Here is a 44,120-nt window from a genome sequence, read left to right as displayed (position 1 = left end):
TCTTCCGAGCTATGTGGTTCCGGTTCTGGCTCTGGTTCCGGTTCTGGCTCTGGTTCCGGTTCTGGCTCTGGTTCGGGCTCTGGAGAACAATCGGGTGATGTTGATTTAAGCGGGGTTATTGGTGCAATTAATGACGGTTTTGGTGGTTTAGGTTCTGATTTATCAGGTCTTACCGATGCCATTAATGACGGTCTTGGTGGTTTAGGTTCTGACTTATCAGGGCTTACTGATGCTGTTAATGACGGTTTTGATAGTTTAAATTCTTCTGGTGATTTTTTAGAACCTGTGACGGGTGACGGTTTTATTACTAATAGTCTTTTTCGTGATGCTCAAACTAAATTAGAAAGTGATGTTCAGCAACTAAGGGAACAATATAAAGCTTTGACTTCTGAATCCATATTTAAAACGGGTTCAATGTCTTTTAAAAATGGTAATTATGATTCTACGTCATTTAATCTTACTCGTTGGGGTGTTGATGTGAATTTCAATTTGTTTAATACGTTAGGTTCTCAAAATGTCGCTTTAATTAGAAATGTTATTTTATTCATTGCTACATTGTTTGGTGCTTTCATTATTGTTTCCTCTGGTCGCTCTAGGGTTTAATTATGGATTTTATATACGAAGCTTTTCAATATTTAGCTAATTCTTTAAATGATGTTGTTGATTTTTTTAGCACTATTCCTTTATTAATTAGGGATTGTTTCAATTATGCTTTTTACTGGTTTATTAGTCTTTATATTTCAATGCAAATAATGGGCGTTGAATTAGCAAGTGATATTGCTTCTCTTTTATTGGCAGATTATGAAGTCTACACCGTTTTAAATAATGCTTTTAATGGGCTTCCTAGTGATTTACGTTCCGCTTGTTATCAATTCGGTATTGTTGATTCAGTTCGGATTATTGTTGATGCTTACGCGACTGCGTTTGTCCTTAGAATAATGGGGTGGTGATATGGCTGTTTCTTTCCGTCATGGCTCTAACGGGGCTTATAAAACTGCTTATGTAACATGGTTTGAGATTCTTCCCGCTTTGCGCGAGGGGCGCATTGTGGTGACTAATATCGAGGGTTTAAAGCCAAAGGAATCTATTGAAGAATTACTGGGTGAAAAGTTTCCTGATTCAGCCCGATTGATTCGCATTTTTACGCGCTCTAGTGAAGGGGTGATGTTGTGGCAAAATTGGTTTAACTGGATGCCTCTCGGTGCTTTCGTGGTTATTGATGAATGTCAGGATTTGTATTGCCCTGAAGCGGGATTCAAGCGCGAGAAGTTCTTGCAGCGTCCTTTTTCTGATTTTGTTGAATATTTGCCGAAGGACTTTTCAGAGCTTTTTTATTCTCGTTGGCTTCCCGTTGACCCTGATTCGTTTGAAGTTGGTGATGTTGACGATTGTGAACGAACCCAATTAGATGAAAATAACAGACTGCTCTACCCGTTCGATTTCTACGGTGCTTTTATGCGTCATAGGAAGTATCAATGGGATATTGTCATGCTCACGCCTGATTACACTGCAATCCCTACTTGGTTAAAAGGCTGTGCGGGTGAAGCGTATTCACATCGTTCAACTGATACCTTTTTTCGTAGTCGTAAGCCTCGTATTTTTAACCATCCTCCTAAGTCTACTAAGACAGCTCCTTCTACTAAGTCGGATATGGCTAGCAGTACGAATAAGAAAATTCCTGTTGATGTGTTCGCGTTGTACCAATCAACGGGAACGGGCGGCTTTAACTCTACTAAGTCGGATATTTCAGTTTTGAAGTCTCCGAAATTTATATTAGCTATCCTTATCGGCCTTGGCGCTATGGGGAAATTTTTGTTGGATTTGTCACATGTACTATTTGATTCTGATGTGGGTGAAGTTGAAGAAGTTGTTTCGAACCAAGCCAATATTAATACGTCTAGCTTATCTCATTCGCCTGGTCTTTCAGTATTTAAAAATGCTCCTGCTCAAAGTGGGCAAAATTCTGTGCGGTTGGCTTCTGGCGGTGATTATAATCAAGTTAGTTCTCAAGCTGTTGCTGATGCTGTAAACCCTTTCTACGCTGCTTTTCCGGTCTTTAATGGTTCTGACGCTGTCTATTTAACATCTGTCGATAAGAGTCCATTCGTTAAGCGTACTGGTAATTTTCCTTTGTTCGTCTTTAGGATTGATAAGGGGGCAGATTCCTTTTATATCCGTTCGCCTGTTTTGGCTCGTTATGGCTATCATTTCGAGTTAGTTGATCATTGTCTTGTCAGAGTGGAGTTTGAATCTGGTTCTAGGTTCTTAACGTGTCCACCGATTTCGAGTCCCGTTTCAAAGTCAGACGATAATGAGTTAATAGCAGGTCGTGGTGATGATGTGATTAAGAAAGTCGATATTTTTAGCATGTGATGTACAAGCCCCGCAGGGATAAGCGAACACGATAATGCTAAGGGGTCGGTTTAGGTTGTTGAGCGATAAGCAGCGTAGCGTAGCAATGATGGAGAGGAAAACGAAAACCCTTTATCTTGCTAGGCGCTCTTAAATTTTGGCAGGCTTTGTTGAGTGTGTCTGGGTGGTTATAGTTTTACTATAGGATTTTTAGCGTTATGGAATACTTACTTATTTTTATTGCTGTAGTTCAGTTTGTTCGTTTGTGTCATGTCTTGTATCGAGATTACTTTTTGCCCTAGTGCGTATTATGAAAGGAGTGTTAAATGATTGAATGGGCTTTGTCATTAACGGTTGGTGATTTATTAAGTCATATTGCTTTTTTGATTTCTGCCATTTGGGTGTTTAGTCAATTGCCTTAGTGCACACGGCTTCTGCTCACAGCTTCGCGTGAGTCGTGAGAGCTGAACAGCGAGCGCGACGCTGTGGGCAGCAACCCCCGTGTTGTATCACGGGGGTAAATTCCACCATGCTTCAAGGGTTCGAGGTATCCTTAGTTAGATGAAAATAAGCAATCAAGCGTTTATGCAATTTATTTATATTATTGAAACTATGAAGCTTATCTATTGAGATGTTCACCATGAAGCGTCACAATGTGCTGCGAGATGAGGCTAGGAGCCATATCGCAAGCAATATATATTAATGGTAAATCGAGGTTGTATTGAATAGTTTTGATAGAATTGAAGTCGCAAAGCTACCATGTGCTATTGAAGAGATTGTCGACATTTTTTTTCAGCTAGTCGGGTTGGCTATTGTGTATTGGCTGTTTACTGCAATCGGTGAGTTTTTGATTGGAGAGGATTTTAGTACCGACGTGCTTTTAAGTATGGTCGTATTACCAGCGATCCTGGTCCTCAAACAATCAAGTGAAATACTACAGCCATATTTTGTAAAGGTTTCTGTTAAGGGTGACAAGTTATCTGTAACACAAGGAATTCTTACAGTATTTGAAGACAGCCTTAGTTTAGATAATGTTGAAAATGTAGAAACTATTACAACTTTGTTCGGCAGATTTTTAGGTTATTCGACGTTCAAGATTTATGCGTTCGGTGCTTGGGTTATTGTTCCAAATGTCAAAAACCCCCAAAAGGTCAAAAAGCACCTAGAAGACATTATCAACTCAAAGAAAGCGTAAAAAGACACAAACAAATTGATTAAGACTGCTTCTTAGCAAGTGTCACTTCTATAGGTATTGATTTTATTGATTAGTGTTGTGCGCGATAGCTTTGGTCCTATATTAATCACAGCTTAACAGGCCGTTATAGTTTTGGAGGAATAATGAATAAATCTACGGATGCTCCCGATAAAAACAAGCGTAAAAAACGCAAGAAAGCCTTAAGCAAACCTGACTTGATTAAGGCTTTGTATGACCAAAGGTGGGACTATAGAACTAGTGAAGGATTGGCTAAAGAACTTAAAGTAGCTGAAAAAGAAGTTAAGAAATATTTAGATTCAGAGCCTGAGATTAGAAAGTCCATTATGAAAGATAGGTATGGCCGTAGTTTGTACACTTTGAGGAAAAGAAAGTCGGTAATTGGAGATTATTGGACAGCGTTCCGTGCAGTTAATTCAGCCAAGACAGGAAGCTAACATGACAGTTGTAGAAGTTTTCACATGGGGAGTTATTGGTGGCTTATTACCTGAAGCTTTGGCTCTATATAAGCTTAGACATGCCAAAAAAGGAGAAAAGCCCGATTGGTTGCGATCTGGTTTTTATTGGGTTGTCACGCTGGTTATGGTCGTTCTTGGAGGTTTAACTGCCCTCGTCTATCAAAAAGTTGGTGTCAACATTAACGAACTAGCAGCACTTCACTTAGGGGCTGCCACACCTTTAATCATCGCGAGCCTAGAAAAGAAGAAACCGCAGGTATCTTGAGTACAGCTATACCAAAGCGTTTAAGAGTGATTATTGCTGCACCCTAACACAGCATTGATAAGAATGTGGTTTTAAATCGAGGATTGATAATGGAAGAAAAGACGACCTTTGAGTTAGTTTTTAGCTCAATCGAACTTTTTATTAAGTTTTGGGAAGTTACGGTTTGGCCGTTGGTAGTCTTTGTGTCTTTAATTCTGTTTAAGAGGCAACTTCGACAATTACTTCCTAGCTTAAGTCGATTTAAGTATGGGAACTTAGAAGCCAACTTTGATAAAGATTTGGCAAAGGCGGAAATTAGCTTAGCTGAAACTAATGAGAAAATGGGCGCCAAAGGTAATGCTGCTAGTAGCAGCTATAACTATGTGCTTAATAAGATAAATCAACTAATTGAAATTTCTCCACGTTCAGCAATCACTGAAGCTTGGAGGGAAGTAGAAGCAAGTACAGCTATGCTTATTAGATCGTATGGGTACGAGCCATCGAATGTTCAAATGTCTAAAGTTTTTCGTGGTATTGTTTACGAGCAAAAACTTCCATCATCTTTGTATGACGATTATCGCAGACTAATGATGTTACGAAACCAAGCAACTCACCAAGAAGAATTTGTACTCACTGACAATGAAGCTGAAAGATATGTGAAAACTACTATTGAACTGGCGAGCTTAATCCGTAAATTAGTCCAAGATGGTGCATAGGAAATTCATATCAAAGCATTTAAGAGTGATTCACAACGCGTGGCATTTGATCACGCGTTTTTCATTTCTACTACTTGATCCAACGCTATCTTAAAAGTAGCCTGTATGTGCTAGGTTTTATATGTCAGGGGTATGAAATGGCTAAATTTTTAAACACAAGTGCTACAAATTACTACCTCGAAGAGCTAATCAAAAACGCTTCAGAAAGACTGATTCTTATCAGCCCTTTTCTCAAACTTAATGATCGTATTCGAGAACTTTTAGAAGATAAAGACCGCTTAAAAATCGATATCAGAATTGTCTATGGTAAGAGTGAACTACAGCCTGATGAGATTAACTGGCTCAAGGGGCTTTCTTTTGTTCGTACAAGCTTTTGTAAGAACCTTCATGCAAAGTGTTATATGAATGAAAGCTCATGCATTATCACAAGTTTGAATCTGTATGAGTTCAGTCAGGTAAACAATAACGAGATGGGTATTTTCATTGACCGTGACGAAGATGCAGAGATTTACAAAGAGTCTTACGAAGAGGCACAACGCATCATCCGTATTAGCGATGAGGTTAGGATTTCTTTAGAAAAGATTGCATCCGATTCGATCGATAAAAATGATATTGAAGAGCCACCGGTCGTTGACGAAGGAGCCAAGATAACATCCTCCAAACTTGCTAAAAAGCATAAGCTCAAAACTGATGACTTTCTTCAAGTATGTGTCACTAAGGGTTACCTTTCACTAGAAGACGGGAAGCACACTTTAACTGAATCTGGAAAGAAACAAGGTGCCGAGTCTAAATATAGCAAACGATTTGGTGCTTACTTCATTTGGCCCGAGTCATTAGAAGTGATTTGATGACACATAATTTCAAAAGCTCCTTTCGGAGCTTTTTTTAACTCATAATTTTAGCTAGACACCTAGCAACTTTTATCAAGTACGTTGAAGTCCTTATCTCTAATTCAGATTGTATTTCTAATAAAGCTAACCCTGCTAAAATTTGCTGTGGTGTTACTCTCTGTCCCGTAGGAGTTTCTAGTTTGTCGTAGTGCATTTTAAACCGTATCCAGTCTTTATTCGCGCTGAGTTCACGTCCCTTTGCCATTCTCATGAGCCTTTTGCACTCTGGTGGTATTGGGTTTCCATCATCCCACCCTGTGACAGTTCTCACACTTTTAAAACACAGTTCAGCGACCTCTTCCTTGGTCATTTGGCATTCCAATTCTCGAAAAATGTAATTCTTACTCATTTCGCGATACTTCACAGATTAAACCCCTAAATACAAGAGGTTGCACTGTAATGATAAGATATGCACCATTGAACATAAGCAGACATAATACGCAGTAATAAACATTAAAATCTGAGGGGGTTCAGTGCCTTATTCCTGGCAGATTTTACATACGCGCTGCTTAGTTTCATTCGTTTAAGCACTTTTGAATTTGGATACACGTTAGCTCCATATAATTCACACCATTTTCATTACGCCAGTAAAACAACCTTATAGGCTCTAAACCCAGCGCACCTGTTCAAGTCGCCTTTAACCCAATTTCTAATGTTAGAACCATTGCATTGCTTTGTTCACGAAAAAGAAATTCTCATCTGATGTTAACCACTGAATTTTTAAAACGTTTAATTCCTCCTAACTTACAACAATGGCTAAAGATTCCTGTGTGCAAACTTTGTAAGTTATCCTGCTGTTGTGCTTTCAGATTTAACATACACGAATGCTTCAACTACATAACAAAATCTACGTACTTAATTTTATCCATTGTGATGCAATGCTTCCTGCGCTTGGTTGTTTCAAGCTTTAACAGCGGAGACGCCTATACCAAAGCTATCTACGAGCACATTTGAGTCTACAGGTTTGAGCACACTCTTTGGCAAACTGCGCTTCGTACTACCTGTACCTATGAACCTGCGGAGACTTAAGATCTTTAACCTAGCCATTACCAAATCTCGTTTATCACTAGCTATTAGCTCTATGTTCAACGTGACCAGCGCTCAAATCTACAAAAATCGGGCTCCGATCGTGTATAAGTGCCAACAATTCAGGTGTTTGTTTAGTGGTTATCTTCATACGTTCTACTTACTCACTAAAGTTACACACCCTAAAAGTGACAGTGCAACATTGTTGAATTAGAACTAATGAACAGTTTGCTGATGGTCCGCTACTTGGCGAGCTCATAAAGGACGTAGATTCGCTCTAATCACGACAAACAAATCCACTCAAAATTTAACTGTATATTTATACAGTTAAATTTATCTACCCGTAAAAACGGTACTTGCTGAGTAAATTACATTCAAAATCAATGCTCTGAGTTCAATTTTTAAACTTCATCTTGGTCTAATGGCGCAGTTTGCTGTATAACCGTCACTTCTAGAACAGTTTTAGGTATAGCAATTCCAACGATACTAATACTCTAATCTTCGATTACGCCAACTCTAAGGCATTTCGTATTAGGTTCGAATCACGTGTACGGATTAACATCATGAGCGCCAAAGCATTCCGCAAACTCAACATATTCCTCTCGATTTTTTGCTTGGCAATCACCCTATTGTCGCTAGTCTCTTTTGATAAACTAATGAACAAGAGCTACGTCATTAGTCCAGACAAATACCCTACACTCGCCAATACAGACAGAGATCATGATGGCGGTACGGTGGCCTCATTATATCAATCAAACAGCGGAATTGAGTTACAGTGTGACTTTAAGCGAATCTACAGCAAGCCTTTCTGTGAGGTTGAATTCGTTATATCGAAAGAAGGAAAAGGGTTAGATCTCTCTACGTACGACTCGGTAACCATTAACATGGATTACAAAGGACAAGAAAACCCAAGATTTCGCTTCTACATTCGGAACTACAACGAAGGTTATAGTGTGAAAGGCGATGCCATGTCTAACAAGTTCAATCGCTTAGACTTCTCGCTACCTGACGCAAGCCACATTGACTTAGGCTACTTCAATGTCCCTTTCTGGTGGATTGATCATTATAACCGCCCTGTCTCTGATAGCGCGGTAGACATCACGAACGCGGTATCTGTTGAACTCGGGCTTGGTGCTAGCACGCTTGCTGGACATCATTCACTTAATATCTCGAGCATTGTGTTCCACGGTAAAATCATCAGCAAGGCTTTACTCGGTGAGCTTTTAGTTGGGCTATGGGTAATATATGCCGTCTACTATGTCTGTTGTGCTCTACATATCGCTCGACGAAACAAAAGGCGCTTAGCACGGCAACAACGCCATCTAACCCAAGAGATTGAAGAGTTAAAGGTAAAGGCCACAACAGATCCGTTGACTGGCTGCAGAAACAGAACCGAAGCGCTAGATACCTTCTATGATTTCGAATGGTTAGCACAACAAGGAAAAATGATTCACGTCGCGTTGTTTGACTTAGACCATTTCAAACAAATCAACGACCAACACGGCCATGAAATAGGCGACAAAGTTCTCGTTCAGTTTGTCGCTACCACATACGAAACCCTTGGTGAACAGTATTTACTTTATCGCTGGGGCGGTGAGGAGTTTCTACTTGTTTGTCTAGAACAAACAACGCTACAGTGTCACGAATCAATCGATAACTTATACCTTGAAATGGACACAAAGGCATGGCCGAACGGGTTAACTGTGACAGCTTCTACTGGTGTCACACAGCTTAAGCAGGATGAGTCTATACGTTCTGCAATCAAACGAGCAGACAAAGCACTGTATGAAGCAAAGAACAACGGACGAAAACAAGTCGTGACGTTTTGATTCCACCTCTTCGTTTTTCACCTGCGCGTATCTAAGTCCCTTAATGCTCGTCACTTTTGCATGGCAAGTCTTCTAATCTACCTGCTCACTCTAGTGGCTGTGAACCAACTTGTTTTAAGTTCAAACCACACACTTAAATAAATCACTATCCACCTCAACACAAACCTTGTATTTGACGTACTAAAGCCCCCTCAGCTAATGCGTTCTGCTGCACTTGAAGTATGCGTATTTAAGTCTAAACAGCGATAGATGCACAGATCTGTCGCTGAATATCTTAATATCGGTGCTTGTAACAAACACTCCCACATTCAAACCACAAAACCTTACTCATGAGGCTTACCTTAATCTATTCGCTAAGAATTGAATTCACAGCGTCACGATCGTTGAAAAAGCTCGAATATTGAACAACCCATGCCTGGTGACATAAATGCTGACACCAGACATGCCAGTTGTTTAACTTTCAGATCTTACTGTAATTTAATTACAGTTAGAAACCCAAAAAAGCCCTTAAAGTTGATTACTCCGATGTAACTTACTGAATAAAATTAACTTAAGCGTTTTGGATAGGTGAAAATTCAGGACGAATAAAGTGTTGGTATGAACGAGAGAATATACTACAGTGTAATATATTTAGTTATAGTGCATTAAACGCGTAAAAAAGAAGGGCTAATGCCCTACTCTTCTTTATTACTCATTTCTTCACGAATTTGCTCAGCAACGATTTTGATAGCTTGTGCTGTGCTGACACCTTGGGTCATCATTTCTTGAATTCGCTCAACAGCTTTCTGTTGCTCTTCGTGAGAAAGGGTTGGTAAGTCGTTTAGCATGCTCTGCTCCTTTGTTTAGGAGCAGAACTATATAAGGACTGTTAGTAACTAGCAAGAAAATTGATAGATGCACCCATTGCATTTTCGTTTGTGTAGTTAGCACTTAGATCTAACTGAAACAAATTAAGAGGCGACAAACCGATACCCGCTGTGATGGTCCCTTCTGAATCAGAGTAAGCGAGGTTCTTGTAGTACCCTGCCCTTAGCTGCATTTGACGCAATAGGTCAACTTCAGTACCAACACGAATCATCTGCTCATTGTCATCAAACGAAGTAAACTTTTCAGTTTCATTCAAATCGTAATCGACACTTAACGAGAAGTAGTCAGACACGATACCCGCACCTACAGTGTAAACTGGCTCAAGCTGATAAGCGTATTTACCACCAACTTGGTGAGTGGCACCACTTGTGCTGCTAGTTAACGTTCGGGTTGTATCTTTCGTCTCAATATCTCTTGAGAACAAGTTGGTTGCAGCAACACCTACTCGGAACGGTCCGAAGAACCAAAGCGCACCTGCATCCATGTTAAATGCAGTTTCACCATTGCTGTTTTCTCTTACGTCAGAGAGATCGTAATCGTTAACCGATGCAATGTAGTTGTATGTGTAGATGCGTTGAATCTTAGGAGTAATACCAAAAGAGATGTGTTGGCCCATAAAGGTTTGGTATTTAGCAAGAGAAAGGCCAACTTCAGCTACACCAATTGAAACCGCTTCAACAGTAGACAACTCAACTTTGTCCGTATCGGAACCGGTTGTGTAAACATCAGGTGTCGCAAAAGATTCTGTGTAGGCTTTAGCAAATAGGTTTGCAGCAACAAATTGGTTAGGTAGCGCGAACGCCACAACACCACCAAGCTCTACGTTCGCCTGGTTACCATCAAGTTTGTTAAGAGCGGCATCTAAGTCTGCAGTATTTGAAGCGTCAATGACACTATCGATATTCGATTTCATATCGTTAGGATCATTATAATTACCACCAAAGCTAGGTGTAATCATACCCATATCATCATTGCGACGGTAAATGGCAACCAATGCTGGGTTATAGAATGGAGCGGTTAGGAAGTTTGCAGAAACAACACCAACACCACCCATTGCATCACCACGCGCTTCAATGGCGTAGTTTGCTGCTGAAATAGGAAGACTGGCGAATGCAATTGACGCTGCGAGTAGTTTAGTAGTTTTTTTCATGCCGTTTATCTTTGTTAGATCCCTTACATAGTTAACGGCACAATTTTAAATTACTTTAACTCTTCTTCGCTAGAAATATCATAAGTTTTACTGATAGTTTGTGCTTGTTCTATCGCTATGTCACCTTGCCAACGCGAATGCACCATAGAAACCGCCAGAACATAACGGTCATTGGGCAGATCTTCGCCTGTCAGGTTCATCGGGTAATCCGATTCATAGCTCTTACCCCACACTTGTTCATAGCGCTCGTTGACATAATCGTACAAACCGATTTCTAGCTTAGGAAGCGGACAGTATGGGTTAAGCAGGTCTTTCTTATCTATTCGCCACGTATCTTTTGAAGCCCAGCGTACTTGCTGACGCATGGCAACTTCACCCAAAATGATCCATGTACTCCAAGAGTTACCCCCTTCGCCCTTTACGTTCAGGCGATACAAGCCAGAATCGAGCTGTGACGCTAAGTTATAGCGCTTGCGGTACAAACTGACCGAGGCGTTGTTAACCACTTCGCTTTCTTTGGTGAACTCGCTATCGGAAGAAACGACTTTATCTACCCACTTTTCGAAGGTGATGTTTTGGATTTCTTGTTCAGATTCGACATCAATTGAAACCCGAAATGTGTCTCGACCTGGGCTTTGGATGATGTGTCTCTTAACAACAACCGAGCTAATCCAGTCCGGTAGCGTTTTCTTAGTGAGGGTTTTACCACAATCTTTGTTCAACGCTTGGTCGAACAGTTCATTGAGGTGCTCTTCTCGAGATTGAGAAACATTGATTTGCCAAACTTCCACTAGAGAATCAAACATCTGCGGTAGATCATTATCCAACAAATGTTTATGCACTTGAGTGAGAGCATCGCTGCTCTTAAACCAATCTGTGGCGTACGCGGTGTTAACCACGCTCGACAGTATTAATAGTGGAAGTAAGGCTTTTTTCATTACGCTTTCATCTTGTAGCCAACGCCACGTAGCGTTTCAATCTCTAGACCTGGCAGTTTCTGTCTTAACTGAAGAACGTGCGTGTCTACTGTACGTGTTGTTGGGAAGTGGTTGTAACCCCAAACGTGGTCAAGCAGTTCGTCGCGTGTAAATACGCGGCCAAGATTGCTTGCCAAGAACAGCAGAAGATCAAACTCAGTACGTGTTAACGTGACTTCTTGCTCATTAAAAAACACTTCACGTGTTGTCTTGTCGATAACAAGGTTTTGAGCGATAACTTTTGACGCGTCTTGCTCTTCAGCATCTGGTAGGCGAAGTTGAGCACGGATACGAGCAAACAACTCTGCTTCTGCGAATGGCTTCGTTAGGTAGTCGTTAGCGCCTGAATCTAGGCCCGCTACTTTGTCTTTTACCGTAACCAGTGCAGTCAGCAAGATTACAGGAATATCTTTCTTTTTCTTCCAGCTTGGAAGTGAGTCTACTGAGTCACCATCAGGAAGTTGACGGTCTAGAATAACTAGATCCGCTTGTTCCCAATAGCCTTCAACTTCAGAGATCAGTTCAGCATGTAAACATTCATACCCAGCTTGCTCTAGGCTAACTAATAGGCCATCAGCTAAATTCTTATCATCTTCAACGAGAAGCAATGTCTGTTTCACAAGGTATCTCCAAAATAAATGTTGTCGGGGGGCCGATTAACGTCATGTGACCGCCCATTTTTCCAACCATAGATTCTACTATCGTCAGACCTAAACCTAGTCCACTCTTACTAACGAATGGCTTTCTTAGTTGCCCCCAGTCTTTGCGGGACAAGTCTCCATTATCTATAACTTTGAATGTCAGCTTCTTGTCAGAAGTATTCAGTTCTAGTATCACTGGTGCGACACCGTATTTAACAGCGTTCCTGATCAGGTTATCGATACAGGTTCCTAACCAATATACGTTCACTTTCGCAGCAATATCTTGGTTGATTCGTAGCTCGATTCCAGGAGCGAAATCTTCTTCAACTTTGTACTCTAACCACTCTTGTACACTTGGTACCCACTCTGTTGCAAGTGGTTGATTGTCTGACTGTAAGTAGTCTTTACTTGCCTCTGCTAGCTGTCTTAAACGACGTGTATCTTCACACAGTCGACGGAATTCATCATATACCGATTCAGGTAAGTGTTCGAACTCTCGCCTGAACCCTTCAACAGTCAATGACAAACTCGCAATCGGCGTTCTCAGTTCGTGCGTTAAGATCTGAAGAACCAACATACGACTCTTCAATTCCTGTTTCTTACTGTTCCAACGGTATATCGCCCAACCTAGCACAAGCATGATGTTGGCAATCACCAAGATGAACATTGCGACCTGAAGCAGTTCAGAGTGATCTTCAATTTCCCAACACACATTACCACGTTGGACGAAACAGCTCTTACCTTCTGAAGATAAGCTGAACGACAACCCTGCTAACGTCGCATTTTCATGCCAGTCAGACTCTTTGTATAGGTAATATCTGTCGCCCCGTTTGACCCACATTTCATCAAGTTCAACAAACATGCTTGCGCCAGCCAGAAGCGCGGTAATGGCTTCATTGTCCATCTGCTGCAAACGAGATAGCAGTTCATCCTGTTCAGTATTTGGACGCTCTTGGATGTGCATAAAGCGTTTTAGCGCATCGAACTTTTCTGGGTATTTCTCAACGTAACGTGCTGCATAAGAGCCACCACCTGGGTGAATCAGACCGCTACGGCTAAACCAACGGTCAGATAGCTTAGTGCCTTTACACATCGCACGTGTAAACACCAAAGGCTCCGTTATTAATGGGCTTAACGGCAACTTACCGCTACAGGTTTTTGATAACTGGTATAAGCGTTGAATATCTTTTAATGGGTACTCTGCTGTTTGCGGCAGCATTGAAGAAGGCGTGATCAAACGTGTCGGATAATCAGCCTGAAGCAATCGAATATCATAAGATTCGATTGCCGTTTCATGATCAAATAGTTTGGTGAAATTATCGATACGCTCAGGCAAAGAATCAGCAAACGCGTTTACTGATACTGATAACGTAGCGATAAGAAGAGTAAATGTTCTTTTGATGATCACAAACCAGCGCAAATTCATATAGATCAAACAAATATATACCATTCGCTTTCAAAGATAAATTTTAACCGCATGAAAAACAGCAAGAATGACGACTAACTGTCATTAAATTGACTTGATTGCGCTCAAAGCGAGCGGATGTACTAGTCTAACGCATTAGAGCTAAGCCATTTCATCGTCGCTATGGGAAGCAATTAGTGCGCTCATGTTCTCTCACATTCGCACTATTTCCCCGCACTCTGTGGGCACAAAAAAGGAGCTCAATTGAGCTCCTTACTTTTGTTTCTAGAACCGACCTCTATAGGTGCTCTAGAATACCAAGACAGCTTTGTTTAGCATCGCCAAACAGCATCTGTGTATTGTCTTTAAAGAACAAAGGGTTTTGTACGCCTGCGTAACCCGTGTTCATAGAACGCTTGAACACGATAACGTTTTGAGCGTTCCAAACTTCAAGCACTGGCATGCCAGCGATTGGGCTGTTTGGATCTTCCAGAGCTGCTGGGTTTACGGTGTCATTCGCACCAATAACCAATACAGTATCTGTCTCGTCAAAGTCATCATTGATCTCGTCCATTTCAAGAACGATATCGTAAGGGACTTTTGCTTCAGCAAGCAGTACATTCATGTGACCCGGTAACCTACCGGCTACTGGGTGGATACCAAAGCGAACGTTTACGCCTTGTGCACGCAACTTTTCAGTAATTTCATGCACTGGGTACTGAGCTTGAGCTACTGCCATGCCGTATCCAGGAGTAATGATTACTGACTTAGAGTTCTTAAGCATGTCAGCCACGTCTTCCGCTGAAGTTTCACGGTGTTCACCTTGATCTTCATCGCCTTCAGACACTTGTACTTCCTGACCGAAACCACCAGCAATAACACTAATGAACGAGCGGTTCATTGCTTTACACATGATGTAAGACAGAATCGCACCCGACGAACCAACCAGTGCACCAGTTACGATAAGCAGGTCGTTTGCAAGCATGAAACCTGCCGCCGCAGCAGCCCAACCAGAGTACGAGTTCAACATAGAAACAACCACTGGCATATCTGCACCGCCGATCGACGCCACTAAGTGGTATCCGAATGCGAACGCGATAAGTGTCATCACCATCAGTGCGAACATGCTGCCATCTGCTTTAACGAACATGATCATAAGTAATGTTGAAACCACGATAGCCGCTAGGTTCCATTTGTGCTTGTGAGGAATGTTCAGTGCAGACGAAGAGATAACGCCGCGAAGCTTACCAAACGCAACAATCGAACCTGTGAACGTCACAGCACCGATAAATACGCCAAGGAACACTTCCACTAGGTGGATAACGTGCTCTGCATGAATATCAGCAGGGTTAAGTGACACAGCCGCCGGTGGATCGATGTAGCTGTTGTAACCCACAAGTACCGCTGCCATACCTACGAAGCTGTGCAGAATTGCCACCAGCTCTGGCATTTCGGTCATTTCTACTTTTCTTGCGTAGTGGATACCAATACCACCACCGATCACCATTGCAATGATGATCCACACAATACCCGCAGAGTGAGGGCCAAAGATCGTCGCGATCAACGCGATTGCCATACCCGTAATACCGTAATAGTTACCTGCACGTGCAGATTCCTGCTTCGATAGTCCAGCCAAACTCATAATAAAGAATACAGCAGCAACAATATAAGCTGCTTGTACTAATCCTTCAGACATCTGTTACTCCTTAGTCTTTACGGAACATTTCAAGCATACGTTTGGTCACGGTAAAGCCACCAAAGATATTGATACTTGCAATTAAAACGGCAATAAACGACAGGAAAGTCACGACGCCGCTTCCCTGTCCAATCTGTAATAGCGCACCCACCACAATGATCCCTGAAATCGCGTTCGTTACAGACATCAAAGGCGTATGAAGAGAATGGCTAACATTCCAAACTACGTAATAACCCACCACACAAGCGAGAACAAAAACGGTAAAGTGAGATAAGAACGCAGCAGGAGCCACCGAAGCTATCCAAGCGAATGCACCAACCGCAATGGCCATGCCTGCCGCTTTTTTAACTGGCGAAGTAGGCTCTTCAACTTTTTGCTCAGGTTTCGTTGCTTTTGGCTTAGCCTGTTGAGGTTGAGCAGAAACTTGAATTGGTGGAGCTGGCCAAGTGACTTCGCCCTCTTTAACGACTGTGACGCCACGAAGTACAACATCTTCAAAGTCGATATTGATGTTACCGTCTTTCTCTTTGCAAAGTAGTTTCAGTAAGTTCACTAGGTTAGTCGCGTACAGTTGGGAAGACTGAGTAGGTAGACGACCAACCATATCGGTGTAACCGACAACCTTCACACCATTCTCTGTTGTGATCACTTGATCCGCAACCGTGTATTCACAGTTCCCACCATTTGCTGCCGCAAGGTCCACAATTACGCTGCCTGGGCTCATGCTATCGACCATCTCTTTGGTGATAAGTTTAGGCGCAGGACGACCCGGAATCAGTGCTGTAGTAATAATGATATCAACGTCTTTTGCTTGAACCGCGTAAAGCTCTTCCGCTTTCTTGTTGAACGCGTCAGACATCTCTTTTGCGTAGCCATCACCAGCGCCTGTATCTTCCTGAAAATCCACTTCCAAGAACTCAGCGCCCATCGACTCCACTTGCTCTTTAACTTCAGGACGAACATCGAATGAACGAACAATGGCACCTAAACTACCAGCTGCACCAATTGCCGCCAAGCCAGCAACACCCGCACCAGCAACCAATACTTTCGCTGGTGGAACTTTACCTGCCGCTGTAATTTGACCCGTGAAGAATCGACCAAATTCATGCGCCGCTTCAACAACAGCACGATAACCCGCGATATTGGCCATAGAACTTAGTGCATCGAGCGCTTGAGCTCTTGAAATACGAGGCACAGAGTCCATTGCCATAACATTAATATTACGGCTTGAGAGCTGCTCCATTAATTCCGGGTTTTGAGCCGGCCAAACAAAGCTGACCAATGTTGCGCCATCTTTAAGTAGGTCGATTTCATTCTTAGTATCATCAACGATTGGAGCGTTAACTTTAAAGATAATATCGGATTTCCAAGCTTCATCTGCGCTTACAACTTTTGCACCAGCTTGTTCGTAAGCTGAATCTTCAAAACTTGCTAGCGCACCTGCTTGTGATTCAACACAAACTTCAAACCCTAACTTTAGAAGCTGTTCGACCGATTTCGGCGATGCAGCGACTCGCGTTTCACCAGCGAGCGTTTCTCTTGGTACACCTATCAACAAATTAGACTCCTTGTGTATCAATTTGTGATTATTATTCTTACCAAAGGCAAATTAAAGAGATCGTAAGCGCACTTGGCTACACCAATTTGCATAGCGATACTTTAACAATTGGTACAATGACTTATTCGTTTGTATCTAACGACAACTAATACTTCAAGCGTTTTGTTCAAAGAACAGGAAAAGTTATTACTTATAACTATTTGGATGGAATTTGAGCACTTAATTTAGATAAATGATGCCCCTCTCGAATAAAGAGGTCAAACCACTTGCCAATAATCCTTTTAATAACAACCGACTAGCTGCTCTTTGTCCCTAAAACTAAAAAGAGCTTTCAGCATATACACTGAAAGCTCTCTAAATTATGACTAGCATCAAATCTAACCCTAATTGGTTAGCTAAATATGATATCGCCCATTTGGTCGATGAACATTTGCGACTTTTTGAGCATCAATTCGTTGGCGTCTTCTTTGTTTGAAACAACATCTGAACGAATAAAACGATGACTTTTAATCTCACCATCAATTTCTTTCTCGATACGCCCGGCAACACGGTATTGACCAGATTCAGCAATGGCATCTTGATAGATATTGAACCCTTTATATTCGACTGGCTCAATCTCTACTTTTTGTTCGGTTTTTTCTTTGCCACCAAATAATCTAGAAAAGAATCCCACGTTTTTTACTCCTTAAATGACGTTACTGATACTAACCTATCATGACTGTTTACGGTTCAACAATGGCTTTTCATACCATTGCAATTCTACGTCATCATCAAAATTGTGTTGACTAAAGATCACGGGCACATTGTCCTTACGATCGCGTCGTCTGTCGTCAATAATCATACTTTCTGCATTTTTGACCGCGATCTCACTATTCCTTTTGTACAGAACCAATTTATCTTCTGGTAAGGCCGAAAGGAAATCGATATCAAAGCGAATATAGATAGGTTTTAACTGACCTAATGCTAAACATGCGAGATCAGCCAACTGCTCGTTTGTATAACTAGACACGTATTCTTCGGTAGACAATACATGGCCCACCAGCGTCTCCATATAGTTATGTACATCCACACTAATTTGCATACTACACCTCCGTTTGTAGCTCTATGTAAGATCTAATCTTCAACCTTGCCTTAGACGTCATGCCAACCTGGTTGGTTTTGGCTGTTAAAGCATTATGTCGGTCAATTTTAAAACAAATATTAAACCGTTTTAAAATCGAATATGCCCCTTAAGTATTAACCACATAGGTTTTGTTAAGTATCTATAACGACTAATTAATTTCTCATATATATTGTGTAGTTCGTTCTGTGGTTAATAGCAACCTGAATACATATAAAAGCGGTTGCACCAATAGCGACCTATGACTATGTTTTCACTCTCGTTTAAGCAAAATGCTTGGCAATCGCTTGTTTAACCGTATCCTACGTATAGTATTAATTAATAAGATCATCATTATAGTTAGGCTCACCACATAAATGGCATCTTCTTTTGTAACGTCGAGCATGTTTCGATTTTGCTTCCCTTTACTCCTTCTAGCAATTTTACTTGCAGGTATGAACAACGTCATTCTGGTGACGGATTCAAACTTAGGGTTTGCTAGCAACCTTCCGTATATTCTATTAAGCGTTGCGGTATTGCTATGCCATACATTCAGGCAAGGGCGCATGGCCATGGTGTCAGTGACCATGCTTGTCGCCTATTTTGTAATCCAAGTTCGTTTGCAAACCCCATTAAATACCGGAACGACACTATTAGAGCTCTCTCTACTCGCGGCATTAGTGCCTGTCACCTGCCTACTTGTGTACGCCTTCCCAGATACAGGCGTGAATTCTAAGTCAATGTTCTTGTATGCTCTGGTATTGGTGTTATTTGTGGTGTGGGCGCAACTTATCGTTTCTCATTTTCATGCCGGAGGTTTTGAATCATGGAGCGAAGGCATCCTCTTCACCGTCAGAGACTTTTCTAAACTGCCTTTCGTTTTAGTCTTATATAGTCTGTGTTTATTGGGTTTAACTTCGATTTTGGTTCTGGTCTACAACCGTTCAATCGATGTGGTTGTGTATAGTGCGATCCTGCTGGCGTCGAGTACCTTTATCTTTTTCGATGTTCAGTACATATCGAGCACGATGTTTTCTTTGTCAGGCACTTTAATCATTGTTTATGTGATGTCTGCTAGCCACGATATGGCATTTAATGACCAACTAACAAACATTCCAGGGCGTCACGCCTTAGAAGTCGATATGAAGCATCTAGGGCGCAAGTATTCAATGGCGATGGTCGATATCGACCACTTTAAGAAGTTCAATGACACGTACGGGCACGACATTGGCGATGACGTGTTGAAATTAGTGGCGAGCATCTTAAAAGAGACGACAGGTGGCGCTCGAGCTTATCGTTATGGTGGAGAGGAATTCACGATCATCTTCAAAGGTAAACATACCGAGCAAGTCAAAGAACACCTGGAATCGCTTGTTTCACAAGTGCACGACTACGATATGACAATTCGTAACACAAAAGAGCGACCTGATGATCATGATGAAGGCATCAAAAAGCGTGGTAAAAATGGTCAAGCATCTGAAATTGTCAATGTGTCAGTGAGTATTGGATTGGCAGACAGTACAACCACCAAGCACCCTGAAGAAGTATTGAAGCTTGCCGATCAAGCATTGTACAAAGCCAAAAAGACGGGCCGCAACAAACTCTGTATTCATAGCTAAAAAACAAAAGCCAAGCTCTATACGTGCTTGGCTATGATTCTTTGGTTAATTAGATATTTGGTGCTAAATGCAGTTCGCTTTAAACAGCAAGCAACTAGTCTTGGTTGAAGAACAGAACGAGGCTACCACCTTTTAAGCTACTCCCGTAGTTGATCGTAAAACCGATGCCTACATTATCAACCCATTCATTGAATAAGTTGGGGTTCAGCAACCAACCTACACTGCCCTCATAATACGAGGTCGTCCCCATCGACTCCACGCTGTCCCCACCGATATCAATTCTTCTAATGCTCGAATACATCGATGTAATGTTTTTATCCCAACGCACGAGATCGTAGAAGATCTTAGCTTCGTTAGCGATATACCAACCTTCCGGGTTCCCTACATCGCCGTTGTTAGCTTCTCCCCAACCAACACCATTAAAATAGTGCCAACTGGTACTCAGTTTGTATCTCCCCCAGGGATTTTTATCTTCAAAAATCAGCTTAATTTTTGGCTCTATGATATATGCCCACGCATCTGTGTTGTAATAAAGTCCATCCAATTGGTCCTGAATAGGCTCAAGTAGTGACGAGCGGTATTCAAAGTCGTTGCGATAATAAGAGATATGATTACCAATACCTGAATGAAAGCTCCAGTACTCATTTAATTGAGAGACATTAGCAAACTCGACGTAACCAGAAACCACAGACTCTTTTTGATAATCGCTTTTTATCGTCGCTGCATATTCAACGTCGTTCTCGATACGCAATGCTGATAAGCGCAACGTTATCTCTTGATGGTTGTCTTCAATGTAGTTGGGCAGCTCAAAGGTATAAGGAAGACTGAGAGATGTGATGTTTTGACGGCGACTTACCGAATCATTCGAGCCAACATCTTCATTGTCTAAACTAAAAACTTCATTTGGATCGAAGTTATTAATACCAAAAGTAAAAACATCGGTATCGTTGAGTAATACACTGGTCGCAAAACGCTGCTCTAGCTCCTTGCGAAATGCATCTGACAAAGCGTTGGCTGAAACCGTAGGTGAGGTAATCAAACAAAGCGCAGGGACAATCAGTGTCCAACGCGAATTAGCCATAGAAAATGACTTTGATTGTGGCATGTCGTTTATCACTTAAAACACTTCCTAGTTCAAACGCTACTAGGATTATAAATTCAAATTACTAAAAGAGCTCAACGGCTATCGTGTGTGCTCTAAAATGTTGCGCTGGATATAGGTGTTTCTACCGCTTTGTTTTGCTTGATACAGCGCTTGGTCGACCTTCTCATAGATGGAGGCTAAAGACTCATCGCCATTCGGCACAAACGACAACACCCCTTGTGACGCTGTCACTCTATCTGAAATCGTAGAATACTCATGTGCATAGTTCATATCATAAAGCGCTTCTTTGATACGAATCGCCTGCTGTTCTGCAGCATCACTGTCGGTATCACTCAAGATAAGCACAAACTCTTCACCGCCATAACGGCCGACAAACTCTCCAGCTCTTACAAACAGTACCTTTAGGGTATTAGCAAGGCCTTGTAAGCACTTATCTCCTTGAATGTGCCCGTAATTATCGTTGTAAGGCTTAAAGAAGTCTACATCGAGTAGAATCACCGTCATGGATATATTACGTCTTCCGTGCCACGCAATGCTCTCTTCAAGCTTAGTATCCATATATCGACGGTTGTACAATTTGGTGAGGCCATCTTCATTGGCTTGCTGTTGTAGGAGGATGTTGAGCTCTTCTAACTTGGCGGTACTTTGCTTCAGCTCACGCCTCATGTAGGCGATTCGCTGCATGGCAATCAGTTTAGAATTGAGTACGACTTTATTTACCGGCTTGATCAAATAGTCGTCACCACCCGCATCAATGGCCTTGGCTATCATCTCAGGCTCTTCGTGACCGCTCAGAAAGATAATAGGTACCCATTCAGGAAATCGTTCACGGATCTCGTTCGCTACTTCAAAGCCATCCATTTCAGGCATACTAATATCAAGCAAGACGAGCTCTGGATCAAAACCAGAATAAACGTTCAGGGCTTCTTTACCGCTGCCGACAGCTTCAACAATATGACCTAATTGTTTTAGTCGAATAGCAAGTTGCATTCTGTCTAGCTGAACATCGTCAACCAGCAATATGCGCATCGAAGATCCCTTTTCTATCATCGCATCACCTTTATCGAGTGTTGAATATTCAACGTAGCTCATTTTTGGGCTTAAATCATGCCCTAATCTCTATATTATATTGACTTTTTTACAGATCTTTTTAGCATTGTTTCTTTTTAAAGAGAAATACTATGTCAGACGCTACAAACACAGAGCAACAAGAAATCGATTTAACCACAATCTCTCCTGAACTTCGCCAAGTTATCGAATTTGATGAAGTGCCAAAAGAGATGCACTTTATGGTTACTTCTATTCATGAAGTGTCTGAAGAAGCAGTACGCGAAGCTTGGGACAGCCTGCCAGCAAGCGCACAAAATGTTTTGGACAACTTCGAGCAGTTCCACGCTCTAATCACGGTTAGCCAAGCTTTCGCTGGTGTTAACGTGATGGAAGAGTTCCCTACTCTTAAACTTCCAGAAGGCATGACTGACGAAGAAAAAGAAGAGTACCGCGCTCAACTACTAGACCAAGTTCTACACAACTGTGTAAAAGACATGGTTAAACAAATCAAGAAAGCTCGTCGTGATGCTATCTTGAAGCGTGATTTTAAAGAAGTTTTCACTAAATAAGCCGTTGCTCAACCTTAAATTAGGTTGAACGCAAACAGTGATACTGATACTAAGCCGCCTGTTGCTTTAAACAAGCGGCTTTTTTATACCCACTGCTTTTTCTATTGGTCGCTTATCTGCGACTCATCAATACTTCATGCCGCTCTTGCGCTGTGCAAATAATATGACTTTGCACTGATACAGTGTGGCTCAAAACCGAAGCTTATACCGTATAAAAATGACGCATGTTCCCATTCATGGAATCAAGATCGAGTTTTACCTAATCTAAAACCAATAACTTCAAACAAGAACTCCAAAGCAGGCAAGTCGCGTTAACTTTTAATGAGTAACGGCAATGTCTCTTTGAGCTACACTCACGCCCTTAATCTGGGCAAATACTTGCTGGCCGACTTTAAGGTCAAGCTCATCCAATGCCCAAGAAGTAATGGTTGCCCATAGATAACAGCCAGACTCCAATTCCAACTCAACCGCCACACTCTGCTTATTGCTCCCTTGTTGATGCGTCTCTACGCTTTTAATCGACACAGGAAGAATGTTACGGATTGAAGTGCCTTTTGGCTCCTCTAGCGTGATTGAGACATCATTTGCCCTGACCTGAAGCCTTACGGTAGCCCCAATCTCACTCGACACTTTCTGAACCCACAAAGACGTAGACTTTCCGAGCATTAAACGAGACAAAGCGTAATCGTCGTTGTGCTCTGCCAGTTTCGCTTCAAACAGTGAGCTTTGCTCTGAGAAAGACTGCCAAGGCTGCATCGCACGTGACGCCCATACCTGTTCGGTCACACCAGACGACACTACCTTACCTTGGTCAATGATGACCAAGTGATTCGCCAATCGTAAGATTTCGTTAAGGCTGTGAGTGACGTAAATAATCGGGATTTGTACGGTCTCGGATAAGTTCTCCAGAAACGGTATCACTTCACGCTTTCTAGGTAAATCAAGAGATGCCAATGGCTCATCCATCAACAAAATGCTTGGCCTAGATAACAGAGCTCGGCCAATCGCCACACGCTGCTTCTCTCCGCCAGATAAACGAGCCGGATAACGATCTAGCAACGAGTTTAATGAAAGCAGCGACACGATCTGATCAAAGTGCGCTTTATCTGTGCCTTTAACACCGTATTTAAGATTCACCGATACCTTCATATGAGGGAACAGCCTTGACTCTTGGAATACATAGCCCACATTGCGCTTATGCGTTGGCAAGTTAATCCCTTGTACACTGTCGAACAAGGTTGTCCCCGATACACTGATCAAACCTTTGTCTGGCTGTTTAAGGCCACTAATGGCATTGATTAAAGAGGTTTTACCCGCACCAGAGCGACCAAAGATCGCCGTGATACCACGGCTTGGCAGTTCTAAGTCGATATCGAAGAAGGTTTCACCAAGCTGCTGTTGGTATTGGAGGATCAAAGCACTCATGCGTTACCTCCCAAGCGTTGTGCCGACTTTCTGTTTAACCATTCAGACAACATCAATGAACCCAGCGCTATCACAATAGAAATCGCACACAGGCGTGCGGCTTCCATTTCAGTACCTGGGGTTTCAATAAACGTGTACATAGCCAGTGGAATGGTTTGAGTTTCACCCGGGATATTGGATACAAAGCTGATCGTAGCACCAAACTCACCAAGGCTTCGCGCAAATGAAAGCATGGTTCCCGTAATGATCCCAGGGATCATTAAAGGCAAGGTGATAGTAAAGAATACTCTGACTGGTGAAGCACCTAATGTGGCGGCCGCCTCTTCCAATTTACTATCGACCGTTTCTAAGCTTAAACGAATTGAACGAACCATTAATGGCAGTGCAACTACGACACAGGCTAATGCCGCGCCTTTCCAACTAAAGCTGAATACGATACCAAACACCTCATTCAGCCAAGAGCCGATAATGCCTTGTCTACCCATCATCACCAGCAACAAATAGCCAATCACCACGGGAGGCAACACCAAAGGTAGGTGAACAATACTCTCTAGAATGCTTTTTCCCACAAACTGCTTTTTAGCAAGCAGCCACGCGAGGCCAATCCCGATTGGGATCAGCCATAGGATGGCAAATCCAGCCACTTTCAAGCTAAGCATTAAAGCTTGGTATTCGTATTCCGATAGGTACATCATTTAACGCACTTCAAAACCAAAACTGTTCAAAATGTCCTTCGCTTGCTCGCTACTAAGGAAAGTATAGAACTCCTGAGCAACCACTTGGTCACTCAGTTTCGCTACAGGGTAACGTATTGGTGTATGCAAATCTGCCGGGAACGTCGAAACAAGACTCACTTCCTTGGATAACAGCGCATCCGTTTTGTAAACAATTCCGAGTTTAGCTTCACTGCGTTCAACTAAAGCCAGAGCCATACGAACATTGTTACTTGGTGCCAATCGACTGCTCACATTATCCCAAACACCGAGCGATTCTAATGCTTCTTTTGCATAGATGCCCGCAGGAACCGACATGGTGTTGCCAACCGCAAGCCTTTCATTATCAAGAAGTTTAGACCACTGATCACCTTTTGAAATATCAAATGAAATTGAATCTTCCTTTGGAGAAATTAGCACAAGCTCGTTCTCACAAAGATTTGTGACATTGTCACTAGAAACATAGTTTCGATCGACAAGATGAGTCATCCATTTTTCATTTGCCGAGATAAAGATGTCTGCTGGTGCACCTCTTTCGATCTGTCGTACTAATGAAGATGTGCTGGCATAGACAGGAATCACGTCAACAGAATGGTTTTTCTCAAACTCTTCAACTAACAGATTCACTGCATTAGTCATAGACGATGCCGCATAGACACGGAGTTTCTCGGCAGCCAAAGCATGAGCAGAACTCAATGAGGTGGTTAACGCTACCGCTAGAAGAGTGACTAGATTTTTCATTGCTCTCACTTATCTGTTGTTCTTTTAATTTCTTGGCCAGTTTGTTTCAGCTCAGGCCAAAGCAGGTCAAGATTTAAGTGGTCTTCGATGGCATCGGCAATTCGATTAATACCCAACTCTTTCAGTTGTTCGTGGTCAATCGCTGCTACTTCATTAGCACCTGCCCATTCACAAATCAGGGATAACGCATCGCTGTTATCCAATACACCGTGCAAGTAGGTACCAAATATCGAGTTATCTGAGTTTATCGCGCCATCAAGGTTGCCAGATTCTAACTGAACCGGTAATACCATTTCATTGACATCAGTCCTACCTACGTGAATTTCATACCCTTTTACTGGTGCTGACTTTCCATTTAGGCTTAAATTCCCAAGCACGTTCGTTAACGTTTTCTGTTGCGTTAACGTGGTTTCAGCATCAAGGTACCCTAACCCTTCACTGCTTCCCGGCTCACCTTCAACGCCATCAGAATCGTGGATAAGATTACCGAGCATCTGATAACCACCACATATGCCCATCACTTTGCCACCTAAACGCAGGTGACGCTGAATGTCTTTGTCCCAACCTTGCTGCTTCAAATAATCCAAATCGGCTCTTACTGACTTAGTACCCGGTAAGATGATCAAATCAGCGTTGTTCAAACGCTCACCTTTACCGACGTAACGAAGATCAATCGAAGGATTAAGTCTCAACGCGTCAAAGTCCGTATGGTTGCTGATTCGTGTTAGAACAGGTACCACGACTTTTAGCTTAGCCTCTCCATCGGATTCTTGAGCGGAGGTAATGGCATCTTCAGCTTCCAAATTAAAGCCATGCAGATATGGCAACACACCTATTACAGGCTTGCCCGTTTTCTCTTCTAGCCAATCAAGGCCCGACTGAAGCAACGCGATATCGCCTCTAAAACGGTTAATCACAAACCCTTTTACACGAGCTTGTTCAGATTCAGATAACAGAGCTAATGTGCCATACAGGTGCGCAAATACACCACCACGGTCAATATCAGCCACAATAATCACTGGGATATCTGCCTTTTCAGCGAATCCCATGTTCGCGATGTCATTCTCACGAAGGTTAATTTCAGCTGGGCTTCCGGCACCTTCAATCATCACGCTATCAAATTCTTCTAAAAGTCGATCAAATGAATCAATAACCGTATTCATCGCAACTTTCTTGTAATCATGGTAGCCAGTAGCATCCATATTACTTAATGCACGGCCTTGTAGAATCACTTGAGCACCGGTGTCTGAGTTGGGTTTAAGCAATACAGGGTTCATGTGAACCGAAGGTTCGATATTACATGCTTGAGCCTGAACAGCTTGAGCGCGGCCGATTTCGCCACCGTCTTCAGTCACTGCACTGTTCAAAGCCATATTCTGTGGCTTGAATGGTGCCACCTTAATTCCCTTCCTGGCCAAAACACGGCATAAACCTGCCACCAATACACTTTTTCCGGCATCTGATGTGGTACCTTGAACCATAAGGGCGTTTAATGGTGCTCGCATTCGTACTTAAATCCTTAATTTCTCAGCCCGCAGGCAATACTTCTCTTGCACCATCTTAACGTCATTGACGACGAGATGCTCAATAAAATGAATGGAAAATGAATGTGTTACTCACTCTAGATTCAAACCGAGTGTTGTTTAATAGCCTCATCGAAACAAAACGTTTCAACTAACAAACAACATTAAGGGGTTCACCATGAAAAAAACTGTATTAGCTATCGCAACCACTATTATCCTTGCTCCAACTTTCGCAATGGCTGGTGACCACAAAGACAATAAGCACGAGAGCTCTATTGCTTACACAGGACCTATTGAAACCGTTTCTGTCGCGACACTACTTGCAGACACAAGCATGTTTTCTGAGCAAGACGCAATTGTAGACGGCAAGATTGTTCGCCAGCTTAAGAACGATACCTTCATCTTCTCTGACGGCCAGAGCGAAATTCAAATTGAACTGGACGACGATATCCGTCTAGCACAACCGTTAACAGCAGATACCAAAGTACGTATCTTCGGTGAATACGAAGGTGGCAAAACACCGGAAATCGAGGTTGACCACATCCAAATTCTATAACCGACAAATTTAAAACTAACGACTTCAAATAAATTGGCCTGCATATTGCAGGCTTTTTTGTATTATACTGCCGCAAAATACATTTATATGGAGTCACCATGCTAGGTTGCACTAACAAGACTGTCCTTTTAGGACTAGCTGCACTGTGTTCATTCTCTGCGTCTGCAAACAACTTTAACTACAACACATTCGAGCTGCGCATGGGTACCAGCCCTAGTACTTTCGGTGGTGAAGTCACAACCATGTTTACTCAGAACTCACACTTTGTAGCTCGCATCGATTCAGAATTTGAAAGCGATTGGGATGCTGCTGTCGGTATGGGTTTTAACGGTCCAATTAGTCAATTTGCTGATGTGACTGGCCAAATGCTACTTCACAACATTGAGCGCAATGACGACAACCACATCAAGACTGAAATTAACCTAGGCTTAAGAGCGTGGTTAATGGCAAACGTTGAAGTTAACGCTCGCCTTGGTCAACTGATCGACAATGATGATACTCGCTCAATCGTGGGTATTGGTGCCCGTTTCCATTCAACAGAACAACTGTCTGTTGGTCTAGATATGCGCAATAACGGTACATACGGACATCAGCTGTTAATGTCTGCTCGATTCGGCTTCTAAGCTCACTATACCCCCTAATGTAAGTGGCTAATTCTTATTGATTATTCATTTACAGCATGATTTTAAGGCTAATGGGTTCTTTACCTGTTAGCCTTTTTTCGTTCTCATCTTTTACCATCAGTTTTATACAAACAGCTTCACGACACGCTGCGTTCTATTCTTGATTTGGGCCATCCAACCACATCCGCTCTAGTTCCTTTTATACAATTAAATTATTAATAAATGCCAATTGATAAAACATCTTCATTGCGGTATGGCATACCGATACTATTTGCGAAAATTTTGCTGAATATGGAGTACCTTAATGGGTGTAAGCAGTATTTCTATTAAGAACAAACTAACATTGATGTTTGTTGTCATTATCTTCGCCATGACGATGATTCAAACTTATATCACTGGCAAGCAACTGTTGAACGAAACTTACCGTTCTATCCAACAGTATTCGACCACGCTTACCGAGGCCAATGTTTCTGGAATTGAAAAGTGGATAGAAGGTCGTATTAACGTTGTAAATGCAGCGAAAGACGCGTTCAAATACACGGACGATCCAAAAAGCTATTTCACCCAAAGTACTAACGCAGGTCGATTCCAAATTGCGTATGCTGGACTTTCTGACGGCCGTTTCCTACAAGGTGTCGATCTGCCCGTACCCGAAGGTTATGACCCCCGCACTCGCGACTGGTACAAAGTGCCAATGTCTACAGGCAAAACAGTAGTGACAGAACCCTACGTCGATGTGGCAACCAATGATCTTGTCGTGACCATTGCCAGCCCTTTCAATACCAACGGGTATTCAGGTGTTATTGGTGCAGATCTTAACCTAAATACGTTGATTAACGACGTTGTAAGCATTGAGCAACCAGGCGTTTACGCATTCCTTGTCGATGGAAATGGTAAAATTGTTGCCCACAGAGACCGTGACTTTACGCTTAAATCAGTTGCTAACGTCCCACAAAACCTCTCTGCGAATAAGATCAAATCGCTATCTCAAGATCCGGGTTTTGAGGAGATGAGCATCGACGGCGCGGCGTCTCTACTTTCAGCGAAAAAAGTTCCTCATACCGACTGGTACTTCACTGTCGTTATCGATAAATCCCAATCTTTTGCTTCTTACCGCTCGTTGCTTCGCCAATCGGCCATCTTTGGCCTGATTCAGCTTGCCGTTATTGCATTTGTGGCAATGTTTGTCATTAAGAAAGCACTCGCACCCCTAACAACGTTAAGTTCAGAAATGAAAGCATTATCTAAAGGCGATGGTGATTTAACCCAACGTATTACCGTCAACAGCAAGGACGAAATTGGCACACTGGCTCATCACGTGAATGCGTTCATCGCTAAGCTACAAGAGATTGTCCGTGATATCGCAGACTCTTCTAGCCAATTGAACGAGCAATCTGAAGTCAGTACCAATGTTGCTCGCCAAACGAGCGATGGCCTAACAGTTCAACTGCATGAGATCTCGCAAATCGCAACCGCAGTTCACGAGATGTCGGCAACAGCTGAGGAAATGGCAAACAACGCACAGATGACAGCAGATTCAGCGATCAGTTCGACTGAAAACTGTGAGCAAGGCAAGCGTGTGATTATTCGTAATCAAGATTCAATCACTAACCTTGCACAACAGGTAGAAAATGCATCGGGCATCATTCAAGAGCTTGAAAAGAATGCCCTAGACATTAACACGATCCTTTCAACAATTTCAGACATCGCAGAGCAAACTAACCTACTTGCACTTAATGCAGCGATTGAAGCGGCACGTGCTGGTGAACAAGGTCGTGGTTTCGCAGTGGTTGCAGATGAAGTACGCGTGCTATCTCAACGCACTCACAGCTCTACTGATGAGATTCGTGAAATGATTGAGACTCTGCAGAAAAACAGTGTTAGTGCCGTTGAATCAATGCAGCGTAGCCAAGACTTAGCTCAATCTAGTGTTGATGATGCGAACAATGCCACCACAGCGCTTGAAGAGATCGCAACATCGATCCAGCAGATCTCTGATATGGCGTCACACATCTCGAATGCGGCATCTGAGCAAAGAACCGTGACTGGCGAAGTAAGCAAAAACATCCAATTAGTTAATGATGTGTCAGACAAGATGTCGACGGAAGCCGATAACTCGCGTCACCTTTCAGAAGAATTACGTGGCATCGCCCAACAGTTGAATACCCAAGTTCAGTTGTTCAAGTACTAACAAGATTGTTGGCCAGAAGCCAACAAAAAGCCCCCGAACACAACGGTGCACGGGGGCTTTATTTTCTCCTGGTGAAGAACCATTAGTGTCAGTTCACCTACCTCAATCAGTCTTGCATAGTGATAGTTACAGGTTAACCATCAGCATCTTTTTCTGATGATCTAGGTACTCTTCATAAGTACCTTGGAAACTCACTAATTGCTGGTCTTTCACATCAATGATGTGTGTTGCCAGTGAAGATACAAACTCACGGTCGTGACTCACAAAAATAAGCGTACCTGGATAAACCTTCAGCGCATCATTTAGCGCTTGGATCGCTTCCATATCCATGTGGTTCGTTGGTTCGTCCATCACAAGAACATTGATGTCTTGCATCATTAGCTTACCAAATAACAGACGGTTCTTCTCACCACCAGAACAGTTACGTGCTTTCTTGTTTGCATCATCAGCAGTAAACAGCAGACGACCTAGAATGCCACGTACCATTAAGTCATCGTGCTTCGCTGTACGCCACTGTGAAATCCAATCGAATATGCTCAAGTCGTTGTCAAAGTCTGCACTGCTATCTTGCGAGCAGTAGCCGACTGATGCGTTTTCAGACCATTTTACGATACCTTGGTTTTGCTCCAATTCACCAACTAGACAGCGTAGTAAAGTGGTTTTACCTACGCCGTTCTCACCGATAACTGCAAGGCGCGTACCCGCCTCAAGTAACAAATTACCACCAGCAAATAGCGTCTCGCCTTCGAAACCGTGGCCTAGCTCTTGAAGCTCAAGCGCTTGACGATGCAGCTTTTTACCTTCGCCGAAGTTAATCGATGGGCTCATACGGCTCGAAGACTTCACTTCATCAAGGGTGATCTTTTCCATCTTCTTGGCACGAGAACTCGCTTGCTTCGCTTTTGATGCATTGGCACCAAAACGGTTTACGAAGTCTTGCAGTTCGTTTATTTCTGCCGTTTTCTTCGCATTAGAAGCCAGAAGTTGTTCACGACGTAAACCCGATGCTTCTAGGAAGTACTCGTAGTTACCTGGGTAGATACGAAGTTCACCGTAATCGATGTCCGCCATGTGCGTACATACCGAGTTCAGGAAGTGTCTATCGTGCGAAATGATGATCATTGTACATTTACGCTGGTTTAGCTCTTCAGCAAGCCAGTTGATGGTGTGAATGTCCAAGTTGTTGGTCGGTTCATCAAGTAACAAAATATCTGGGTTCGCAAACAATGCTTGCGCCAAAAGCACACGCAGTTTCCAACCTGGAGCCACTTGCTGCATCAGGCCAAAATGAAGCTCTTCTTCAATACCCGCTTGGATAAGAATATCGCCAGCACGACTTTCCGCTGTATAGCCATCCATTTCAGCGAACTCGCTTTCAAGCTCTGCTACTTTCATACCGTCTTTTTCGCTCATTTCAGGCAAAGAGTAAATACGGTCACGCTCTTGTTTTACTTCCCATAACTTTCTGTCGCCCATGATCACAACGTCGATTACGCTGTGCTGCTCAAAAGCAAACTGATCTTGGCTCAATACGCCCAGTTTTTCTCCTGGAGTGATTGAAACGTTGCCCGAGCTTGGCGTTAATGCGCCACTTAGGATTTTCATGAACGTCGATTTGCCGCAACCATTGGCGCCGATCAAACCATAGCGATTGCCGTTACCAAATTTAGCGGAGATGTTCTCAAACAAAGGCTCTGCGCCAAATTGCATTGTGATGTTCGCGGTAGATATCAAAGAAGTAATTCCTAAGCGTGTACTGGATAGATCATTATTAGGTCACTGAATAAACCTAAATAAGGACTACGAAAGTATGGATTAAACAAAAACGAAGCGCGGATTATATAGAGATCTGGATCACGTTGTCGAGGCTAAACAGTAACCTGATGACGAACAGAGCCGAATTAACGATATTTACTAAGATTTTAGACCGTAATACGAAAAAATCCCCGCTAATTCAATTAGCAGGGATTCAATTTTCCAAAAGAGAAAGTCTCAGAACAAGTCTGAATCAACACAAGCTAAGTCTATTTAGTCACTTTCTTCTGAACGTACTTCTGGCTTACATCGACAACCGCAACATCTCTAAAGAAGCTTCTTCCCAAAAGAAGTGGGAAAGAAAGATGCGTTCGATCTGCAAGTGTAAATTCAGTTTTGTCTTTTAGGTCACCAATTTGGATAGAAGCAACAACCACGGCACGACGTTGTGTGCCTTCAGCGCTAGATTGTTTGATCTTCACCCAACGCTCTACAGGTAGGCTGATCTCTTCTGTTGTGATGCCATCATGTTCAATCTTGAATTTAACCCAATCTTTGCCATCACGCTCAAAATCGACGATATCAACCGCACTGATTGAAGACGTTGTCGCACCAGTATCGACACGTGCTTTAAACGCTTCTTTCAAACCTGGAACAAATACCCACTCTTCTTCACCAAGAATCAATTTACCATCACTGGTTGTTGTAGGTTTCGCTACCGGCTTTTCTTCAGGTTTTGGCTTTGCTTCTGGTTCAGCTGGTTTTACTTCTTCTGGCTTCTCAGTAGGTTCCGTTACTTTGTCGCCTTCAGTTGCGTCAGGCTTAGAAGAGTCATCAACTACTGGTTGTTCGACCTGAGGCTTTTGCTCTGGTTCAACTGGCGCTTGAGTCGTAGTTGAACAAGCAAACAGACCGCCACTAAACATTAGGATTATAATCGCTTTCCAATTATACATTCAGTCACCTCCTATTTTGATACGTTGGCTATCGCTTTTGCTACGTAAGGAATGTGGGATTCAGAAAGGCCTGCAATATTGATGCGTCCATCACCAACACCGTAGATGCCATATTCTTCACGTAATTGATTCATTTGAGTTTCTTTAAAGCCTAGTACAGTAAACATACCTTTATGGCTTTCAATGAAATCAAATTGTGACGTGTTATAAGTATTTCGCAATTCATCACATAAACTTTGGCGCAGATTTAACAAACGTTGCTGCATTTCACTCAACTCTTGCTTCCAAATCGTTGTTAGCTCTTGATTCTGAAGAATTGTTTTCACCAAAGCCGCACCGTGATCTGGCGGCATCGTGTAAGTTGAGCGAGCAAGCGTCAGTAGCTTACCTTTTGCGTTGCCAACGTGTTCGCTATTCTTACCAATCACAATCGCCGCGCCCGTTCTTTCTCGGTACAAACCGAAGTTCTTTGAGCAAGAGGTGGTAATCAACATTTCTTCCACGTTGTTCGCCATATGCTGAAGACCTTTCGCATCTTCTTCTAGCCCGTCACCAAAGCCTTGGTAAGCAATATCAACAAACGGCAAGAAGCCATTTTTCTGTGATAGTTTGGTAATTTCCTGCCACGCTTCAAAGTCGATATCCGCACCCGTTGGGTTATGACAGCAACCGTGCAGTAATACCACATCTGATGGACCCGCTTTTGAAAGGTCATCCAACATTCTTGCAGTATCAACTTGCTTCGTTTCAGGACTGAAGTAATTGTAGTATCGAACTTTTAAGCCTGCCGCTTCCATTACAGGTTTGTGGTTCACATAGCTTGGGTTTGAGATCCAAACTGTGGTGTCTGGTTGAGAAACTTTCATTAAGTCACCCAACATACGCAGTGCACCACTTGCACCTGGTGTTTGAATCGCAGCAACGCGATCCGTTGCAGAAGTCCCTTTAAGCAGGAGATCAATCATGCTTTGGTTGAACTCTTCACAGCCCGCTAGGCCAACGTAAGCTTTGGTTTTCTGCGTTTCAACAACGATATCTTGAGCCATAGAGACGGCTTTCATGATCGGTGTTTCGCCTTGGTCATTTTTGTAAACGCCAATACCTAAGTCGACTTTATCAGTACGAGTATCGCCGCGGTAAGCAACAGAAAGAGATAGAATTGGATCTAAAGTTGGTTTTGGTAGATGTGAAAACATGAAAGTCACAGCCCTTTGAAATTCAAGTAATGTACTTCACGTTAACATTATCGTAGTCAAATCAGAAACATTTTTTAATAGAAGCGCTTAGTTACCATAAGTAATCAGAGCTTGGTCATTTTACGTCGATATTTAGCGTAAATTTCAAACAACCATTTGTACTTTTACCAGTTAAAGCCTACCTGCATCGATTCAGTGCTCATTGTGGACACCACGTTTGAATTGCCTTGGTGTCATTCCCGACCACGCTTTAAATCGAGTACTAAAATTGGCGGCGTTCGGATACCCAACTATCTCGCCAATGTGTTGAATGGACCAATCGCTGGATTTCAACAAACGAGCCGCGTACTCCATCCTCATTCGCATGATGTGTGTCATAGGACCATGCGAATAGTAACGCTGGCATAAGCGATGAAAATGCGGTTCTGAACACGGAAACAGGCTTGCCAGTTCATGCACGTTCCACTCTTTGTGAAGCTGCTTTTGAACGCCGTCGAACACTCGTCTCAAACGAATCAAATTTCTTGATTGTTGCTGCGGAACCGGCGCGTTAATCATGAACTCGATTTGAGCCACACTGTGATTGGCAATCGCTCCACCTAAATCAATTGGCAAAGCAATACTTCTTAGCAACGTATGTATGCAAGATGAGACGACTTCTGCAGCTGGAGATAACGTGTAACTCACCTCATCAGTAACGACATTCTCCCATTGCTTATCATGCGATAGGAAGATCCACGCTATCTGCCATGTTTCTTCTTCAATACCAAAACCGTTCTCAACGCCTGCTGGCACAGTAATGCACGACCCCGGCTCTAGAATATATCGACACCCTTCACTTTCGAGGCACCCTTTGCCTCTTACGGTGTACAGAAGCATATGTTTTTGTTGGTTCTTTCGATAAACAGAAAAGAAATCGCGGCACGATGCTGTCCCACATTGAACGATACCCAGCTCTTCAAATGCCAATACATGGCTTTGATCGACAAACTCTTGATGCGTTTTTTCAGAGATGTCGTAACGTTCTTGTTTATCACTCATACCACTGTTAACTCATTCAATTGGCCAACACATAAAAGTAGATAGTTTGGCAAAAGTTTGTGATTAACCTGAACAATACAGCTAAAACAAATGCCGATACACTTCTCGCATATTCACGACAGGGGAAATGCGATGCTCTCGACATATCGTCATTTAGACAAAGATTTTTGGCAAAAGTTACTGCACATCGGTTTACCTGTGTCTCTGCAAACCATGTTGTTTTCATTGCTCGGCGTAGTCGATATTTTCATGGTCAATCAGCTTGGTTATGCGGCAACCGCAGCAGTTGGTGTTGGCAACCGTATCTTCTTCTTTAACCTAATCATGGTATCGGGAATCAGCGGTGCAGTCAGTGTGCTAGCTTCGCAATATTTTGGTGCGGGCGATTTCAATGGGATTCGACGTGTCTTGTCGCAATCTTGGGCCTTGTCTATCTTTGCCATCATCCCTTTTATTTTGATTTACACATTAGCTCCTGAATCAGTCGTGTCTGTGGTGGCCTCAGACCCTGATTACATCCGCTTGGCAACGGATTACCTTTGGATAACAGGAGCCAGCCTTATTGGTACGGCAATCGTTGTGCCGCTAGAAAGCGCACTGCGATCGGTTGGTGAAGCCAAATTGCCCACCAAGATCAGTATTTGGGCAATCATCGTCAATGCGATTCTCAATGCTCTGCTGATCTTCGGACTATTTGGCTTTCCAGAACTAGGCGTGGTTGGCGCAGCGATTGGCACCACGGCTTCTCGATTCTTTCAGACGATTGCATTGCTTGTTATGGCGAGAAAACATTACGCGCATCTATTCCCTACGATTGAGAGTTGGCGTGATGCAATATTACCTAAGCACAGAAAGAAGTACTTCAAGATTGCGATTCCTATGCTGATTCACGACACGGCATGGGCTGGTGGAATACTGATTTACAACGTTATTGTAGGTCAGATCGGGGTTGGTGAACTTGCGATCATCTCACTGCTATCTCCAGTGGAAAGTATCTTAATTTCAGCCTTCTTAGGTTTTGCCGTCGCTGCTTCGATCATCCTTGGTAATGAGATTGGTGCTAAGAACTATCAACGTGTTGAAAACACCGCTTGGGGCTATGTATTTGTAAGCTGTGCGCTTGCGACACTATTGGCACTGCTGTGTTTTATCGCCAAGCCTGCCATTATTCAATTAATCGATTTAACGCACCTAGAACTCAAAGATACAGCGGTCAACGTAGCCTTGGTGATGGCGGCAGGGATGATATTGAGAGTGTTCAACATGGTTGGCATCGGAGGTGTTTTAAAGAGTGGTGGGGACATCAACTACAGCATCTTTATCGACATATTCGGCCAGTGGGCGATTGGCATCCCCCTCGCCTACTTCACCGCTTTGGTGCTTGGCTGGTCTTTAGAATGGGTGTTGATGATTGTGTTACTGGAGGAGCTGGCGAAGATCGCGTTAACTAGCCAGCGAATTCATTCTAAGAAATGGATAAACAACCTCATAGAAGAGCCTAACCAACTAGCCACTTAATATTTATTTGAACCACTAGAACAAACGAAAAGAACTCACACCCAAGGGCTGATTGATTGCATTGCGCTAACCATGATGCCCTTTTTCGTTTTACAAAAATACGAAGTGACGACAGCCTTAGATATCAGTGAATCGATGGATAATTTGGTTTGAACTGCCACGCCAATCCAACATCGGATCCGCTTTATCTTGCTCAAAGCGACCATCAATCAAAGTATCGACATATTCCAGCACTTGCTTCTGCTTTTCATCGAATTCGTCTAGCTCGTAGCCCGTCCACATCCAGATATCTTTGCCTTCGCATTCAGCTTTTACACGCTGAACAAGCTTAAGCACCTCAGACACATTCGCAGGATGCAGAGGATCACCACCAGAAAGCGACAAGCCACGACGTTTGATTCGCGGGTCATTCAGATCGGCAATAATGTGGTCTTGTAATTCTTGAGTGAACAAATGCCCAGAATCCAACCTTTGCGTCGACTGGTTATAACACCCACGGCACTGGTGCACACAACCCGATACGAACAAGGTGCAGCGTGTTCCGGGGCCATTTACAACGTCGATTGGGTGATATTGATGATAATTCATAAGGCAGTATTGAGCACTCGTGATGGCTTAGTGGTTTAACTCGAAAAATAGCGAGAAGTGAAACAAATGAATTGGTATCGACATAGCGCCGATACTAATCTTATTTCTTAGAAACGTAGCTCTTCTAAATAAGCTAGCTATTGATCTTAGGGCTTATTAAAGATGCTTCACGCGGCGTTTAACTTCTTCTTGCTTACCGAAGTTAAATGGGCGTGCGTCTGGACTACCAAGGTAACCACAAACACGACGTGTTACCGATACTTTGGTTGAGTCATGGTTACCACACTTAGGACACGTAAAGCCCTTGCTTGTACAGTCAAACTCACCGTTGTAACCACACTCGTAACACTCATCAATCGGTGTGTTGGTGCCGTAGTAAGGAACACGTGTGTAGCTGTAATCCCATACGTTTTCTAATGCTTCGATGTTCTTCTGCATGTTAGGGAATTCGCCGTAACAGATGAAACCACCGCTAGAAATTTCAGGATAAGGCATCTCGAAATCGATCTTGTCGTATGGGTTCACTTTCTTCTGCACATCTAAGTGGAAGCTGTTTGTGTAGTAACCACGGTCTGTTACACCATCAATCACACCAAACTCTTTGGTATCGATGCTGCAGAAGCGGCTACATAGGTTTTCACTTGGTGTGCCGTATAGGCTGAACGCGTAACCTGTCTCTTTGGTCCAAGATTCCACTTCACACTTCATGTACTCCACCAGCTCAAGCGCTTGAGCACGCATTTCGCCATCGTCGTACAAGTGAACGTCAGTACCGTATAAAGCAGTCATTGCTTCGTGGATACCAATGTAACCAAGAGAAACAGATGCACGGCCGTTCTTAAAGATATCAGCAATAGAGTCGTCTGCTTTCAAGCGAACACCACATGCACCTTCCATATATAGGATTGGAGCAACACGCGCTTTCACGTTTTCTAGACGAGAGATACGAGTTTCCAATGCGCGACGAGCAAGCTTCAGTTTTTCATCAAGCAACTCGTAAAACTTAGCCATATCTTGTTTTGCGTTGATCGCAATACGTGGCAAGTTCAAGCTCACAACACCTAAGTTGTTACGGCCTTCATGGATAAGCTCGCCGTTTTCTTCGTATGTATTCAAGAAGCTACGGCAGCCCATAGGTGTTTTGAATGACCCTGTCACTTCTACTACTTTGTCGTAGTTAAGAATGTCTGGGTACATGCGCTTAGACGCACACTCAAGTGCCAGTTGCTTGATATCGTAGTTTGGATCTTGTGGCTGGTGGTTCAAGCCATCTTTGATTGCAAATACCAGTTTAGGGAACACGGCTGTTTTGCGGTTCTTACCCAAACCTGCAATGCGGTTTTTCAAGATTGATTGCTGAATCAGTTTCGAGCCCCAGCTTTCACCTAAACCAAAACCAAACGTCACGAATGGTGTTTGACCATTAGCTGTGTGCAAGGTGTTTACTTCGTATTCAAGAGATTGGAATGCGTCGTAGCACTCTTTCTCAGTACGAGAGATAGCAAACGCTTCTGGGCTATGAATGTCCCACTCTTTCGCTAACGATAAATGCTTCTCGTAGCTCGCCATTACGTAGGGTTCAAGAACCTCGTCGATGCGGTTGATCGTTGTACCGCCGTAAATGTGGCTCGCCACTTGTGCGATGATCTGCGCTGTTACCGCTGTTGCTGTAGAAATAGACTTAGGCGTATCAATTTCCGCGTTACCCATCTTGAAGCCATGCGTTAACATGCCTTTTAGATCGATAAGCATACAGTTAAACATTGGGAAGAATGGTGCGTAGTCTAGATCGTGGTAGTGAATATCACCACATTCGTGAGCATGTACGATATCACGTGGCAAAATGTGAGTTTTCGCATAGTGTTTAGCCACGATACCCGCCAACAGGTCACGCTGAGTTGGGATAACTTTGCCATCTTTGTTCGCATTTTCATTGATTAGATCAACATTGCTTTCTTCGATCAAACCTTCGATCTCACGAGTTAAAGCGCTTTGCTTTTCACGTGCGATATCGCGATCATGACGATATTCGATGTATGCGCGTGCTAAAGACTTATATGGTCCCTGCATCAGCTCATTCTCGACCATGGTTTGAATTTCAGAGATATGAACTTCACCGTAGTCTTCGAGCTTCAACTCAACTGCTAATGCCACATTCAATGCATAAATAGCAATTTCCTTATCGGTTTTGTCTGATGCTGCTTCCACTGCAGCCTGGATGCGATCTCTACTGAATGGAGCTCTTGAGCCATCACGCTTGATTACGATTGATTTCACCACTTCTCCTTACTCTTGAGGTATTCACAGACTTATCCACAAACACACTATATAGAGCGATTTACCGTTAAACTAACACTAGATATTGTGGCGTATTTAACGAGAACCACCAAACTTGAGTATTGATTTGGATCAATAAAAAGAGAACGCTGACTAAGATCAATTCAATATTATTACGCTAGTTCTCAACTCGAAAAGAAACAATGTAACAATAAAAAAACTGCTAAAAAGAGTTGAATTTTTAGTAAGTGTTGTAGGATAACGGCTCATCAATATTGGTCGACAAGTTTAGGGATATTTGGGATGAAACGACTTCAAAACTGGATAATGTTAGGTTGCTTACTCAGTAGCCAAGCATTTGCTGAACCTTTAACCATATCCAGTTGGAATATCGAATGGTTATCAACCAACGAGGCTGTGAATAAGTTTTCTGACAAACGTGATCAAGCTGATTTCGACAAACTTGAAGAATACTTTCAATCCTTAAACGCCGATGTGGTTGCGTTTCAAGAAGTCGATGACATAAATGCCATTCAGCGTGTGGCTGGTGATCAATACAAGATATTGATGTCTAACCGAGCATTACCAGAAAACAGTAACCGCCAATTTAAAGAAGTGAACCAATACACTGGGTTTGCAGTTCGTAAAGGGGTAACCCTCACCGACCACGCTGACTTTCCTCTGGAATCGAGTTCTAACAGCAAGCTTAGGTTTGCCAGCTATATCGTTATAGAAACAGAGACTAAACCCATTCATATGCTATCGGTACATTTAAAAGCGGGCTGCAGCGGCGCTTATAAGTCCAACCGAGACTGCTCACGCTTAAAAGAGCAAGCTCAGCAATTGAATAAATGGATAAAGCAGAGAGAGCGCAATAACGAGGACTACGCGATTCTTGGCGACTTTAACCATAACCTCGCATACTCACGAGATTGGATGTGGAAAGAGTTAACACAATATACTGATGCGCAGTTAGCGACACGAAAGACACGCGCAGACTGCAAAGTACGCTCTAACCGCAACAACCATCGCACGCATCAGTTCCGCTCTGTTATTGATCATATTGTGGTGAGCGAATCATTGAATGCAGCTCCTGCTAAACAACAGGTATTTGAAACGCAAGATGTGCTGGACTACAAACTCAGCGACCATTGCCCAGTATCAACGACCATCAAACAATAGATAGATCTAAAAAGAGGCTGACTGGCTTTTTACTCAAAAGCGAGTCGACCTCTCAAATACTTATATCAAGCCAATTAGACACACGATAGGTTTACCCTAACAGGTTTTATTCGTTCGACCTGCAAGCCACATTCCCACCAGCATGCTGACCATAAATACCCATACGGTTGGGTTACCGCCACTAAGACTCGTCACCGCAGGACCAGGACAAAAGCCAGCAAGCCCCCAACCTAAGCCAAACGCTGTAGAACCCACAATCAGTTTTCTGTCGATTAGTGGATTGTTTCGGCTATCTAATCGCTCACCATTGATCGCTTTATCGCGCTTTTTAATGACTAGATGATAAAACGGCGCAAACACCATCAGTGCCCCCCCCATTACGAATGCCAGACTTATGTCCCAATCACCTGTAATGTCTAAGAAGCCGAGTACCTTGTTAGGATCGACCATGCCTGAAATGATCATACCCGAGCCAAACAAGACTCCAGCAAACAAACCAACAACGATAGTAAATGAAGAGTTTTTCATTATGCCCCCAACCCCATTGGGCTCTTAACAAGCACAGTAGCCATTGCGACACCCATGAATACACAGGTCGCGATAATTGAACGCTTAGATAAGCGCGCCATGCCCACAATGCCATGTCCGCTTGTACAACCATTCGCTGTTTTAGTGCCAAAGCCAACTAACAGACCTGCGATAACTACCACTACGAGATTCATCTCTTCCAGTTGTGGGAGTTGGTAACCGGTAGGAATCAACAACCAACCACTTACGACCATTCCAACAACAAATGCGATGCGCCATTGCTTTTCAGTTTTGTCTGTATCCACGCTTTTACTTTCTTTGTTGCTAGCACGAACTGGCAATAATCGACTGACAATTCCACTAATACCAGCGACTCGACCAATCCCGAGCATTAACACAATGGCCGACATGCCCAACAGCATGCCGCCGAAAAACGCATCCCAAGGAATCAAACTCAACACAGACCACTCCTATCCACAAACATAATAACTCTCAATCACAGTAAATTAGAGTTTACTAATAAGTATAAATTAGTCAATGCTAATGTAAGTTATCCCATCTATACCCACAATCGGTTCCTTGTCATTTAGCTAGCTGTGAGCTCCCAACAAACAAAAAGCCCTTAGGCGTTAACCTAAGGGCTTTTGATTTCATTTGAGCTGTATCAGCTACTTAGTCTTGTTCTTTTCAGCTATCCACTGTGACATGTACTTGGTGCTTGCCATGGTGTGGTGCTTGAGCATTGAACCGAAGAAATTATCTAATCGATGCGAATCAAGCTCAGAAACCAACGCAGTTATTCGTTCGATCAGTTGATTGCCTAACTTATCTTGCTCGTAATGCGCTTCAAGAATAGAGTGACACTGACTTTGGGCTTCAAGCCACTTTTCTTCATCGCGATAAAGCTCAACTGCTGCAGTCACAAACTCATCGATATCATCAGCCACCGCACCCGGCCATTGCAGTTCACCTTGCGGTAGCATGCCTTCACTGCCGATCTCGCTGGTCACATTCGGGGTTTGTAGCTTCATCGCGTCAAGCAACTTACCTTTAATGCCCGCACCAAAACGTAATGGCGCAACACATACACGTGCCTCTTCCATAACTTCTTGAGCATCTTTCGCCCAACCTTTGATATGGAAACCGGTTTTAGGATTGTGCAAAGCGGTTGCTTTTGGCGGAGGATAAGATCCATAAATATGAAGTTCAGTGTCAGGCAACTGCTTACGAATCTTTGGCCAAATCTTCTGTAGCTGAAGCACAGCATCCCAGTTAGGCGCATGCCTAAAATTACCTATCGTCATGAAATGCTTACGTTCTTCATAACTTTTCGTGCGTTCAGGCAAAGTATTAAGATCAACCATGAAAGGTAGATGATGTAGAAGTTTTGGATCGATATTGAACTCAGATTGGAGCAGCTCCATCTCGTAGCTTGAAATGATCAACGAAAGATCACAGCGCAGAATCGCGGCAATTTCACGCTTGGCCAGATCACTGTAAAGATGCTCTTTCGTCAGATCTGTCTCTTTTTTAACAGCTTCATGTCGAGCATTACGTAGGAACTGTAAATCTTCAGTATCCAATAGCTTAAAGGCATTAGGGCATACCTTCTCAACACGCCAACCAAATTGTTCTTCCATCATAAAACGGTCAAACATGACAACATCAGGTTGTAGCTGTTCGATGTACTGATCAAAGCTATCGCAATTCAGTTCAATAGATTGGCTCGTGATACCCTCTTCAGAGAGATCAATCATATGCTCGGTCTCTTGAGCAGGCGTTGCGAATTCAACAGACCAGCCTTGTCGCTTAAACAGGCGTAAAAGTGACATCATATGGCTGCCAGCCGCCGATGAATTCGGTTCTGGCCAAACGTAGCCAATTGCTAAAACTTTCTTCAAAACACTTCCTAAGAAATAACAAAAGGGACTCTAGAAGCCCCTTATTGAACATTTACTGATAATTATAATAAGTTCTAAGAACTCAGCGATTCGATTCGCTCACCGACATTGCGAGCTATCATAAGCACTTCATCCGCAGAGTACAGATTTGAAATCGTGGTTTCGACTTCTGCACCCAATGTAGATTGATACAGCTTTTGTGCAAAGTTGTCCGCCCTGGTGGTCACTAATAAATGTTTTAGTGTCGAGTCTTGCTCTGCAAGTTTCTGCTTCACTAGCGGCAAAGAATCTAGAATCAGCTTTTTACCCAACCCTTGCCCTTGCGCACTCGGTAACACAGCAAGTTGCTCCAACTCTAAAACAGCTTCAGGCCTAAACCCGCTCTTTTGAACCCATATAATGTAACCAACAATCTCACCTTCACTTTCTGCAACAAAGTTAAGAAAGCGTGGCGCAGCATTCAAGTTACATTGTAACCAACCCATCGAGTTTTGTTGTCGAACAAAGTAGCTTGGTGAACTAAAGCCGCCCCATCGAGGTCGGCTTTCTGCATTAAACGAACTTGCACCATGCTGCTACTCGTTCTCAGAATTGGGACGCGTTTTACAGTGTAAAATGGCTCTTTCTAAAAGCTCTAAAGCCGACTTATCCGCTTCTGGTAGCTTAGCATCCGATTGACCTAGTGGTTCAACACGGCTACCCCATTTAATATGACCAGCACCCCAAGTTAAACCGGCACCGAATGCCGCTACAAGGATGTTTGAGTTAGGTTTAACAAAGCCTTGCTCTAACGATTCACACAATGCAATTGGCACAGTCGCAGCCGACGTGTTGCCATAGTTTTGAATGTTCACAAACGCCTTATCGCGCTCAATACCCGCCATGTCACACAGAGTTTGAATGATTCGGATGTTTGCTTGGTGTGGAATCACAACATCGATG

General features: G+C 43.0%; 42 protein-coding genes and 1 pseudogene (1 of these 43 only partly in view). 16 read left to right on the top strand and 27 right to left on the bottom strand.

Features of this window, described 5'->3' with window-relative positions; translation table 11 throughout:
- From JC606_RS06755 to JC606_RS06720, 8 genes are all read left to right on the top strand, one after another.
- On the top strand, positions 1–603 hold a 603-nt coding region (locus JC606_RS06755), incomplete at its 5' end, for a hypothetical protein (protein WP_198778264.1).
- Between the two features lie 2 nt (positions 604–605).
- Positions 606–950, top strand: coding sequence for a hypothetical protein (locus tag JC606_RS06750; protein ID WP_198778263.1), 345 nt, complete (start codon positions 606–608; stop codon positions 948–950).
- A 1-nt stretch (position 951) separates the two neighbouring features.
- Positions 952–2,373, top strand: coding sequence for a zonular occludens toxin domain-containing protein (locus JC606_RS06745; protein WP_198778262.1), 1,422 nt, complete (start codon positions 952–954; stop codon positions 2,371–2,373).
- Positions 2,374–3,073: 700 nt separating this feature from the next.
- A complete protein-coding gene (locus tag JC606_RS06740) occupies positions 3,074–3,547 on the top strand; it encodes a PH domain-containing protein (protein ID WP_198778261.1) in 474 nt (157 codons plus the stop codon).
- A gap of 143 nt (positions 3,548–3,690) precedes the next feature.
- Positions 3,691–4,002, top strand: coding sequence for a hypothetical protein (locus JC606_RS06735; RefSeq protein WP_198778260.1), 312 nt, complete (start codon positions 3,691–3,693; stop codon positions 4,000–4,002).
- 1 nt (position 4,003) lies between these two features.
- Entirely contained in the window at positions 4,004–4,288 is a 285-nt protein-coding gene (locus JC606_RS06730; RefSeq protein ID WP_198778259.1) for a hypothetical protein, read from the top strand.
- 89 nt (positions 4,289–4,377) lie between these two features.
- Positions 4,378–4,983, top strand: a complete 606-nt coding sequence (locus tag JC606_RS06725) for a hypothetical protein (RefSeq protein ID WP_198778258.1) — start codon at positions 4,378–4,380, stop codon at positions 4,981–4,983.
- A gap of 137 nt (positions 4,984–5,120) precedes the next feature.
- Entirely contained in the window at positions 5,121–5,831 is a 711-nt protein-coding gene (locus tag JC606_RS06720; RefSeq protein ID WP_198778257.1) for a phospholipase D family protein, read from the top strand.
- Between the two features lie 37 nt (positions 5,832–5,868).
- On the opposite strand, the gene JC606_RS06715 is transcribed toward JC606_RS06720, so the two are convergent.
- Complete coding sequence (locus JC606_RS06715) at positions 5,869–6,237, bottom strand: phage protein (RefSeq protein ID WP_198778256.1); 369 nt, start codon at positions 6,235–6,237, stop codon at positions 5,869–5,871.
- Between the two features lie 1,225 nt (positions 6,238–7,462).
- Between JC606_RS06715 and JC606_RS06710 the strand changes: the two genes are divergently transcribed.
- The gene (locus JC606_RS06710; RefSeq protein ID WP_137407385.1) at positions 7,463–8,728 is read left to right on the top strand and encodes a GGDEF domain-containing protein; all 1,266 of its coding nucleotides are present in this window, start codon (positions 7,463–7,465) and stop codon (positions 8,726–8,728) included.
- 674 nt (positions 8,729–9,402) lie between these two features.
- Here JC606_RS06710 and JC606_RS06705 read toward each other — a convergent pair.
- The 9 genes from JC606_RS06705 to JC606_RS06665 all read right to left on the bottom strand — a co-directional run bounded on the left by JC606_RS06705 (position 9,403) and on the right by JC606_RS06665 (position 18,103).
- The gene (locus JC606_RS06705) at positions 9,403–9,555 is read right to left on the bottom strand and encodes a YoaH family protein (protein ID WP_008224757.1); all 153 of its coding nucleotides are present in this window, start codon (positions 9,553–9,555) and stop codon (positions 9,403–9,405) included.
- A gap of 41 nt (positions 9,556–9,596) precedes the next feature.
- A complete protein-coding gene (locus JC606_RS06700; RefSeq protein WP_137407386.1) occupies positions 9,597–10,745 on the bottom strand; it encodes a conjugal transfer protein TraF in 1,149 nt (382 codons plus the stop codon).
- 50 nt (positions 10,746–10,795) lie between these two features.
- Positions 10,796–11,683, bottom strand: a complete 888-nt coding sequence (locus JC606_RS06695; RefSeq protein ID WP_137407387.1) for a DUF2861 family protein — start codon at positions 11,681–11,683, stop codon at positions 10,796–10,798.
- Positions 11,683–12,342, bottom strand: a complete 660-nt coding sequence (vxrB, locus tag JC606_RS06690) for a response regulator transcription factor VxrB (RefSeq protein WP_198778255.1) — start codon at positions 12,340–12,342, stop codon at positions 11,683–11,685. The genes JC606_RS06695 and vxrB overlap by 1 nt, the downstream gene beginning before the upstream one ends.
- Positions 12,317–13,789, bottom strand: coding sequence for a sensor histidine kinase VxrA (gene vxrA / locus JC606_RS06685; protein ID WP_137407447.1), 1,473 nt, complete (start codon positions 13,787–13,789; stop codon positions 12,317–12,319). The genes vxrB and vxrA overlap by 26 nt, the downstream gene beginning before the upstream one ends.
- 277 nt (positions 13,790–14,066) lie before the next feature.
- Complete coding sequence (gene pntB / locus JC606_RS06680; protein WP_061030932.1) at positions 14,067–15,464, bottom strand: Re/Si-specific NAD(P)(+) transhydrogenase subunit beta; 1,398 nt, start codon at positions 15,462–15,464, stop codon at positions 14,067–14,069.
- A gap of 10 nt (positions 15,465–15,474) precedes the next feature.
- A complete protein-coding gene (gene pntA / locus JC606_RS06675; protein ID WP_137407388.1) occupies positions 15,475–17,022 on the bottom strand; it encodes a Re/Si-specific NAD(P)(+) transhydrogenase subunit alpha in 1,548 nt (515 codons plus the stop codon).
- Between the two features lie 391 nt (positions 17,023–17,413).
- Positions 17,414–17,695 carry an HlyU family transcriptional regulator gene (locus tag JC606_RS06670; protein WP_198778254.1) on the bottom strand — a complete coding sequence of 94 codons (282 nt, stop codon included), beginning with the start codon at positions 17,693–17,695 and terminating at the stop codon, positions 17,414–17,416.
- 39 nt (positions 17,696–17,734) lie between these two features.
- Positions 17,735–18,103, bottom strand: a complete 369-nt coding sequence (locus JC606_RS06665; protein ID WP_008224142.1) for a late competence development ComFB family protein — start codon at positions 18,101–18,103, stop codon at positions 17,735–17,737.
- Between the two features lie 395 nt (positions 18,104–18,498).
- Between JC606_RS06665 and JC606_RS06660 the strand changes: the two genes are divergently transcribed.
- On the top strand, positions 18,499–19,740 hold the full coding sequence (locus tag JC606_RS06660) for a GGDEF domain-containing protein (RefSeq protein WP_137407389.1): 1,242 nt from the start codon (positions 18,499–18,501) through the stop codon (positions 19,738–19,740).
- A gap of 94 nt (positions 19,741–19,834) precedes the next feature.
- Here the strand turns inward: JC606_RS06660 and JC606_RS06655 are convergent, their stop codons facing one another.
- Both JC606_RS06655 and JC606_RS06650 read right to left on the bottom strand, forming a co-directional pair.
- Positions 19,835–20,845 carry a Solitary outer membrane autotransporter beta-barrel domain gene (locus JC606_RS06655; RefSeq protein ID WP_137407390.1) on the bottom strand — a complete coding sequence of 337 codons (1,011 nt, stop codon included), beginning with the start codon at positions 20,843–20,845 and terminating at the stop codon, positions 19,835–19,837.
- 78 nt (positions 20,846–20,923) lie between these two features.
- Complete coding sequence (locus JC606_RS06650) at positions 20,924–21,895, bottom strand: diguanylate cyclase (protein WP_198778267.1); 972 nt, start codon at positions 21,893–21,895, stop codon at positions 20,924–20,926.
- A gap of 131 nt (positions 21,896–22,026) precedes the next feature.
- Between JC606_RS06650 and JC606_RS06645 the strand changes: the two genes are divergently transcribed.
- A complete protein-coding gene (locus tag JC606_RS06645; protein WP_008224132.1) occupies positions 22,027–22,464 on the top strand; it encodes a DUF3069 domain-containing protein in 438 nt (145 codons plus the stop codon).
- A 318-nt stretch (positions 22,465–22,782) separates the two neighbouring features.
- On the opposite strand, the gene modC is transcribed toward JC606_RS06645, so the two are convergent.
- The 4 genes from modC to JC606_RS06625 are packed head-to-tail and all read right to left on the bottom strand — an operon-like array spanning position 22,783 to position 26,848.
- A complete protein-coding gene (gene modC, locus JC606_RS06640) occupies positions 22,783–23,889 on the bottom strand; it encodes a molybdenum ABC transporter ATP-binding protein ModC (protein WP_198778253.1) in 1,107 nt (368 codons plus the stop codon).
- Positions 23,886–24,584: a molybdate ABC transporter permease subunit gene (gene modB / locus JC606_RS06635; RefSeq protein ID WP_137407392.1), complete on the bottom strand. Its 699-nt coding sequence runs from the start codon at positions 24,582–24,584 to the stop codon at positions 23,886–23,888. Before modB ends, modC begins: the two co-directional genes overlap by 4 nt.
- Complete coding sequence (modA, locus tag JC606_RS06630) at positions 24,585–25,343, bottom strand: molybdate ABC transporter substrate-binding protein (protein ID WP_137407393.1); 759 nt, start codon at positions 25,341–25,343, stop codon at positions 24,585–24,587. It abuts the gene before it with no gap.
- Between the two features lie 5 nt (positions 25,344–25,348).
- Complete coding sequence (locus JC606_RS06625) at positions 25,349–26,848, bottom strand: cobyric acid synthase (protein WP_137407394.1); 1,500 nt, start codon at positions 26,846–26,848, stop codon at positions 25,349–25,351.
- Positions 26,849–27,044: 196 nt separating this feature from the next.
- Between JC606_RS06625 and JC606_RS06620 the strand changes: the two genes are divergently transcribed.
- The 3 genes from JC606_RS06620 (at position 27,045) to JC606_RS06610 (ending at position 30,236) form a co-directional block, all read left to right on the top strand.
- Complete coding sequence (locus JC606_RS06620; RefSeq protein WP_137407395.1) at positions 27,045–27,422, top strand: YgiW/YdeI family stress tolerance OB fold protein; 378 nt, start codon at positions 27,045–27,047, stop codon at positions 27,420–27,422.
- Positions 27,423–27,520: 98 nt separating this feature from the next.
- The gene (locus JC606_RS06615; RefSeq protein WP_061030923.1) at positions 27,521–28,045 is read left to right on the top strand and encodes a hypothetical protein; all 525 of its coding nucleotides are present in this window, start codon (positions 27,521–27,523) and stop codon (positions 28,043–28,045) included.
- 304 nt (positions 28,046–28,349) lie between these two features.
- Positions 28,350–30,236: a methyl-accepting chemotaxis protein gene (locus JC606_RS06610; protein ID WP_198778252.1), complete on the top strand. Its 1,887-nt coding sequence runs from the start codon at positions 28,350–28,352 to the stop codon at positions 30,234–30,236.
- 126 nt (positions 30,237–30,362) lie between these two features.
- Here the strand turns inward: JC606_RS06610 and JC606_RS06605 are convergent, their stop codons facing one another.
- The 4 genes from JC606_RS06605 to JC606_RS06590 form a co-directional block, all read right to left on the bottom strand.
- Positions 30,363–31,970: an ABC-F family ATPase gene (locus tag JC606_RS06605; protein WP_137407397.1), complete on the bottom strand. Its 1,608-nt coding sequence runs from the start codon at positions 31,968–31,970 to the stop codon at positions 30,363–30,365.
- A 290-nt stretch (positions 31,971–32,260) separates the two neighbouring features.
- Positions 32,261–32,947: a putative ATP-dependent zinc protease gene (locus tag JC606_RS06600; RefSeq protein WP_137407398.1), complete on the bottom strand. Its 687-nt coding sequence runs from the start codon at positions 32,945–32,947 to the stop codon at positions 32,261–32,263.
- Positions 32,948–32,958: 11 nt separating this feature from the next.
- Positions 32,959–34,143 (bottom strand): amino acid aminotransferase, encoded by a 1,185-nt coding sequence (locus tag JC606_RS06595; protein WP_137407399.1) that lies wholly within the window; start codon positions 34,141–34,143, stop codon positions 32,959–32,961.
- 192 nt (positions 34,144–34,335) lie between these two features.
- Positions 34,336–35,184, bottom strand: coding sequence for an AraC family transcriptional regulator (locus JC606_RS06590; protein WP_198778251.1), 849 nt, complete (start codon positions 35,182–35,184; stop codon positions 34,336–34,338).
- A 90-nt stretch (positions 35,185–35,274) separates the two neighbouring features.
- Between JC606_RS06590 and JC606_RS06585 the strand changes: the two genes are divergently transcribed.
- Positions 35,275–36,702, top strand: a complete 1,428-nt coding sequence (locus JC606_RS06585) for an MATE family efflux transporter (protein ID WP_198778250.1) — start codon at positions 35,275–35,277, stop codon at positions 36,700–36,702.
- A 117-nt stretch (positions 36,703–36,819) separates the two neighbouring features.
- Here the strand turns inward: JC606_RS06585 and nrdG are convergent, their stop codons facing one another.
- Complete coding sequence (gene nrdG, locus JC606_RS06580) at positions 36,820–37,290, bottom strand: anaerobic ribonucleoside-triphosphate reductase-activating protein (RefSeq protein ID WP_198778249.1); 471 nt, start codon at positions 37,288–37,290, stop codon at positions 36,820–36,822.
- 156 nt (positions 37,291–37,446) lie between these two features.
- Positions 37,447–39,567 (bottom strand): anaerobic ribonucleoside-triphosphate reductase, encoded by a 2,121-nt coding sequence (gene nrdD, locus JC606_RS06575; RefSeq protein WP_198778248.1) that lies wholly within the window; start codon positions 39,565–39,567, stop codon positions 37,447–37,449.
- A 303-nt stretch (positions 39,568–39,870) separates the two neighbouring features.
- Here nrdD and JC606_RS06570 point away from each other — a divergent pair, with 303 nt between their 5' ends.
- On the top strand, positions 39,871–40,749 hold the full coding sequence (locus JC606_RS06570; protein ID WP_198778247.1) for an endonuclease/exonuclease/phosphatase family protein: 879 nt from the start codon (positions 39,871–39,873) through the stop codon (positions 40,747–40,749).
- 96 nt (positions 40,750–40,845) lie between these two features.
- Here the strand turns inward: JC606_RS06570 and JC606_RS06565 are convergent, their stop codons facing one another.
- The 5 genes and pseudogenes from JC606_RS06565 to JC606_RS06545 all read right to left on the bottom strand — a co-directional run.
- Positions 40,846–41,277 carry a YeeE/YedE family protein gene (locus tag JC606_RS06565; protein WP_198778246.1) on the bottom strand — a complete coding sequence of 144 codons (432 nt, stop codon included), beginning with the start codon at positions 41,275–41,277 and terminating at the stop codon, positions 40,846–40,848.
- Positions 41,277–41,738, bottom strand: coding sequence for a YeeE/YedE family protein (locus JC606_RS06560; protein ID WP_137407405.1), 462 nt, complete (start codon positions 41,736–41,738; stop codon positions 41,277–41,279). The genes JC606_RS06565 and JC606_RS06560 overlap by 1 nt, the downstream gene beginning before the upstream one ends.
- 207 nt (positions 41,739–41,945) lie before the next feature.
- A complete protein-coding gene (locus JC606_RS06555; protein ID WP_137407406.1) occupies positions 41,946–43,178 on the bottom strand; it encodes a glycosyltransferase in 1,233 nt (410 codons plus the stop codon).
- A 74-nt stretch (positions 43,179–43,252) separates the two neighbouring features.
- Positions 43,253–43,731, bottom strand: a pseudogene (locus JC606_RS06550) (GNAT family N-acetyltransferase).
- A gap of 22 nt (positions 43,732–43,753) precedes the next feature.
- Positions 43,754–44,120, bottom strand: the end of a protein-coding gene (locus JC606_RS06545) for a ketoacyl-ACP synthase III (protein ID WP_198778266.1). The gene runs 731 nt beyond the window's last position; the window shows 367 of its 1,098 coding nt (coding positions 732–1,098); the start codon falls outside the window, past its right edge — the gene reads right to left on this strand; its stop codon occupies positions 43,754–43,756.

Origin of the sequence: Vibrio sp. IB15 (genome assembly GCF_016406055.1) — a bacterium.
Lineage (GTDB): Bacteria > Pseudomonadota > Gammaproteobacteria > Enterobacterales > Vibrionaceae > Vibrio > Vibrio chagasii.
This window is presented reverse-complemented; position numbering and strand designations above follow the sequence as displayed.

Excerpts from the sequence above, each read along its gene's own strand:
- JC606_RS06625 (WP_137407394.1), bottom strand. The coding sequence starts at position 26,848 with ATGCGAGCACCATTAAACGCCCTTATGGTTCAAGGTACCACATCAGAT.
- JC606_RS06610 (WP_198778252.1), top strand. The coding sequence starts at position 28,350 with ATGGGTGTAAGCAGTATTTCTATTAAGAACAAACTAACATTGATGTTT.
- JC606_RS06745 (WP_198778262.1), top strand. The coding sequence starts at position 952 with ATGGCTGTTTCTTTCCGTCATGGCTCTAACGGGGCTTATAAAACTGCT.
- nrdG (WP_198778249.1), bottom strand. The coding sequence starts at position 37,290 with ATGAATTATCATCAATATCACCCAATCGACGTTGTAAATGGCCCCGGA.
- JC606_RS06750 (WP_198778263.1), top strand. The coding sequence starts at position 606 with ATGGATTTTATATACGAAGCTTTTCAATATTTAGCTAATTCTTTAAAT.
- JC606_RS06725 (WP_198778258.1), top strand. The coding sequence starts at position 4,378 with ATGGAAGAAAAGACGACCTTTGAGTTAGTTTTTAGCTCAATCGAACTT.
- JC606_RS06695 (WP_137407387.1), bottom strand. The coding sequence starts at position 11,683 with ATGAAAAAAGCCTTACTTCCACTATTAATACTGTCGAGCGTGGTTAAC.
- JC606_RS06665 (WP_008224142.1), bottom strand. The coding sequence starts at position 18,103 with ATGCAAATTAGTGTGGATGTACATAACTATATGGAGACGCTGGTGGGC.
- JC606_RS06655 (WP_137407390.1), bottom strand. The coding sequence starts at position 20,845 with ATGCCACAATCAAAGTCATTTTCTATGGCTAATTCGCGTTGGACACTG.
- JC606_RS06615 (WP_061030923.1), top strand. The coding sequence starts at position 27,521 with ATGCTAGGTTGCACTAACAAGACTGTCCTTTTAGGACTAGCTGCACTG.
- JC606_RS06565 (WP_198778246.1), bottom strand. The coding sequence starts at position 41,277 with ATGAAAAACTCTTCATTTACTATCGTTGTTGGTTTGTTTGCTGGAGTC.
- JC606_RS06705 (WP_008224757.1), bottom strand. The coding sequence starts at position 9,555 with ATGCTAAACGACTTACCAACCCTTTCTCACGAAGAGCAACAGAAAGCT.
- modC (WP_198778253.1), bottom strand. The coding sequence starts at position 23,889 with ATGAGTGCTTTGATCCTCCAATACCAACAGCAGCTTGGTGAAACCTTC.
- vxrA (WP_137407447.1), bottom strand. The coding sequence starts at position 13,789 with ATGAATTTGCGCTGGTTTGTGATCATCAAAAGAACATTTACTCTTCTT.
- JC606_RS06620 (WP_137407395.1), top strand. The coding sequence starts at position 27,045 with ATGAAAAAAACTGTATTAGCTATCGCAACCACTATTATCCTTGCTCCA.
- JC606_RS06590 (WP_198778251.1), bottom strand. The coding sequence starts at position 35,184 with ATGAGTGATAAACAAGAACGTTACGACATCTCTGAAAAAACGCATCAA.
- JC606_RS06660 (WP_137407389.1), top strand. The coding sequence starts at position 18,499 with ATGGCATCTTCTTTTGTAACGTCGAGCATGTTTCGATTTTGCTTCCCT.
- pntB (WP_061030932.1), bottom strand. The coding sequence starts at position 15,464 with ATGTCTGAAGGATTAGTACAAGCAGCTTATATTGTTGCTGCTGTATTC.
- JC606_RS06595 (WP_137407399.1), bottom strand. The coding sequence starts at position 34,143 with ATGTTTTCACATCTACCAAAACCAACTTTAGATCCAATTCTATCTCTT.
- JC606_RS06710 (WP_137407385.1), top strand. The coding sequence starts at position 7,463 with ATGAGCGCCAAAGCATTCCGCAAACTCAACATATTCCTCTCGATTTTT.
- modB (WP_137407392.1), bottom strand. The coding sequence starts at position 24,584 with ATGATGTACCTATCGGAATACGAATACCAAGCTTTAATGCTTAGCTTG.
- JC606_RS06600 (WP_137407398.1), bottom strand. The coding sequence starts at position 32,947 with ATGTATAATTGGAAAGCGATTATAATCCTAATGTTTAGTGGCGGTCTG.
- JC606_RS06720 (WP_198778257.1), top strand. The coding sequence starts at position 5,121 with ATGGCTAAATTTTTAAACACAAGTGCTACAAATTACTACCTCGAAGAG.
- JC606_RS06570 (WP_198778247.1), top strand. The coding sequence starts at position 39,871 with ATGAAACGACTTCAAAACTGGATAATGTTAGGTTGCTTACTCAGTAGC.
- modA (WP_137407393.1), bottom strand. The coding sequence starts at position 25,343 with ATGAAAAATCTAGTCACTCTTCTAGCGGTAGCGTTAACCACCTCATTG.
- JC606_RS06700 (WP_137407386.1), bottom strand. The coding sequence starts at position 10,745 with ATGAAAAAAACTACTAAACTACTCGCAGCGTCAATTGCATTCGCCAGT.
- JC606_RS06730 (WP_198778259.1), top strand. The coding sequence starts at position 4,004 with ATGACAGTTGTAGAAGTTTTCACATGGGGAGTTATTGGTGGCTTATTA.
- JC606_RS06585 (WP_198778250.1), top strand. The coding sequence starts at position 35,275 with ATGCCGATACACTTCTCGCATATTCACGACAGGGGAAATGCGATGCTC.
- JC606_RS06735 (WP_198778260.1), top strand. The coding sequence starts at position 3,691 with ATGAATAAATCTACGGATGCTCCCGATAAAAACAAGCGTAAAAAACGC.
- JC606_RS06645 (WP_008224132.1), top strand. The coding sequence starts at position 22,027 with ATGTCAGACGCTACAAACACAGAGCAACAAGAAATCGATTTAACCACA.
- JC606_RS06650 (WP_198778267.1), bottom strand. The coding sequence starts at position 21,895 with ATGATAGAAAAGGGATCTTCGATGCGCATATTGCTGGTTGACGATGTT.